This is a genomic window from Thioalkalivibrio sp. ALR17-21 (assembly GCF_000420185.1).
Lineage (GTDB): Bacteria > Pseudomonadota > Gammaproteobacteria > Ectothiorhodospirales > Ectothiorhodospiraceae > Thioalkalivibrio > Thioalkalivibrio halophilus.
On record NZ_ATUL01000008.1, the window covers coordinates 1 to 57,671 of the forward strand.

The 57,671-nt window shown below is 66.7% G+C and carries 45 protein-coding genes and 2 tRNA genes (1 of these 47 running past the window's edge); 6 read left to right on the plus strand and 41 right to left on the minus strand.

All coding sequences use genetic code 11. The features are described 5' to 3' along the window. Positions 1-218: 218 nt before the first annotated feature. Genes G020_RS0105820 through G020_RS0105835 form a run of 4 tightly spaced genes read right to left on the minus strand, consistent with a single transcriptional unit; the run spans position 219 to position 5,390 of the window. Complete coding sequence (locus G020_RS0105820) at positions 219-893, minus strand: cytochrome b/b6 domain-containing protein (RefSeq protein WP_024328957.1); 675 nt, start codon at positions 891-893, stop codon at positions 219-221. A 5-nt stretch (positions 894-898) separates the two neighbouring features. Continuing rightward, positions 899-2,101, minus strand: coding sequence for a lipocalin-like domain-containing protein (locus G020_RS0105825; RefSeq protein WP_024328958.1), 1,203 nt, complete (start codon positions 2,099-2,101; stop codon positions 899-901). Continuing rightward, the gene (locus G020_RS0105830) at positions 2,101-4,647 is read right to left on the minus strand and encodes an FtsX-like permease family protein (RefSeq protein WP_024328959.1); all 2,547 of its coding nucleotides are present in this window, start codon (positions 4,645-4,647) and stop codon (positions 2,101-2,103) included. The genes G020_RS0105825 and G020_RS0105830 overlap by 1 nt, the downstream gene beginning before the upstream one ends. Beyond that, positions 4,644-5,390 carry an ABC transporter ATP-binding protein gene (locus G020_RS0105835; protein WP_369774041.1) on the minus strand — a complete coding sequence of 249 codons (747 nt, stop codon included), beginning with the start codon at positions 5,388-5,390 and terminating at the stop codon, positions 4,644-4,646. Before G020_RS0105835 ends, G020_RS0105830 begins: the two co-directional genes overlap by 4 nt. Before the next feature lie 358 nt (positions 5,391-5,748). On the opposite strand from G020_RS0105835, the gene mgtE (G020_RS0105840) reads away from it, so the two are divergent. The 4 genes from mgtE (G020_RS0105840) (at position 5,749) to G020_RS0105855 (ending at position 10,111) form a co-directional block, all read left to right on the plus strand. After that, entirely contained in the window at positions 5,749-7,110 is a 1,362-nt protein-coding gene (mgtE, locus tag G020_RS0105840; RefSeq protein WP_018946334.1) for a magnesium transporter, read from the plus strand. 13 nt (positions 7,111-7,123) lie between these two features. Further along, entirely contained in the window at positions 7,124-8,482 is a 1,359-nt protein-coding gene (gene mgtE, locus G020_RS0105845) for a magnesium transporter (RefSeq protein WP_024328961.1), read from the plus strand. 115 nt (positions 8,483-8,597) lie between these two features. Beyond that, a complete protein-coding gene (gene ispG, locus G020_RS0105850; protein ID WP_024328962.1) occupies positions 8,598-9,824 on the plus strand; it encodes a flavodoxin-dependent (E)-4-hydroxy-3-methylbut-2-enyl-diphosphate synthase in 1,227 nt (408 codons plus the stop codon). After that, positions 9,821-10,111, plus strand: coding sequence for a hypothetical protein (locus G020_RS0105855; protein WP_024328963.1), 291 nt, complete (start codon positions 9,821-9,823; stop codon positions 10,109-10,111). Before ispG ends, G020_RS0105855 begins: the two co-directional genes overlap by 4 nt. Before the next feature lie 15 nt (positions 10,112-10,126). Here G020_RS0105855 and G020_RS14770 read toward each other — a convergent pair whose 3' ends face one another. From G020_RS14770 to rpsO, 6 genes are all read right to left on the minus strand, one after another. Then, positions 10,127-14,575 carry a response regulator gene (locus G020_RS14770; RefSeq protein ID WP_081647392.1) on the minus strand — a complete coding sequence of 1,483 codons (4,449 nt, stop codon included), beginning with the start codon at positions 14,573-14,575 and terminating at the stop codon, positions 10,127-10,129. Between the two features lie 15 nt (positions 14,576-14,590). Then, complete coding sequence (locus G020_RS0105865) at positions 14,591-15,511, minus strand: diguanylate cyclase (protein WP_024328965.1); 921 nt, start codon at positions 15,509-15,511, stop codon at positions 14,591-14,593. Beyond that, on the minus strand, positions 15,508-18,768 hold the full coding sequence (locus tag G020_RS0105870) for a hybrid sensor histidine kinase/response regulator (protein WP_024328966.1): 3,261 nt from the start codon (positions 18,766-18,768) through the stop codon (positions 15,508-15,510). The genes G020_RS0105865 and G020_RS0105870 overlap by 4 nt, the downstream gene beginning before the upstream one ends. 106 nt (positions 18,769-18,874) lie before the next feature. After that, positions 18,875-19,495, minus strand: a complete 621-nt coding sequence (locus tag G020_RS0105875; protein ID WP_019021183.1) for a class I SAM-dependent methyltransferase — start codon at positions 19,493-19,495, stop codon at positions 18,875-18,877. 26 nt (positions 19,496-19,521) lie between these two features. Then, the gene (gene pnp / locus G020_RS0105880) at positions 19,522-21,609 is read right to left on the minus strand and encodes a polyribonucleotide nucleotidyltransferase (protein WP_019590683.1); all 2,088 of its coding nucleotides are present in this window, start codon (positions 21,607-21,609) and stop codon (positions 19,522-19,524) included. 160 nt (positions 21,610-21,769) lie between these two features. Further along, positions 21,770-22,039, minus strand: coding sequence for a 30S ribosomal protein S15 (rpsO, locus tag G020_RS0105885; RefSeq protein ID WP_018869942.1), 270 nt, complete (start codon positions 22,037-22,039; stop codon positions 21,770-21,772). 172 nt (positions 22,040-22,211) lie between these two features. Here rpsO and G020_RS0105890 point away from each other — a divergent pair, with 172 nt between their 5' ends. After that, positions 22,212-24,845, plus strand: a complete 2,634-nt coding sequence (locus G020_RS0105890) for an EAL domain-containing protein (protein ID WP_019590684.1) — start codon at positions 22,212-22,214, stop codon at positions 24,843-24,845. Between the two features lie 18 nt (positions 24,846-24,863). Here G020_RS0105890 and truB read toward each other — a convergent pair whose 3' ends face one another. The 28 genes from truB to rlmE form a co-directional block, all read right to left on the minus strand. After that, complete coding sequence (gene truB / locus G020_RS0105895) at positions 24,864-25,823, minus strand: tRNA pseudouridine(55) synthase TruB (protein ID WP_019590685.1); 960 nt, start codon at positions 25,821-25,823, stop codon at positions 24,864-24,866. A gap of 11 nt (positions 25,824-25,834) precedes the next feature. Continuing rightward, entirely contained in the window at positions 25,835-26,287 is a 453-nt protein-coding gene (rbfA, locus tag G020_RS0105900; protein ID WP_019021187.1) for a 30S ribosome-binding factor RbfA, read from the minus strand. Then, the gene (gene infB / locus G020_RS0105905) at positions 26,287-29,127 is read right to left on the minus strand and encodes a translation initiation factor IF-2 (RefSeq protein WP_024328967.1); all 2,841 of its coding nucleotides are present in this window, start codon (positions 29,125-29,127) and stop codon (positions 26,287-26,289) included. The genes rbfA and infB overlap by 1 nt, the downstream gene beginning before the upstream one ends. A gap of 75 nt (positions 29,128-29,202) precedes the next feature. Continuing rightward, the gene (nusA, locus tag G020_RS0105910) at positions 29,203-30,696 is read right to left on the minus strand and encodes a transcription termination factor NusA (protein WP_024328968.1); all 1,494 of its coding nucleotides are present in this window, start codon (positions 30,694-30,696) and stop codon (positions 29,203-29,205) included. A 48-nt stretch (positions 30,697-30,744) separates the two neighbouring features. Next, a complete protein-coding gene (rimP, locus tag G020_RS0105915; RefSeq protein ID WP_024328969.1) occupies positions 30,745-31,215 on the minus strand; it encodes a ribosome maturation factor RimP in 471 nt (156 codons plus the stop codon). A gap of 174 nt (positions 31,216-31,389) precedes the next feature. Further along, a tRNA-Met gene (locus G020_RS0105920) sits at positions 31,390-31,466 on the minus strand. A gap of 55 nt (positions 31,467-31,521) precedes the next feature. Further along, the gene (locus tag G020_RS0105925; RefSeq protein ID WP_024328970.1) at positions 31,522-31,866 is read right to left on the minus strand and encodes a DUF2818 family protein; all 345 of its coding nucleotides are present in this window, start codon (positions 31,864-31,866) and stop codon (positions 31,522-31,524) included. A gap of 18 nt (positions 31,867-31,884) precedes the next feature. Next, positions 31,885-33,333, minus strand: coding sequence for an NADH-quinone oxidoreductase subunit NuoN (gene nuoN, locus G020_RS0105930; RefSeq protein WP_024328971.1), 1,449 nt, complete (start codon positions 33,331-33,333; stop codon positions 31,885-31,887). A 13-nt stretch (positions 33,334-33,346) separates the two neighbouring features. Then, complete coding sequence (locus G020_RS0105935; RefSeq protein WP_018869951.1) at positions 33,347-34,861, minus strand: NADH-quinone oxidoreductase subunit M; 1,515 nt, start codon at positions 34,859-34,861, stop codon at positions 33,347-33,349. 52 nt (positions 34,862-34,913) lie between these two features. Then, positions 34,914-36,908, minus strand: a complete 1,995-nt coding sequence (gene nuoL / locus G020_RS0105940; protein WP_024328972.1) for an NADH-quinone oxidoreductase subunit L — start codon at positions 36,906-36,908, stop codon at positions 34,914-34,916. A 6-nt stretch (positions 36,909-36,914) separates the two neighbouring features. Then, positions 36,915-37,220 carry an NADH-quinone oxidoreductase subunit NuoK gene (gene nuoK / locus G020_RS0105945; RefSeq protein WP_018869953.1) on the minus strand — a complete coding sequence of 102 codons (306 nt, stop codon included), beginning with the start codon at positions 37,218-37,220 and terminating at the stop codon, positions 36,915-36,917. 73 nt (positions 37,221-37,293) lie between these two features. Next, on the minus strand, positions 37,294-37,932 hold the full coding sequence (locus G020_RS0105950) for an NADH-quinone oxidoreductase subunit J (protein ID WP_024328973.1): 639 nt from the start codon (positions 37,930-37,932) through the stop codon (positions 37,294-37,296). A gap of 14 nt (positions 37,933-37,946) precedes the next feature. Beyond that, positions 37,947-38,435 carry an NADH-quinone oxidoreductase subunit NuoI gene (gene nuoI, locus G020_RS0105955; RefSeq protein ID WP_018946352.1) on the minus strand — a complete coding sequence of 163 codons (489 nt, stop codon included), beginning with the start codon at positions 38,433-38,435 and terminating at the stop codon, positions 37,947-37,949. A 10-nt stretch (positions 38,436-38,445) separates the two neighbouring features. Next, complete coding sequence (gene nuoH / locus G020_RS0105960) at positions 38,446-39,510, minus strand: NADH-quinone oxidoreductase subunit NuoH (RefSeq protein ID WP_024328974.1); 1,065 nt, start codon at positions 39,508-39,510, stop codon at positions 38,446-38,448. A gap of 14 nt (positions 39,511-39,524) precedes the next feature. Further along, the gene (nuoG, locus tag G020_RS0105965; protein WP_024328975.1) at positions 39,525-41,930 is read right to left on the minus strand and encodes an NADH-quinone oxidoreductase subunit NuoG; all 2,406 of its coding nucleotides are present in this window, start codon (positions 41,928-41,930) and stop codon (positions 39,525-39,527) included. Between the two features lie 34 nt (positions 41,931-41,964). Further along, entirely contained in the window at positions 41,965-43,245 is a 1,281-nt protein-coding gene (gene nuoF, locus G020_RS0105970) for an NADH-quinone oxidoreductase subunit NuoF (RefSeq protein WP_024328976.1), read from the minus strand. 4 nt (positions 43,246-43,249) lie between these two features. After that, positions 43,250-43,780 (minus strand): NAD(P)H-dependent oxidoreductase subunit E, encoded by a 531-nt coding sequence (gene nuoE, locus G020_RS0105975; protein ID WP_018946356.1) that lies wholly within the window; start codon positions 43,778-43,780, stop codon positions 43,250-43,252. Next, a complete protein-coding gene (locus G020_RS0105980) occupies positions 43,780-45,033 on the minus strand; it encodes an NADH-quinone oxidoreductase subunit D (protein WP_018946357.1) in 1,254 nt (417 codons plus the stop codon). The genes nuoE and G020_RS0105980 overlap by 1 nt, the downstream gene beginning before the upstream one ends. Continuing rightward, positions 45,026-45,751, minus strand: a complete 726-nt coding sequence (locus G020_RS0105985) for an NADH-quinone oxidoreductase subunit C (protein WP_024328977.1) — start codon at positions 45,749-45,751, stop codon at positions 45,026-45,028. Before G020_RS0105985 ends, G020_RS0105980 begins: the two co-directional genes overlap by 8 nt. A 17-nt stretch (positions 45,752-45,768) precedes the next feature. Next, a complete protein-coding gene (locus G020_RS0105990; RefSeq protein WP_018869962.1) occupies positions 45,769-46,245 on the minus strand; it encodes an NADH-quinone oxidoreductase subunit B family protein in 477 nt (158 codons plus the stop codon). After that, positions 46,236-46,592: an NADH-quinone oxidoreductase subunit A gene (locus G020_RS0105995; RefSeq protein ID WP_018869963.1), complete on the minus strand. Its 357-nt coding sequence runs from the start codon at positions 46,590-46,592 to the stop codon at positions 46,236-46,238. The genes G020_RS0105990 and G020_RS0105995 overlap by 10 nt, the downstream gene beginning before the upstream one ends. A 266-nt stretch (positions 46,593-46,858) precedes the next feature. Beyond that, a tRNA-Leu gene (locus G020_RS0106000) sits at positions 46,859-46,943 on the minus strand. Between the two features lie 18 nt (positions 46,944-46,961). Then, entirely contained in the window at positions 46,962-47,348 is a 387-nt protein-coding gene (gene secG / locus G020_RS0106005) for a preprotein translocase subunit SecG (RefSeq protein ID WP_024328978.1), read from the minus strand. Next, on the minus strand, positions 47,345-48,109 hold the full coding sequence (tpiA, locus tag G020_RS0106010; RefSeq protein ID WP_018946360.1) for a triose-phosphate isomerase: 765 nt from the start codon (positions 48,107-48,109) through the stop codon (positions 47,345-47,347). The genes secG and tpiA overlap by 4 nt, the downstream gene beginning before the upstream one ends. 120 nt (positions 48,110-48,229) lie before the next feature. Next, positions 48,230-49,570 carry a phosphoglucosamine mutase gene (glmM, locus tag G020_RS0106015; protein ID WP_024328979.1) on the minus strand — a complete coding sequence of 447 codons (1,341 nt, stop codon included), beginning with the start codon at positions 49,568-49,570 and terminating at the stop codon, positions 48,230-48,232. Between the two features lie 11 nt (positions 49,571-49,581). Beyond that, the gene (gene folP / locus G020_RS0106020; protein ID WP_029681228.1) at positions 49,582-50,466 is read right to left on the minus strand and encodes a dihydropteroate synthase; all 885 of its coding nucleotides are present in this window, start codon (positions 50,464-50,466) and stop codon (positions 49,582-49,584) included. Positions 50,467-50,579: 113 nt separating this feature from the next. After that, positions 50,580-52,550, minus strand: coding sequence for an ATP-dependent zinc metalloprotease FtsH (gene ftsH / locus G020_RS0106025; protein WP_024328981.1), 1,971 nt, complete (start codon positions 52,548-52,550; stop codon positions 50,580-50,582). Between the two features lie 58 nt (positions 52,551-52,608). Next, on the minus strand, positions 52,609-53,235 hold the full coding sequence (gene rlmE, locus G020_RS0106030; protein ID WP_018946364.1) for a 23S rRNA (uridine(2552)-2'-O)-methyltransferase RlmE: 627 nt from the start codon (positions 53,233-53,235) through the stop codon (positions 52,609-52,611). Between the two features lie 72 nt (positions 53,236-53,307). Here rlmE and yhbY point away from each other — a divergent pair, with 72 nt between their 5' ends. After that, positions 53,308-53,610 carry a ribosome assembly RNA-binding protein YhbY gene (yhbY, locus tag G020_RS0106035; protein ID WP_018946365.1) on the plus strand — a complete coding sequence of 101 codons (303 nt, stop codon included), beginning with the start codon at positions 53,308-53,310 and terminating at the stop codon, positions 53,608-53,610. On the opposite strand, the gene greA is transcribed toward yhbY, so the two are convergent. From greA to carA, 3 genes are all read right to left on the minus strand, one after another. After that, a complete protein-coding gene (gene greA, locus G020_RS0106040; protein WP_018869971.1) occupies positions 53,603-54,082 on the minus strand; it encodes a transcription elongation factor GreA in 480 nt (159 codons plus the stop codon). The genes yhbY and greA overlap by 8 nt on opposite strands. Beyond that, on the minus strand, positions 54,079-57,315 hold the full coding sequence (gene carB / locus G020_RS0106045) for a carbamoyl-phosphate synthase large subunit (protein ID WP_024328982.1): 3,237 nt from the start codon (positions 57,313-57,315) through the stop codon (positions 54,079-54,081). The genes greA and carB overlap by 4 nt, the downstream gene beginning before the upstream one ends. A 73-nt stretch (positions 57,316-57,388) precedes the next feature. Beyond that, positions 57,389-57,671, minus strand: the final stretch of a protein-coding gene (gene carA / locus G020_RS0106050; protein WP_024328983.1) for a glutamine-hydrolyzing carbamoyl-phosphate synthase small subunit. 851 nt of this gene lie beyond the right edge of the window; only the last 283 of its 1,134 coding nucleotides appear in the window; the start codon falls outside the window, past its right edge — the gene reads right to left on this strand; its stop codon occupies positions 57,389-57,391.

The following is a 57,671-nucleotide window of genomic DNA, read 5'->3' on the forward strand; positions in this document are numbered from 1 at the left end:
ATCCCGGGCCGCGTCAGCGGACCGGGATGCGGCAGTCGGGGTGACTTCTTTGGGTCCTTTCTTGTTCACACAAGAAAGGACCTCGCGGCGCGCTCGCGAGAGAGCGCCCCCCCGGCGGCAGCCAAAGCCGCCGACTCCGCAGCACCAGCTCAAAGCCCCGCGGCAGCGGTCAGGCCCGGCAGCAGCCCGTTCGCTTGCAAGCAAGCTCCCACAGCCAGTTATCCCCAGACGGACCCGACCCCGAACACCAGTGCGGCCACCATCAGCGCCAGCACCAGCCCGAACCAGGGATTCGCGATATGCGGGTGGTCCGACCAGGCTCCGCGCTTGTAGCCGGTGATCATCGCCCCAATCAGGCGGATCCGCAGGATGAACTGGTAGGTGAACACGGCCAGTACGTGGACGCCGATCACGATCAGCAACAGATCGAAGTTCCAGTTGTGCAGCCGCGTCATCGTACGTTCGACGTCACGGCTGACGGAATCGGCCAGCGGCCCCTGGTTGAAGATGTCGTCATTGGCGAACAGCCCGGTGACCGCCTGCACCAGCAGCAGCACCAGCATCAGCAGGATCGCCCAGCCACCCAGCGGGTTGTGGCCGAGGTATTCCGGCGCCGTCCCGCGCAGTCGGCCCCACACGTAACGCGCGACCGTCACCGGCCCCGCCAGCCAGTGGCGAAAACGCGCCGTCTCGCTGCCGACAAAGCCCCACACGATGCGGAACAGCAGCAGCCCCAGCACGGTGTAACCCAGCCACTTGTGCCACCGGAACAGCATGAATTCGGTGCTGGTGTACCACAGGCCCACCAGACACAGCAGCAGCCCCCAGTGAAAAACCCGCGTCGGCCAGTCCCAGACCTTCACCCGCAGGGCATCCGCGTTGCCACCGGTCATTCCGTTCATTCCTCGTCCTCGCGTTCATAGCCGGTCAGTTCCACGAAGCCGCGGCCCAGAAGCTCGCCCTCCTGGTCACGGATGTCCACCGCGCCTTCCCAGTAGGGAATGACCGTATCCATTTCCTGAAATTCCCGCACCGCCTCCACGCGGAAACGCCGGGGCGAGTTGCCATCCGGCAGCGTGACCGTCATCGCCCAGACCACCGGATAGCGGTTCCCCGAGGGCATGCGCGCATGCCGCAGCGGCTCCAGCTCCACATGTTCCGGGCGCAGCTCGTGGTCCGGGGCATCGGCCGGCATCCAGCGGCCCTTCGACCGCTCGTGGGGCGCGCCGTCCTCGCGGCGCAGCTGGTAGTACATGAGGTCGGTCCCGTCGTCGAACTGCAGCGCAAACCAGTTCCAGCCGATCTGGCCCGCGGCCAGCGCGCCGCTGCTCCATTCGCGGTCCAGCCAGGCCTGCCCCGACAGCAACCGTTCGTCGTCGTTGGCGTCGCGCAGGGTACCCCGCGCGGCGATCCGCGGGACCGAGTAGTAGTAAGACGCATTGCCCGGCTCCGGCCCCTTCTGGCTCAGACCTGCCTCGCCCTGCAGCACCGGGGCGCGCTCCGGGTCCAGCTCCAGTTCCAGCTCGCGCCCGTCCACCGTGAACCGCAGGTCCCAGGTGTCGCCCGCCAGGCCGGCCAGCTCCCAGCCCTCCAGCCACACCCGACCCGCCGGCTCGCTGGCCCCGGCCAGCCCGGCGGCATCCCGGGCGAAACGCTCCTCCGAACCGTGCCAGTCGCCCTCCACATCGAGGATCGCAGCATGCGCCATCCACAGCCGCGGCGTGGCCCAGCTCGACCCATGAAACGCCGGGTCGCCCTCCAGCTCCGGCGCCAGCGCCACCCGGAAGAAGGTGATGTGAAAGCCATGGCGTCCGCCGTCGGGGTCATCCAGATTGCCGGTCAGATACCACCACTCGTTGCGAAACCCCGGGTGCGGTCCGTGATCCCGGGGAAACTCGAAGGCCCGCGGTCCGTCGGCGCGACGAAAGCCCTCGACATCCTCCACCCCCAGGGCATCGCCGACCCGCAGCGCTCCGCCGTTCCCGTCGACCCCGGCATCGGGCTCCGGGGGCTCCCCGGTGCACGCCACCAGGGCCATCAGAAACACGCCCGGGGCGCCCTCCCGGAGCACATCCAGTCCTCGGCGCATCATTCCCGCCATCAAGCCACCTCCCGCAACGCCGGCAGCAGGCGCATCCGCGCCATGCGCCAGGCCGGCCACAGCGAGGCCAGCAGGGCGGCCACGAGGCCGATGAACACCGTCCCGGCCACCTCGCGTCCCGGCCAGCGCAGGTCCATGCCCCAGCCGAAGGCCTGACGATTGATCACCTCGATCAGGATCCAGCCCATCCCCAGCCCCCCGGGGATCGCCGCGAGCACCGCGAACAGCCCCAGCACCCCGCCCTGCAGCAGCACCAGGCCCCGCACGCCCCGGGGTTCCAGCCCCAGGCTGCGCAGCGTCGCGAACTCGCGGGCGCGCTCCATCTGCAGCGCCATCAATGCCCCGAGGATGGCGATGAAGGCTACTACAAGGGTGATGATCCGCAGCAGGTGGGTGACCGCGAAGGTCCGGTCGAAGATCGCCATGGATTCCTCCTCGAGAGTGTCGGGCCGCGTTACCACCGCGGCCGGATCCCGCTCCACCAGCCACGCCTCGATGCGTTCGGCCGCAGCGGCGGCATCCGCACCCGATGGCAGGACAAGCCCGAAGGACCCCACGCCGTCCGGCGCCGGACCGTCACGCGCGTACGCCGCATGGGGCATCATTACCCGCCCCCGGGGCGAGCCATAGTCCCGGTAGACCCCTGCCACCGCGAATGACCGGCGGCCGCCCGGCACCATCAGCTCGAGGGTCTCCCCGGCCTGCAGGCCATGGTGCGCGGCGAACGGCTCGGTCACCAGCACGGCCTCGCCGGCAGCCAGACGGTCCGCCAGCCCGCCCCGGGGACCATCCACCTGCAGCAGCGGCAGGTGTTCCAGCCAGTCGGGATGCGATCGCACCACGAACAGCTCGACCCGACCCGCGTCGCTGCCGGTTTCCACCGTGGTACCGGTACTCAGCGATTCGGCCCCGGACTCGCTCAACAGCGGCCCGGCCCAGGCCTGCGGCAGCCGCGCCGAATCCCGTGCCGCGGCCGGCGCGACCGGAGTGACATAGAGGTCGGAGGTCAGGGCCTGCCCCAGCCACTGTTCCACGCTGCCGCGAAAACTGCCCACCATCACGGAGACTGCGATGGTCGCGGCCAGAGCCAGGGTCAGGGCCGAGACGGCCGGACCGCTGCGCGAGAGACTGCGTTCCAGGCTGCGCAAGCCGATCCGCGTCAGGGTCCGACCAGCGCTGGCGACGGCGAGACCACGCAGCACCCACGCCAGGGCCCACGGCAGCAACAGCACGAACCCGGCAATCAGCAGGAACAGCCCGAAGAACGCCCCCGGCAGGCCCCCGAGTGCGCTGATCAGCACCAGCGCCCCGGCCGCCAGCAGGATCAGGGAAGCCGCCGCGACGCGTTGCGCCCGCCGCCGCGCCCGCAACTCGCCACCCCCCGCCCCCTGCGCCGAGGGGCCCGCGTGGCGGGCCGCTTCCAGTGCCGGGGCCAGCGCGGCCAGCAGCGCCACGCCCACGCCCAGCACCAGCACGGCCAGCAGTGCCAGCGGGCGGGGGGTCACCCGGGTGACCGCTGCGGCGAAGAAATGATCGGTGACCGTCTGCGCCACCTGCGCGACCAGCACCTGCGCCAGGGCAATCCCGGCCAGCGCCCCCAGCAGCGTCCCGATCAGTCCGACCAGCGCGGCCTCCAGCAGGACCACGGCGACGACCCGACCGCGTCCCACCCCCAGCAGGCGCAGGCTGGACAGGAGCTCGCGCCGGCGCAGCACCGAAAACGTCTGGGTGTTGTAGACCAGGAAGGCCGCGATCAGCAGCGCCAGCAGGCTCATCGCCGTCAGGTTGATGCGAAACGCCCGCGCCAGTTCACGCGAGGCCTGATCGCGTGCCCCGGACGCGACGATCTCGAGCTCCTCGGGGTTCACCCCCGCGGCCCCGGCGGCCCGCTCCAATGCGCGTTCCATCGCCCGTTGCGCCTCGGCGTCCGCCAGCCGCAGGTCGATGCGGTCGAGGCGCCCCTCGCGGCCCAGCAGGACCTGGGCGGTGGCGATGTCGGTCACCCACACCCGACCGTCGTCCTGGCCGGCGCCGTCGGCCGCGAGCACCCGCACCGCGTGGCGCCCGCCGGCGGCCTGCAGTTCGGCCCGGTCGCCATCCGCCGCATCCTGCTCGGCGAACCACTGGCGTGGCGGCAGCACCGTTCCGGGCTCGGTCAGCAGCCGCTGCACGGGTGCCGCGCCGATGTCCGAGGCGGCGCCGCGGAACGGCCCCTCGGCGAACGGATCCACGCCCAGCAGGTAGATACTGCGACCGTCTTCCAGCCGCGCGGCCCCCTCCACCACCGGCGCCGTCTCCCGCTGGCCGGCGGTGCGCAACTCCGCATACACGGCCTCGGCGAATCCCTGTGGCGGCCCCAGCACCTGATGGGTGGCGGTACCGGCGACGGTCTCCATCGAACGGTCGAAGGCGCGCTGCGCAGACTGATTGGCCAGATCCACGGCCAGCACCACGGCGACCGCAATAACCACCCCCAGCAGGGTCAGTACCCGCTGCAGGGGGCGGCGCCACCAGTCCCGCATCCAGGCCCGCCACACCAGATTCATGGCCTTGCGGCACCCTCCAGGCGGCCGTCGCGCATGGTGTAAATGCGGTCGAGGCGTCCGGCCAGTTCCGCGCTGTGCGTCACCAGCAGCAGGGCGCTGTCATGCGTGGCCACCTGCTCCAGCAGCAGCGAGAAGACCGACTCACCGGTGACCGAATCGAGGTTGCCGGTCGGTTCGTCGGCCAGGATCAGGGCCGGTTGATGCACCAGCGCGCGGGCGATGGCCACGCGCTGCTGTTCCCCGCCGCTGAGGGCTTCGGGCAGGCGTCCGCCCAGTCCTTCCAGACCGACCGCCGCCAGCGCGGCGTCCGCACGCCGGCGGCGCTCCGCCACCCGCGCCCGGCGGCCCGGAACGTCATCGGGGAGCCCGGCCAGCTCCAGCGCCAGCATCACGTTCTCGCGCGCATCGAGAGTGGGGATCAGATGGAACGACTGGAACACGATCCCCGCGACACGCCGGCGCAGACGCGTGCGGCCGGCCTCGTCCAGGGCACCGAGCGAGGCCCCCGCCAGCCGCACTTCGCCCTCGCCCGGGTGCTCCAGCCCCGCGGCCAGGTGCAGCAAGGTGGACTTGCCGGAACCGCTCTCGCCGACGATCGCCACCCGCTCCCCCGGCGCCAGTGTCAGGTCCACCCCGCGCAGCACCGGCGTGTCCGGCGTGCCCGGATAGGCGAACGCCAGTGAACTCACGGTCAGGACCGGTTCCCTTGACGGAGCGGCGGGCGGGGAGGGATGGGAAGACATGTATGGCTCCATCATGAACAAGCGACCGGGCGCGGCCGGAAAGGTTCGCGCCAGCGGGCAAACCGGTGCAAGCATTGCGTGCAAGCACTTGAATGAAACGGAAGACCCGTTAAAATGAGGGAACCTGCCACAAGGGAACGCATGATGAAACGCCGAACACGCTGTCGATCTATCGTCGCCCGGCCGTAAGCACTGTGCACCCTTCTCCGCCGCTTCCGCCGGGCCTCATGACACAAGAGCGCCGGGAGGCGGCCGGATCCTTCGATCTGCCCCGTCCTGGAAATCCGATTACGACGGTCCTTCGTCATCACCGCACCGCGCGTGCCGGTGATCCGCAATCGACCGCCGGGAGCAGGGCATGGAACACAACCTCGAACAGTCCATCATCGAGCTGCGCGAACTCGTCCGCCTGGACGACCGCGACAGCCTCGACGAGCTGCTGGACTACATGCGCATCCAGGACATCGCGCATGCGCTGATGGAACTGCCCTCGGACGACGTGGCCCCGATCTTCAACCGGCTGCATCCCGGGCGCAAGGCCGACGTCTTCGCCTATCTCGACATCCCGTTCCAGCTGCGACTGCTGAATGCATCCTCGCGCGAGGATGCGCGGTTTCTGCTCTCCGAGATGGAAACCGACGACCTCACCGCCCTGCTCCAGACCCTGGATGCCGAGCGTCTGCGCGAATACCTGCGTCTGCTCCCGTTCCGGGCCATCCGCCGGGCGCTGAAGCAGCTCAACTACCCCGAGGAATCGGTCGGCCGCGTGATGTCCCCGTCGGTGGTAGCCGTGGACCCGGACTGGACGCTCAAGCGCGCACTGGCCCACGTGCGGCGCACCGGTGACGAACACTCCAACAACGTGATCTTCGTGGTCGACGATGACCGCACCCTGCTGGCCGCCATTCCCATCCGGCGGTTCCTGCGCGCCGAGCCCGACAGCCCCGTGCGCAGCCTGATCGACGACGAATCGCCCTACACCGTGCAGGTGGACGCCGACCGCGTCGAGGCCGCCCGGCGCATCCAGCACTACGACATCGAGAGCCTGCCGGTGGTGGGCGACAACGGCGAGCTGCTGGGCGTGGTCACGGTGGACGACGTGATGGACGTGATCGAGGCCGAGTCCACCGAGGATTTCCACAAGCTGGGTTCGGTGGGCAACCTCCCGCTGAGTCCGCGCCAGGCCAGTCCGTTCCTGCTGTATCGCAAGCGGGTCGGCTGGCTGCTGGGGCTGGTGGCGTTCAACACCCTGGGCGCCTTGATGATCTCGCAGTACGAAGAGGCCATCGAAGCCGTCGCGGTGCTGGTGTTCTTCTTGCCGCTGATTATCGGCTCGGCGGGCAACGCCGGAGCCCAGAGCTCGACCCTGATGGTGCGGGCCATGGCCACCGGCGAAGTCACCGCGCGGGACTGGCTGCGCCTGTGGGCCAAGGAACTGGGCGTGGCGACCACCATCGGCGTCAGCATGGGGATCGCCGTATCCCTGCTGGGCCTCTGGCGGGGCGGAACGGAGATCGCCATGCTGGTCGCCCTGGCCATGACCCTGGTGGTTACCGGTGCCAGCATGGTGGGCATGCTGCTGCCGCTCCTCCTCGACTGGCTGAAGCTGGACCCGGCCACCGCCAGCGTACCGCTGGTCACCGCCATCGCCGACCTCGGCGGCATCGCCATCTATTTCTCGCTGGCCGTGGCCATGCTCGGCCTAGCCACGCCGGCCTGAACGGGATACCCCCATGAGTCCGACCGACGTCGACATCGAGAACCTCCCCGACACCCTGCGCACCGCCCTGGAGCAGGGCTCGGACGGGCCGCTGAACGCGATCTGCAACGCCCACGCGCCCCCCGACCTGTCGGACGCGCTGGAGACCCTGCCCGAGGATCAGGCGGTCGCCTTCTTCCAGCGTCTGGAGCCGGCTTGCGCCGCGCCGGTGTACGCGCACCTGGAGCCCGATCACCAGTCCCGGGTGCTGGCCGCGCTGGACGAGCAGCAGGCCGCGGACCTGGTCAGCGCGCTGTCGCTGGATGACGCCGTGGCGGTGATCGACGGCCTGGGCGACGAGCATGCCGACTCACTGATGGAAACCCTCCCGGCGGAGAGCCAGGAGGCGGTCGGATCACTGCTCGCCTATCCGGAGGAGAGCGCCGGCCGCGTGATGACCCCGGAGTACGTCACCGTGCAGCCCGAATGGACGGTGAACGAAGCCATGGAGCATCTGCGCGCCAACCACGAGGTCGCGGAGACCGTGAACACGGTGTTCGTGACCACCGCGGCCGGCGAGCTGCTGGCCTGGGTGCGGCTGAAGGAGCTGCTTCTGGCACGGCCGTGGAACCGGGTATCGGAACTGATGCACACCGACGTGGCCAGCATCACCGGCGAGGAGGACCGGGAGGAAGCAGCCCACCGCATCAGCCACTACGACCTCAACGTCCTGCCGGTGGTCGACGACCAGGGCCACATGCTCGGGATCATCACCGTGGACGACGTAATGGATGTCCTGCGCGCGGAGACCACCGAGGACTTTCACCGCATGGCTGCGGTGGGCGACGTGGTGCTGTCGCTGCGCGACGCCAGCATGGGCCTGCTGTACCGCAAGCGCATCGGCTGGCTGCTGATCCTGGTGGTGGTCAACATCTTCGCCGGGCTGGCCATCGCCCACTACGAGGCGGCCATCGAGTCGGTAGTCGCGCTGATCTTTTTCCTGCCGATGGTCATCGCCTCCGGCGGCAACACCGGCTCGCAGGCCGCCACCCTGGTGGTGCGCTCACTGGCGATCAACGATGTCCGATTGCGCGACGCCTGGCGCCTGGGCGGCAAGGAACTGGGGGTCTCCACCGCGCTGGGGCTCACCCTGGCGGCCGCCATCTGGCTCTCCGGCAACTGGCTGGGCTCGCTGGAGGTCGCCAACGCCATCGCCCTGGGCATGTTCCTGGTCGTGGTATTCGGGGCGATGTTCGGCATGCTCCTGCCCTTCGCCCTGACCGCCATGCGCATGGACCCCGCGGTAGCCAGCGCACCGCTGATCACCTCGGTCATCGACATCGTCGGGATCCTGATCTATTTCGGCGTGGCCGTGGCCGTACTGGGCCTGTAACGGGCGTCGCCGCCGTGCAAACACCCGTGCGGCCTGCGGCGGTTCGGCAGGCCCGCGCGACTGCGTTAGACTCGGGCCTCTTTCCGGCGACCCCGTTCCGCGCGAGTACACGACCATGAGCAGCAGCCCCGTCCGCCACCGTACCGTCCCCGTCCGCGTTGGCCCCGTGACCGTGGGTGGCGATCACCCGGTGGTGGTCCAGTCCATGACCAACACCGACACCGCCGACGCACTGCGTACCGCAGTGCAGGTCGCGGAACTGGCTCGCGCGGGCTCGGAGATCGTGCGCATCACGGTCAACTCCGAAGATGCGGCCAGGGCCGTGCCGGAGATCCGCGAGCGCCTGGATGCAATGGACCTGGACGTACCTCTGGTCGGCGATTTCCACTTCAACGGCCACAAACTGCTGACGAAGTACCCCGAATGCGCCGAGGCCCTGGCCAAGCTGCGCATCAACCCGGGCAACGTCGGCCGCGGATCGAAGCGCGACGCGCAGTACCAGGCGATGATCGAGACCGCCATCCGCTTCGACCGGCCGGTACGCATCGGCGTGAACTGGGGCAGCCTCGATCAGGAACTGCTGGCGCGCATGATGGACGAAAACGCGCAGCAGCCGGAGCCGCTGGAACCCCAGGCAGTGATGGAGCAGGCCCTGATCACCTCGGCGCTGGAGAGCGCCGCCGAGGCCGAGCGCATCGGCCTGCCGCATGACCGCATCATCCTGTCGGCCAAGGTCAGTGGCGTGCAGCCACTGATCCGGGTCTACCAGGACCTGGCCGCGCGCTGCGACTACCCGTTGCACCTGGGCCTGACCGAGGCCGGCATGGGGGCCAGGGGGATCGTCGCCTCCACCGCCGCGCTGTCCGTCCTGCTGCAGCAGGGCATCGGCGACACCATCCGCATCTCGCTGACCCCGGAGCCCGGCGGGGACCGCACACAGGAGGTGAGCGTCGCGCAGGAGATCCTGCAGAGCATGGGCCTGCGCAGCTTCCTGCCCTCGGTGGTGGCCTGCCCCGGCTGCGGCCGCACCTCCAGCGAGTACTTCCAGCACCTGGCGCAGGACATCCAGAGTTATATCCGCCAGCAGATGCCGACCTGGAAACAGCATTACCCCGGAGTGGAAGAGATGACCGTCGCGGTGATGGGCTGCGTGGTCAACGGCCCCGGCGAGAGCAAGCATGCCGACATCGGCATCTCCCTGCCCGGCACCGGGGAGCAGCCGGTCGCGCCGGTCTACGAGGACGGCGAGAAGACCGTGACCCTCAAGGGCGAACATCTCGCCGAGGACTTCCAGGCCCGCGTCGAGGCCTACATCGAACGCCGCTACGGACAGGCCGGATGAGCGTCACCCACGATCCGCAACTGCTGCAACGCGTGCAGGCCCTGTTCGAGGACCCGCGCATTCAGGGCTGCAACTGGCAGCCGCGGCTGTTCTGGCACCCGACGGAAAGCGGTGGTGCCTTCGGTGCGCCACGAGTGGACCCGCGCGAACTGGAGGTGTTCCTGGCGACGGTGGCGGGCGAGGCCTCGCAGTGTCTCGACGCCCTCGAGGCCGACTGGCCCGGGCGCGGCCGCTTCCTGGCCGCCAACGCCCGGCGCCACGAACTCCCGCTGTTCACCCGCGTCTGAACCGCCGGACCCGGGTCATTCCCGCATGCCGTCCAGCAGCCGGTCCAGTGCCGTCAGGGCGGCGTCGAAGTCCAGGCTCTCCAGCCCCTCGGCGATCGCCCGCACCTCCGGATCGAGACCGCGCCCCTCGAGCTGCGGCCGCAGCCCGTCGAACTCGCGGCGCGCACCCAGCTGATTCTGTGCCACGCGTTCACGCAGCGCGCGCAGCGCCTCATGCGGGAACGGCCCGAGGGGCTCCGCCGAAACCCCACTCGGGTTCTCCTGGTCACCCCCGCCGCGCGCCGCTCCGCCCAGTCCGGCCACCGCTTCCGTCGCCTCGACCAGGGCAACCTCCAGGGACTGCAAATGCGTCTCCAGCTCCTGCGTTTCCGGGTCGCCGTCACGCAGGGCCAGTTCCACCGCCTCTGCGGCGGTGCGCAATTCGGCGGCCTCCAGCGCCGCGGCCACCCCCTTGAGGGAATGCGCCAGGCGTTGTGCGTCTTCCGTGCGATCCTGCTCGAGCCACTCCCGCAGACGCCGGCCGGCGTCGCTGTAATCCCGCTCCAGACCGGCCAGCATCTTGCGCAGCAGGGCCGGCTTGCCACCACAACGAGCCAGCGCGGCCGGAAGGTCGAACGGTGGCAGCGACTCCGGCAGATCGGGCTCGGGCGCGGGCTCCGGCGCCGCCTGCATGGCGTCCGCGCCGGCCTCGCATGCCTGCGAGTCACCCGCCCCCGGGACGTTGTTCATCCAGCGGCCGAGCGTTTCCTCCAGCACCTGCGGATCGATGGGCTTGGTCACGTGGTCGTCCATGCCCGCCTCCAGGCTGCGCTCGCGGTCGCCCTCCATCGCGTGGGCGGTCATGGCGATGATCGGAATCTCGGCCAGATCGGGGCGTGCGCGGATGCGCCGGGTCGCGGTCAGTCCGTCCATCCGGGGCATCTGGATATCCATCAGGATCAGGTCGAACGTCTCGTTGCGTGCCTTCTCCACCCCCTCGCGCCCATCCTCCGCCCAGGTCACTTCGCAGCTCAGGTCCTGCAGGAGTTCGGTCGCCAGCTCGCGGTTGATGACATTGTCCTCCACCAGCAGGACCCGGCTCCCGGACATGTCCGCGGATTCCCGTTTGCCCTTTTCCGCCGGCGCGGGCATCGGGGAGGTCTCCTCCGGGTGCACGTGAAACAGTCCCGAAAGGGTATCCAGCAGGGTGGACTGGCTCACCGGCTTGAGCAGGATGCCGTCGACCCCCGCACGCTCCGCACGCCCCAGAACCTCCTCGCGGGCAAAGCCGGTGACCATCAGAACCGCGGGCATTCGCGCCCCTTCGTGGGCCTTGATGCGCTGCGCCACTTCAATGCCGTCGACGCCCGGCATGCGCCAGTCGGTCAGCACAAGATCGTAGGGACGTCCCTCTTCCAGTGCCTGATCGATCTGCGCCAGTGCGGCAGCACCGGAGGGCACCACCTCCACCTCCATCCCGAGGTAACGGCACATCTCCTCCAGCGTCTCGCGGGCGCTGGCGTTGTCATCCACCACCAGCGCGCGGCGGCCGGCCAGCTCCGCGCCGGTAAGCCGTTCACCCAGGGTCTCGTGCGGATCCCCGGCGGCCGTATTCAGCCCCAGGCGCACACTGAAATGGAAGGTACTGCCCCGTCCCGGCTCGCTCTCGAGACCAATCTCGCCCCCCATCATCTCCACCAGCTGCCTGGAGATCGCCAGACCCAGGCCCGTGCCCTCCTGCTGGCGGGTCACGGAGCCGTCGAGCTGGGTGAAGGACTGGAACAGCCGCCGGGTCTCCTCCCGGCTCATGCCGGGGCCAGTATCGCGCACTTCGAAACGCAGCACGGCTTCGTCCTCTTCCATGCGTTCGCAGGTCGCGCCCACCACCACCTCGCCTTCCTCGGTAAATTTCACCGCGTTGCCAACCAGGTTGGTGAGGATCTGTCCGAGCCGCAGGGCGTCCCCCGTCAGGTGGTGCGGAAGAGCGGGATCCACCCGGTGCACGAGCTCCAGCCCCTTGTCCTCGGCCTTCAGACCGACGATGTCCCAGACGTTGCGCAGCACGTCTTCCAGCTCGAACGGGCTCTCCTCCAGCTCCAGCTTTCCGGCCTCGATCCTGGAGAAATCCAGAATGTCGTTGATCAGCCCCAGCAGGGCCTGGGAGGCACTGTCAATACGGTCCAGATAGCCACGCTGTTTTGGAGTCAGGTCGGTGCGCCGGGCCAGGTGCGTCATGCCGATGATCGCATTCATCGGCGTACGGATCTCGTGGCTCATGTTGGCGAGAAATTCGCTCTTGGCCCGGGTGGCAGATTCGGCCTCGTCACGGGCCCGGGTCAGGGCCTCCTCGGCCCGGATGCGATCGGTGATGTCGTAGTTGGCCGCCCGCTGCCCCATGTACAGCCCGCTTTCCGCATACACCGGGGTGCAGTGATGGCGCAGCCAGCGCTCCTCGCCCGCGCGCGTGACGATGCGGAAATCAAACGCGCCATCCACATGCTTCTCGTGGATCTCGTACAAATGCTGATCGAACCCCTCGCGATCCTCCACGTGCACGATCTCGCGCAACAGGTCGGGGTTCCGGTAGAACTCGGCATCGCCGTAGCCGGTCACCGCCTGACAGGAAGGCGAGCAGTAGCGGAACTCGAACTCGGGAGTCAGCCAGTAGATCCAGTCAGTCGCCAGATCGCTGATCAGGCGAAAGCGCTCCTGACTCTCGCGCAGCTCGGCCTCGCTTTCGCGCCGGCGGGTCACATCCAGCATGGAGCCCACCGTCCCGCGCGCCCGACCCTGTCGATCCCGCAGCACCCGCGCGGTGACGTCCATCCAGCGCACCGCACCCTCGCTGGTCAGCACGCGCAGCTCCTCGTTGTACTCGGCCAGCCGGTCACCCACGAAGGCGTCGCACTGGTTGCGACCGTACCCCTGATCCTCCGGGTGCAGCAGATCCATCCAGCTGTGCCCGATGAACGGCTCCCGGGCCAGGCCCGTAACTTCGCTCCACGACGGACTCAGATAGGTGATGCGATGCTCCAGATCCGTCTGGAACACCACCTCCTTGAGATTCTCGGCGATCACCCGGAAATGATAGTCGGCCGCAGCATCCTCTCCTCCGTCGCCCGGGATCACGGCATCACGCCCGGCCGGTCCGGCGGTGACGGTGGCTGCGGGCGGGAGATCGCAGGTCACCGGCTGCGCGGACTCAATGGCGGCCCCGCCGGGACGGTTGCCCTGGCGCGGGACGGTGTCGCCATAGAGATCCAGGCTCGTGTCCCCGGTGATGGACTGAAAGGTCTCGACGATCTGGCCCAGGCCGACCGGCAGCACGAACCCGGGGCTGCGTCCGTAACTCTTGCGCCCGAGCACGAAAAGCCCCGGCTCGGGATTGCCCACGGTGGACACCCCGAGGCTGTGCCACAGCTCGTGCGGATCCTCGACGGTCGCGAGCATGGCCGCAGCCAGCCCCATGGGCGCGCCGGTGGCGTAACAGGCGTGGAACTGCAGCGGTTCCAGCCAGGCGTTGTCCGGGACATGGCCAGTCAGCGCGTGCACCCGGTCCACGCTCATGCGCCGGGGCCCGTCGGGTCCGCGGAGCTCCACATCCAGCCCGCCACGCACGCCCGGGCCGCGCTCCAGCCGTACCACCTGCGTCTGCGCCAGCCGCCGTGCGCCACGGTCACCGGCGGTCGCCTCCAGGACCCGCGCGAAGCGAGCCCCGCGCTCGGGAAACGGATCCCGCTGCGGCCAGTCGGCCGGCAGGGGGGCCGGTTCCTCGAAGGCCCACAGCAGCTCCGCTGGCGGCGAGCCCGTCGGCGGATCCAGCCAGTGTTCGACCGCAAGCGCGGCCTCGGCGCCACCCCCGGCAACAAGGATCCGTTCGGCGGGCGGCAGGGCTTGATCATCCCCGACCTCCGGCGCCCGGGGCCCGTACAGGATGCGCCCGCTCAGCTCACGCTCCCCCGCGGCCGGCAACCCGCCCGACCCCAGCCACTGTGGGTGTCCCGCCACGCCGGTGGTGTCGATCAGCAGATCGGCCTCCAGCTGGCGCTCGCGTCCCTGCTCGTCCACCAGAACGCGGAATGGGTGACGGGCGCGCTCCGGATCGCCAATGCCGGTATTCGCCCGCATGCCGTCGCGACTTGCCGCCAGCACGCGCGTCTCGAACAGAAGATCGCAACCCCGGTACGCCAGCACCCCGGCGAGCCGCTCGCAGTACTCGCGACGAAACTCGCCGGCGGTCGGGAAAGCATCCGGATCGGGAAGGGCATGCCCCTGCCCGCGCAACGCGTCACGCCCCAGCGGCGAGGTGCACTGTTTCCAGGGGGTGAACATCCGTATCCCGGCCCAGTCCCGCAGCGCGGGAGCGACCGCGCGGGAACGCTCGGCCAGCAGCACACGATAACCCAGCCGCGTGGCATACAGCGCCGCTTCCAGCCCCACCGGGCCGGCTCCGGCAATCAGTACGGTCTTTCTGGAAGCCCTCATTTTGCCCTCCGTGGCTCAGCGCTCCGCCGATTCGGCGGCACAGACCCGGTTTCGCCCCTCCGCCTTGGCCCGATAGAGCTGCTCATCGGCCCGCGCCACCACCCGCAGCGCCGACTGGCGTGGCTGGCAATGCAGCGTGGCCACGCCAAGGCTGGCGGTCACGTGATCCGCCACTTCGGACGCCGGATGGGGGACACCGAGTTCGACGATCGCCTCCCGCACCCGCTCGGCCACTGCCGCGGCATCCTCCAGCGCGGTTTCCGGCAGGATGCAGCCGAACTCCTCCCCCCCGTAACGTGCGGCCAGGTCGGCGGGACGCGAGATGGTCTCGTCCAGCACCCGCGACACTTCGCGCAGACAGTCATCCCCGCGGACATGGCCCAGGGTGTCGTTGAAGGGCTTGAAATAATCGATGTCCATCAGGATCACCGAAAGGGCGTCCCCGGTCCGCGCCAGACGCGCATTTTCACGCTCCAGGGTCTCCTCGAACTGGCGCCGGTTGGCCAGGCCGGTCAGTCCGTCGGTCACCGCCATGCGGGTCAGTTGATCGCGGGCGCGCTTGAGCTCGATCTGATGCTGCACCCGCAACCGGACCACCGGCGGATTGATGGGCTTGTTCACGTAGTCGACCGCGCCCAGTTCCAGACCCCGGGCCTCGCCCTCGGTATCTCCCACCCCGGTAATGAAGATCACCGGGACGTTCGCCGTCGCGCGCTCGGACTTCAGCCATTCACAGACCTGAAAACCGTCCGTTCCCGGCATCATCACGTCGAGCAGGATCACGTCCGGACGCGCCGAGGCGGCAAGATCCAGCGCGCGTTTCCCGTTCGTGGCGAACAGCACCTCGTGTTCGTCCTCGAAGATCCCGGCCAGCAACTCGATGTTGGCAGGCTCGTCATCCACCACGAGGATACGTGCCCGATGGTCACTGTTCATAAGCCTTCCCCACTTTCCCTCAGCAGCCGGTCCACCGCCACCAGCGCCTGTTCGAAATCCAGTTGTTCAATGCGGGACCCCAGTTCCCGCACGAGGGCGTCCTGGCCGTGCCCGAGGAGCCGTCCGCTCAGCTCGCGGAAATGCGCCCGGGCACGCAGGTTGTTGCCTTCGATCAGCACACGCAGCTCGCGCAGCTCATCCTCGGGCAGGGGGCCGGTCTCCATATCGTGAAGGGGCCCGTCCCCGGAACCGCTCTCCGGGGCATCCTCCGCGTCCCCGTCGGCAACCAGACCACGGGCCGCTTCCAGTGCCGGCGCCAGGTGCTCGTCCAGCTCCGCAAGGCGCCCGAACGCGGCGCCCTCGTCTCCCTGCGCGAGTTCATTCTCGATCCGCTGCGCGCAGGCCTGCACTTCGCGCAACTCCAGGGAACCCGCGACGCCCTTGAGCGAGTGCGCCAGTCGATGCGCCTCGTCGCGGTGGCCGGTTTCCAGCAGCGACCGCAATTCCTCGACCACCCCGCTGTAACGCTCCTCCAGGCTGAGGATCATGCGCCGCAGCAGCGACGCCTTGCCGTTGCAGCGCGCCAGTGCCGCCGGGAGATCGAACGGCGGCAGCTCCTGCGGCAGCCCGTCGCCGCCCGACGCACCGGAACCGGTGGTCGCAGACGGCATTGGCGAGCCCGTGCTGTCATCGCCCGCCCCCCCGGACGCGGCTCCCTGGTGCACGCATCCGATCCACTCGGAAAGTGTCCGGGCCAGGGCAGCGGGGTCGATCGGCTTGGTGACATGGTCGTTCATCCCCGCCTCCAGGCTCTTCTCGCGATCGCCGGCCATCGCATGGGCCGTCATCGCGATCACCGGAAGGTCCCGGAAACGCGCGTCCCACCGCAGCTCGCGCGTGGCACTCAGCCCGTCCATTTCGGGCATCTGGATGTCCATCAGCACCGCGTCGAAGGATGCGGCCTCAACGGCCGCCAGCGCCTCGCGACCGTCCTCCACCGTGGTGACGTCACAGCCCAGATCCTCCAGGAGCTCCACCGCCAGATCCCGATTGATGGCGTTGTCCTCCGCCAGCAGGATGCGGCAGCCGTCCAGGCGCGGCGTGTCGGCCGTCATGCCGGGGGCCGCTTCGCGCACCCGGTCGCCTTCATCATCCGCATTCAGGAGTTCGACCAGGGTGTCGTGCAGCGTGGATTCGGTCACCGGCTTGAGCAGGAGACCATCCACGGTCTCTTCCGCCTTCTGCAGGATTTCATCGCGGCTGAACCCGGTCACCATCAGAACCGAAGGGACCTGTCGCTTGCGTTCGGCATTGATGTTCTGCGCCACCTCCAGACCATCCATCCCCGGCATGCGCCAGTCGGTCAGCACCATATCGTAATGCACGCCCTTTTCCACCGCCCGGTCCAGCATGCCCAGGGCATCCGGGCCGGAGGGCGCCGTATCCGCCTCGATTCCCAGATCGCTCAGCATCGCGGCCAGGGTTTCCCGGGCCGCGTCCGAGTCATCGACCACCAGCACCCGGCGCCCGCGCAGTGATCGGGACACGACCGGACGCGCGGGCTGTACCTGCTCCGTCTCCACGCCCAGACGTGCGGTAAAGCTGAATGTCGCCCCCTCGCCGGGCGTGCTTTCCACCCCGATGTCGCCGTGCATCATTTCCACCAGCTGCTTGCTGATCGCCAGCCCGAGCCCGGTGCCTTCCTGGCGCCGGGTCACCGAGCTGTCCAGCTGCGTGAAAGAACGGAACAGCCTGCGGGCCTCCTCCTCGGACATCCCCGGTCCTGTGTCGCGCACCGAGAAGCGCAGGGTGGCATAGCCGTCGTCGATCGCCTCGGCCGAGACATGCACCACAACCTCGCCCTGCTCGGTGAACTTGACCGCATTGCCGGCGAGATTGGTCAGAATCTGCCCCAGCCGGAGGGCATCCCCTCGCAGCAGGCGCGGTGTACCCGGCGCGACGTGGTGCACCAGTTCCAGTCCCTTCTCCTCGGCCCGGTGGCCGACCACGTCGGTGACCCCGTTGAGCACGGAATCGAGGTGGAACGGGGCATCTTCCAGTTCGAGCTTGCCGGCCTCGATCTTGGAGAAATCGAGGATGTCGTTGATCAGGCCGAGCAGGCGCTGGGCCGCATTGTCGATCTTGTCCATGTACCCCCGCTGACGGGGGGTCAGTTCGGTCCGCCGGGCGAGGTGACTCATGCCGATGATCGCGTTCATCGGCGTGCGGATCTCGTGGCTCATGTTGGCCAGGAACTCGCTCTTCGCGCGGGTGGCGCTCTCCGCCTGCTCGCGTGCGAGCTTCATCTCGCTCTCCAGTTCCCGGCGCACCCGCACCAGCCGGTTGAGGATCAGCGCCGTGCCGCTTCCCACCAGGACCACGGCCACCACGGTCCACAGGGCGAACTGCCAGAGCAGATCGCGCAGCGGTTCGGTCACGGCCGAGCGATCCAGGCTCAGGACCTGGTACCAGTCCGTACCGGGAATGGGAGTGGCGTGCAGCAGGCGTTCCTCGCCATCCATCACCACCTCGCGCAGCTCACCCTCGTACGACGGGTCCAGCGGGTCGAAACCGCCGCCTTCCTCGATGGCATCCACCAGCGGCTGCAGCACCCGCGAGGAATCCGGGTGGGCAACCACCATGCCGTCCTCGTCGACCAGCACCATATGGCCGTCCCAGCGCAGATCCAGACCGGCCACGCTGGCAGCCACCTCCTGCAGGCCGATGTCCCCGGCCGCCACCCCGTGCAGCTCGCCGGTGTCGCGGTAGACCGGCGCGCCCATGGAGATGATCAGCCGGTCCTGCGCGGCATCTTCGAACGGCGTGGTGATATACAGACCATCGTTCAGCAGCGCGCCCTCGTACCAGGGTCGCGTACGCGGGTCGAAATCACCCGGCAGTGAAGCCTCGGGATCCGACATGATCATGCCGCCCTGCGCGTCACCGACATAGGTCAGATCGACCTCGCCCATGCGCTCGAACTGCTGCAGCACCGGACGCGGATCGCGCCCGACCGGCACCTCTTCGGCCAGCCCCTCGATCAGGCGCGCATTGGAGGAAAACCACTGGGATACGTAGAGTGCGGTGGACTCGGAAGTAGAGGTCACTTCCGAGCGCACCGCTTCGCGCGTCTCGCCCTCCAGCATCTGATACGCCACGGTCGCCAGCACTGCGCCCAGCAACACGATGGCGGCCAGCACGAGCAGCAGAAGCCGGTAGTGGAAAGACTGGAAAGAGGCCTGGTCACGCTGAGTCATCGGCGGTTTCCCGGAGTAGGCATGCCACGCATGCGGGCACGGGATGATTCCCGCAAGACCGTAAGGGGTTCAGGCCTGTGGGCGCAAGCGCGCCGGAGGGCTCGGGTTATCCGGCCGGTTTGCGGAACGCCACCTGCTTCCAGTAACCGAACAGGCTGGCGGGTTCCACCGCCTCGGGCTCGCAGCCGGTCAGGTGCACGAAGTGGTCGAGCTCCATGTCCGGACGAAAGCCCACCGCCCGCGAAAGAGGCCGCAGGCTGCGTTCCACCCCGCGCAGCAGCCATTGCCGGGACGCGAAATGGTTGACCAGCAGGATCTGTCCGCCCGGACGGCACACCCGCCACATCTCGGCAAACATGCGATCGGGATTGGGGACCACGGACGCCACGTACATCCCGACCACGGCGTCGAAGCTGTCGTCGCGAAAACCGAGTGCCTCGGCGTCCATCTCGGCCACGCCGCGCACCCCCGGCAGACCGCCGTTGATGCGTTCCTGCGCGACCTGCAGCATCTCGCGCGAGACGTCGATCCCCACCAGGTCCACGCCGTCCGGGTACTCCGGGAAGGAGATCCCGGTGCCCACGCCCACTTCCAGCACCCGCTTGCCTTCCAGCGGCGCCAGGGTCTTCTGCGCACTGTGCCGCCCGGTGGCGAAGACCCGTCCGAAGGTGGCGTCGTAGTGCCGTGCGTAACGCCGGTAACTCTTGCGTATGCTGACCAGATCCATGCCTGTCGCCCTCGAAGGAAAGCTGCTCAGGCGTCCTCTTCGACCGCCTTCATGCTGAGCCGGATGCGGCCCTGCTTGTCGACCTCCAGCACCCGGACGGTGACCGAATCGCCCTCGGACAGGAAGTCGCTCACGTTCTCCACGCGCTCGTCGGAGATCTGCGAGATATGCACCAGCCCGTCACGACCCGGAAGGATCGACACGAATGCGCCGAAGTCCATGATCTTGGCGACCTTGCCGGTGTACTGACGCCCCACCTCGATGTCGGCGGTCAGCTCCTCGATGCGGCGCTTCGCCTCGTTGCCGGCGGCGGCATCGGTGGAGGCGATCTTGACCGTGCCGTCGTCCCCGATGTCGATGGTGGTACCGGTCTCCTCGGTCAGGGTACGGATGGTCGCGCCGCCCTTGCCGATCACGTCGCGGATCTTGTCCGGGTTGATCTTCAGGGTGATGAAGCGCGGTGCGTGTTCGGACATCTCCTGACGATGGGTGTCCAGCTCGGCGTTCATGCAGCCGAGGATGTGCAGCCGGCCTTCGCGCGCCTGCTCCAGCGCCTGTTCCATGATCTCGCGGGTAATCCCGTCGATCTTGATGTCCATCTGCAGTGCGGTCACGCCGCCCGAGGTCCCGGCGACCTTGAAGTCCATGTCGCCCAGGTGGTCCTCATCGCCGAGGATATCGGAGAGCACGGCGAAGCGGTCGTCTTCCTTGATCAGCCCCATCGCGATGCCCGCGACCGGGGCCTTCAGCGGCACACCGGCGTCCATCAGCGCCAGCGAGGTACCGCACACCGAGGCCATGGAACTGGAGCCGTTCGACTCGGTGATCTCGGAGACCACGCGCACCACGTAGGGGAAGTCCTCGTCGCTCGGCATCACTGCGGCCACGCCGCGCTTGGCCAGCCGGCCGTGGCCGATCTCGCGACGCTTGGGCGAGCCGACGAAACCGGTCTCCCCGGTGCAGTACGGCGGGAAGTTGTAATGCAGCATGAAACGGTCGCGACGCTCGCCCTCGATCGCGTCGATCACCTGGGCGTCGCGGTCCGTGCCCAGGGTGGCCACCACCATCGCCTGGGTCTCGCCCCGGGTGAACAGCGCGGAGCCATGGGCCCGCGGCAGGATGCCGGTCTGCACATCGATCGGGCGCACGGTCTTCGTGTCGCGGCCGTCGATGCGCGGGTGGCCGTCCAGGATACGGTCACGCACGAGGCGGTATTCCAGATCGTGCAGGGCCGTCTTGACCGCATCGGCATCGGGGCCGGATTCGTCGTCACTGGCCAGGGATTCGACCAGGCGGCTGCGCAGTTCGCTCAGGCGCTGGCTGCGGGTCTGCTTGTCGGCGATCTGGTAGATCTCGGTCAGCTCGTCGCGCGCGGCGGCGGCCACGCGCTCTTCCACCGAGGCCTCGCTCTCCGGCGCCTGCCAGTCCCAGGCGGGTTCCCCCGCCTCGGCCGCCAGTTCGTTGATCGCGCGGATCGCAGCCTGCAGCTGTTCGTGACCGTACATCACCGCGCCCAGCATGGTTTCCTCGGACAGCTCGCTGGCCTCCGACTCCACCATCAGGACCGCGTTCTCGGTCCCCGCCACGACCAGGTTCAGCTCGGATTCCTCCAGCGCGCTGAAGCTCGGATTCAACTGGTACTCACCGGCGCGGTACCCCACGCGGGCGGCCCCGATGGGCCCGCCGAACGGCACACCCGAGAGTGCCAGCGCCGCGGAAGCACCGATCATCGCGGGGATGTCGGGATCCACCTCGGGGTTGATCGAGACCACCGTCGCGATGACCTGGGTTTCGTTCTTGAAGCCTTCGGGAAACAGCGGACGAATCGGACGGTCGATCAGGCGCGAGGTCAGGGTTTCCTTCTCGCTCGGGCGCCCTTCACGCTTGAAGAATCCGCCCGGGATCTTGCCCGCGGCATAGGTCCGTTCCTGGTAGTTGACGGTCAGGGGGAAGAAGTCGCGCCCCGGGTCGGCCTCCTTGCGGGCGACCACGGTGACCAGGACCACGGTCTCGGCCATGTTGACCAGCACCGCGCCGCTGGCCTGGCGGGCAATGTCTCCGGTTTCGAGCGTTACGGTGTGATTTCCGTACTGGAACGACTTCTTGTATGACACGTTTTTTCCCGTTTCCCTTTGAATCCCGATGCGGCCCGCCGACCGGCCGCCTTGCTGCAGCGGACGGCGGGCCCCGTAAAGTTCTGGCCGCAATCGATGCCCCGAACAGGGGCCCAAACAAACGGGCCCGCACCGGAGGCGCGGGCCCGAGGGGCGGGGCCTAGCGGCGCAGGCCCAGTTCCTTCACGATCGACTGATAGCGTTCGACGTCCTTGCGCTTGAGATAGGACAGCAGCTTGCGACGCTGGCTGACCATCTTCAGCAGGCCACGCCGGGAGTGGTGATCCTGCTTGTGCTTGTCGAAATGGCCCATCAGATGCTGGATGCGCGCCGTCAGGAGTGCAATCTGCACCTCGGGCGATCCGGTATCGTTGGCATCGCGCTTGTGCTTCTCGACGATGGCCGACTTCTCTTCGGTAGTGAGCGACATGTAAGGCTGACTCCTGATTCCTGAACCGTCTGTCTGAGTGGCCAGTGGCGCTGGCGAACAGGCGCGTATGTTAGCACGCGCTCAAGCAGCGTGAACAGCGAACGGGCCGACGGCCGCCGCGCGGGGGATTCTGGTATATTGTGAACTTCATCACTCCCCGACAGGGACGGTCATGGCCACGCAGGAAACCCGCCGGCTCCAGGCCCGCATCCTGCTGCTGGCACTGGCGGTGCTGGTGCTGCTGGGCCTGATCGCGGCCAGCCTTACCGCCCATGCCTATTATCAGCAGGCGCGCGACCGCGCGGATCTGGCGCAGCAGGCCGCGCTGCAGCATCACGGCCAGGCGGTGGCGCAGTATTTCGACCGCCTGGAGGACATCGCGTGGCAGGTCGCCAGCCGCAGCCGCATCCGCGACGAACTGGCCGCCTACAATCGTGGCGCGACCGATCTCGAAGACCTGCAGGACTTCAGTCACGACAAACTGGAAGATGCCCTGCGCCCCTCCGGCGCGGCCGGCATCATCCGCCTGGATGCGGAAGGCCGCCAGGTACTGGCGGTGGGCGACGCCAACCCGGACCCGATCTACTGGCCGGACATCGACCCGGCAATGCGCGAAACCCGCATGCGGGACCATCTGGCCGGGGAGGGCCGGGCCTGGATCATGATCGCGGTGCCGATCCTCTCGCGCGAGGACGAATGGCTGGGCGCCGACATCCTGGTGTTCCCCGCCGAGGCCATGGTCGGCGTGCTGGAGTCCGCCGCCGAGGGCGGCAAGGCCGCCTGGCTGGAGGGCCCGCAGGGAGTGGTGCTGCGGGTGGACGACATCACCTGGAGCCTGATGCCGACCGGCGCCGGGAACCCGGTGGCCCCGGCACTGCAGCAGGCCCGCGGAGGATCGCAGGCCCTGCAGCGCACGGACGGCGAGGTGGTCTTTGCGGTGCCGGTACGCCCGGGCTGGGGGCTGGCGATGGCCGTACCGGAGGAGGAACTCTACGCCGGCATGATGGCCCACCTGGCGCTGCCGGTCACACTGGTACTGGGCATGGCATTGCTGTCGGGACTGGGGCTGATCGGCGTGATCCGGCCGCTGTCACGCCAGGTGGTGGCGCAGTCCGAGGCCCTGGAGCGCGCGTCCGAGGAGCAGGAGGATCTGCTGGAGTACGCCAGCGGCTTCGTCTATCGCTTCGACCGCTCGGGTCGGGCGCGCTACATCTCGCCCGGCGTGGAGCGGGTCCTCGGCCGCAGCATGGACCGCCTGCCGGAGACCACCCTGCGCGCGCTGGTCGAACCCTTCCTGCCCTATCTCGAGGGCACCGCGGTGCCGATCGACGGCGGCAGCGACGCCGACCTGCCTCCGGCACGCGCCGAGGTCACCGACGTTTCCGGCGAACGGGTGGTCCTGGAGCTCAACGCGCGGGTCCGCTATGACGGCGACCGGGTGGTGGACATCTTCGGCGTCGCCCGCGACGTGACCAGCCGCGAAGAAGCCCGGCGCCGGGTCAGTCATCTGGCCAACTACGATCCGCTCACCGATCTGCCCAACCGCACCCAGCTCGACCAGCGCCTGGCGCGCGCGATTGAACGCTGCCGACTCCACGACGAGCGCCTGGCGGTACTGTTCGTCGACCTGGACGGCTTCAAGTACGTGAACGACAGTCTGGGCCATCATCGCGGAGACGAGCTCCTGGAAGCGGTCGCCCGGCGCCTGCTGGGCGCCATCGACCGGCACTCCACCATTGCGCGCCATGGCGGCGACGAATTCGTGGTGCTGACCGAACACATCGCCACCGCGGAGGACGCCGCCAGCGTCGCACACGAGCTGCTGCGTGCACTGGAGTCGCCGTTCCACGTCGCCGGTCAGGAGCTGTTCATCGGCGCCAGCATCGGCATCAGCCTGTTCCCCGACGACGCCGCAACCCCGGACATGCTGATCCGCAACGCGGACTCGGCGATGTACCGCGCCAAGGCACGCGGGCGCAACAACGTGCAGCTCTACACCGCCGACCTCACCGACGCCAGCCAGCGCCGGCTGGCGATCGAGGCCGGCCTGCGACGAGCCATCGAGGGCGACGAGCTGGAGGTCGTGTTCCAGCCGCAGTGGGACCTGCCCGGCGAGAGCCTGGCCGGTGCCGAAGCCCTGGTCCGCTGGCGCCATCCGGAGTTCGGCATGATCAGCCCGGCGGAATTCATCCCGGTGGCGGAAGAAAACGGCACCATCGGTCTGCTTGGCCGCTGGGTGCTGCGCGAAGCGGTACGCCGGGCGCGCGAATGGGGACCGGAGCGTCTGGGCCGGATCGGGGTCAATGTTTCCGGCCACCAGGTGCTGTTCGGGGATATCGTCACGGACGTGCGGTCGGTGCTCGCCGAGACCGGGCTGGAACCCCACAGGCTCGAGCTGGAGATCACCGAGGGCTTCGTCATGGACCACGCCGAGCGCGGCATCGCCACCCTGGAGGAACTGCGGTCAATGGGCGTACAGCTGGCGATCGACGACTTCGGTACCGGCTATTCGTCGCTCAGCTATCTCAAGCGCCTGCCGGTGCAACGGCTGAAGGTGGATGCCTCGTTCGTGCAGGGGGCGGACTGCGACCCCGCCGATGCCGCCCTCACCGCGTCCATCATCGCCATGGGTCACAAGCTGGGGCTGACGGTCATCGCCGAGGGCGTCGAGACCGCCACCCAGCGCGACCTGATCATTCGGGAGGGCTGCAACGAGGCCCAGGGGTATCTCCTCGCGCGGCCGATGTCGGCGGAGCAGCTGGCCGCGCTGATCGCGGACCCGGTGCCCGCGTATCGCCGCGAATGAGGTCGGTTGCAGCGGGCCTCAGCCGGTGACGAACAGACGCCGCGGGCGAATCGTGCCGTCCCCGGCCTCCAGCCCCACGCCGAGAAATTCGCCTGCGGGCCCGTGCAGGCGTACCAGGACCCCGCCCGCTTCCGGTTCGTCCGCAGCCGGCGAGACACCCGCGATGCGCTCGCTCACCGCTTCCGCTCCCGCCGGATTCCCGTGGCGCAGTGCCGCCGCTCCGGCGGCACCCAGATGGAGCTGCGGCCAGCCGGACAGGGCGGCCTCCGGCGGCAGCAGACAGGCCTCGATCGCCGCTGCACCGCCCTCCTCGAAACGCTGCTCCAGGGCTTCCAGGGTCCACATGGCGTCGGCCGCGAAGGCCCCGTGGCCGGTGCGCCGCAGCTCTTCAACCGCCGCACCGCAGCCGAGGGCTTCCCCGATATCGGTCACCAGCGACCGGATATAGGTGCCCTTGCTGCAATGCACCTCCAGCCGCAGGCGATCATCCGCCAGCCGTTCGATATTCAGCGAATGGATCCGCACCGGCCGCGGAGGACGGTCCACTTCCACCCCTTCGCGCGCCAGCTCGTACAGCCGCCGGCCGTCCTTCTTCAGGGCCGAGACCATCGGGGGAACCTGCTCCAGATCGCCGGTGAAACCGCGTTCCAGCCGCGCCGGATCCTCGTCCGTGATCGCGGGAACCGGGGACTCGGCAAGGATTTCTCCGTCCATGTCCGCCGAGTCGGTCTCCACACCCAGCCGCGCGACAGCCACATAACGCTTGTCCGCGTCCAGCAGCCAGCCGGACACCTTGGTCGCCTGCCCGAAACACAGTGGAAGAAGCCCGGTCGCCCGTGGATCCAGGGCGCCGGTATGGCCCGCCTTGCGCGCCCCGAGGAGGTATTTCACCCGACCCAGCGCCTGGTTCGAACTGAGCCCCTGCGGCTTGTCGAGCAGCAGGATGCCGTCGACGTTGCGCCCCTTCCTGCGCGCCACGGGGAATCGGTTTACCGGTCCTGCGGGACGTCGGGATCACCGGAGGCATCCGGGTCCCCGCCGCCTTCCGCTCCGGCCTCCGCATCACCGTCGCCGTGCCGCTCGCGATCCTCCGCAAGCGCCTGACTGATCAGCGAAGACATGCGCGCGCCGCGTTCGGGCGTATCATCGTAGATGAACCGCAGTTGCGGGATGCTGCGCATACGAATCCGGCTGCCCAGCGCCCGACGCAGGAAGCCGGCCGCGCTGTTGAGGCCCTGCTGCGCCTCGCGACCGCCCTCCTCGCCGCCCAGCCGGGTGAAATACACCCGGGCGTGGGCCAGATCCTTCGAGACCTCCACCCCCGAGATGGTCACCATGCCGACCCGCGGGTCCTTCACCTCGACGCGCACCAGTTCGGCGAGCTCGCGCTGGATCTGCTCGCCGACCCGGTCACTGCGCTGGAAGTCGCGGGGTCCGGGCATTACAGCGACCGCTGGACCTCGACGCGCTGGAAGACCTCGATCTGGTCCCCGGCCTTCACGTCGTTGTAGTTCTTCACCGCGATACCGCATTCGGTACCGGCGCGGACCTCGTTCACGTCGTCCTTGAAGCGGCGCAGGCTTTCCAGCTCGCCCTCGTACACCACCACGTTGTCACGCAGCACGCGGATCGGGTTGCCCCGCTTGACCGAACCCTCGACCACCAGGCAGCCGGCCACCTGGCCGAAGCTCGAGGCCTTGAACACCTCGCGCACCTCGGCCAGGCCCACGATTTCCTCGCGGGTCTCGGGCGCCAGCAGCCCGGACAGGGCCTGCTTCACGTCCTCGATGGCCTCGTAGATGACCGAGTAGTAGCGGACGTCGATCCCGTTTTCCTGCGCCACCCGCTTGGCGCCGGCATCGGCGCGCACGTTGAACGCGATCACGATCGCATCCGAAGCGGTCGCCAGGTTGATATCCGACTCGGAGATACCGCCGACCCCGGTGGAAATCACCTTGACCCGGACTTCCTCGTTGGACAGCTTGACCAGCGATTCGCGCAGCGCCTCGGCGGATCCCTGCACGTCGGCCTTGATCAGGATGTTGACCGTGCCGACGTCGCCTTCCTGCATCTGGTTGAAGATGTTTTCCAGCTTGGCCGCCTGCTGCGCCGCCAGCTTGCGCTCGCGCTGCTTGGTGTCGCGGTACTCGGCCACTTCGCGCGCAGTCTTTTCGTCCGCGACCACCAGCATCTCGTCGCCGGCCTCCGGCACCCCGGAGAGCCCCAGGATCTCCACCGGCATCGACGGACCGACTTCCTTTACCGCCGTGCCGGTGTCGTCGAACATCGCCCGCACACGGCCGTATTCCTTGCCGGTCAGCACGATGTCGCCATGTTTCAGGCTGCCGGACTGCACCAGCACCGTGGCCACCGGGCCACGGCCCTTGTCCAGCCGCGACTCGATCACCACGCCGCGCGCCGGCCCCTCGTCCGGGGCCATCAGCTCCATCAGCTCCGCCTGCAGACCCAGGCCTTCCAGCAGCTCGTCGATGCCTTCCCCGGAATGCGCCGAGACCCGGATGAACTGGGTGTCGCCACCCCATTCCTCGGGGATTACCTCGTGCTGGGCGAGATCGTTGATCACCCGGTCGGCATCCGCCTCCGGCTTGTCGATCTTGTTGACCGCGACCACGATCGGTACGCCGGCGGCCTTCGCATGGTTGATGGCTTCGAGGGTCTGCGGCATCACGCCGTCATCCGCCGCAACCACCAGGATCACGATGTCCGTGGACTGGGCACCCCGGGCACGCATCGCGGTGAACGCCGCATGTCCCGGCGTATCGAGGAACGTCACCCCGTCATGCCCGTTCTCGACGTGATAGGCCCCGATGTGCTGGGTGATCCCGCCGGCTTCTCCGGAGGCCACGCGCGTCTTGCGGATATGGTCCAGCAGCGACGTCTTGCCATGGTCCACGTGGCCCATCACGGTCACCACCGGCGGACGGGCCTTGGGCTCGGCGGTCTGCTCCTGGGCAACCTCGATCTGATCCTCGATGGTCTCTTCCCTTGCGGGCACCGCGGTGTGGCCCATTTCCTCGACCACCAGCATCGCCGTTTCCTGATCGATGGACTGGTTGATGGTAGCCATCACGCCCATGCCCATCAGGGTCTTGATCAGCTGCGGCGCCTTGATCGCCATCGCCTGCGCCAGATCGGCCACCGTGATGGTCTCCGGCACTTCCACCTCGCGCACCACCGGTGCGGTCGGCTTGGCGAAGCCGTGCTTGCCGGCCACGGCCTGGGCCGCCTGCGACTGCCCGGCGCCCTTGCCCTTGTCACCCTTCTTGCGCCGACCACGACGGTCGCCGGCGACATGCAGTTCCTTGCGGTCGTCCTTGCGGCCACCCTTGCGGCCCTTGCCGGACTTGGCGGGTTCCGCCGGTGCCGCGGCGGGAGCCGGTGCCGCGGCGGGAGCCGGTGCCTGGCGCTGCTGCGCGGCCTCGCGTTCCAGGCGCGCCTGTTCTTCCTTCTCGCGCTTCGCCTCCTGCTTCTCCTGCTCTTCCTGCTTGCGCTTCTGGCGCTCCTCGCGTTCGACCTCTTCCTGCTTGCGCGCTTCCACAGCCTTGCGCTGAGCTTCCCGCTCGGCTTCCAGCTGCATGGCCAGCTGCTGCGTGCGGCTCAGCGGCTTCTTCGGGGCGGCCGGCGCTTCTTCCGCGGCTGCGGCCGGCTCCTCGGCCGCCTCTTCCGCCTCGGGTGACTCCGGTGCCTCGGCTGCGGCCGCCTCCGCCGCTTCGGGCTCTTCTTCGACGTCCGCCGGTTCCTCCGCCGCGGCCTCGTCGGCCGCCGGTTCAGGTTCCGGTTCCGGCGTCTCGGCCACCACCGGCTCATCCGCCGGTGCTTCCGCCTCCGGCGCCTCGCCGGCTGCGGCCTCCTCGGCTTCCGGGGTCACCGGCGATTCTGCATCGGGACGGGTCTCTTCCGGTGCCGCAGCGGCTTCGGATTCCACATTCTCGGCCGCCTCCGGGCGATCCTCCGGCGCCGGTGTTGCATCCGCCGGCTTGCGCTTGAGGGTGCGCTTCTTGCGCACCTCCACGTTAACCGTCTTGGTCTTGCCCTGGCCCGAGCTGACCTTCAGCGTCTGCGCCTGGGAACGCCGCCGCAGAGTCACGCGGTCACTCGCCCCGCCGGAGGAACCCTGGCGCAGATGGTCCAGCAGCTGGCGCTTCTCGGCATCGGTGATGGGCGCCTCGGGCCCGGCCACCTCGACGCCCGCCTCCTTGAGCTGCTCCAGGAGACGATCGACGGGCTTGCCCACCGATTCCGCGAATTGCTGCACTGTCATTTGCGCCATGGCGCTACCTCCATTCCAGATTCTGTTCCGGCGTGCCGCTGTCCGACCACCGCCGCTGCGTCGCGATCATTCCCCGGTTTCGAACCAGGGGGCGCGCGCGGTCATGATCAATTCGGACGCCTCCTGCTCGGAGATGCCCAGCATTTCCACCACGTCGTCCGCGGCCTGCTCGGCGAGATCCTCCATGGTGCACACCCCGCTGGCTGCCAGCCGATTCGCCAGCGCCACGGTCATGCCATCCATGTTCAGCAGATCCTCGGCCGGCTCGCCACCCCCCCCGTCCTGTGCCGCGATCGCCCGCGTCAGGAGCGCGTCGCTGGCCCGGTTGCGAAGTTCCCCGACCACGTCCTCATCGAATTCCTCGATCGACAGCAGTTCCGCCTCGTCCACATAGGCCACCTCGTCCAGGGTACTGAAGCCTTCCTGCACCAGGATCCCGGCCACCTCCTCGTCGACGTCCAGCGCCTCCATGAAGTAGGTCACCAGCTGCCGGGCCTCGGCCTCGCTCTTCTCCTCGGCCTGTTCCTCGGTCATCACGTTCAGCTCCCAGCCGGTCAGCTGCGAGGCCAGGCGGATGTTCTGCCCCCCGCGGCCGATCGCCAGCGAAAGCTTGTCCTCGGCCACCGCGATGTCCATCGACTGCTTCTCTTCGTCGACCACGATCGAGAGGACTTCCGCCGGCGACATCGCATTGATCACGAACTGGGCCGGATTCTCGTCCCATACGATGATATCGATGCGTTCGCCCGCAAGCTCGTTGGAGACCGACTGCACGCGCGAACCGCGCATGCCCACGCAGGCCCCCACCGGATCCAGCCGAGGGTCATTCGAGCGCACCGCGATCTTCGCCCGCATGCCCGGATCGCGGGCCGCCCCGAGGATGTCGATGATCTCCTGCCCCACCTCCGGGACCTCGAGCTTGAACAGCTCGATCAGGAACTCCGGCGCGGTCCGGCTGAGGATCAGTTGCGGTCCGCGAGCGTCCGGCCGGATCTCCTTGAGATAGCCGCGCAGGCGGTCATTGGTGCGTACCGTCTCGCGCGGAATCATGTGCTCGCGCGGGACCAGGGCCTCGGCGTTGTTGCCCAGGTCCACGTAGGTCCCGTTGCGGTCGGTACGCTTGACGATCCCCATCACCAGCGAACCGACCCGGTCCTCGTACTCCTCGACGACCTTCTGCCGCTCGGCATCGCGCACCTTCTGCACGATCACCTGCTTGGCGGTCTGCGCGGCGATACGCCCGAAGTCTACGGCCTCGACCGGTTCCTCGATCACCTCTCCGATCTGAATCTCCGGGTATTTCTGCTGCGCGTAGGACAGCAGCATCTGATAGTCGGGAGACTCGAACTCGGGATCCTCGTCGTCCACCACCGTCCAGCGGCGATAGGCCTCGTAATCGCCGCTTTCGCGGTCGATGCTCACACGCACATCCATGCGCCCACCGTGATACTTGCGCGTGGCCATCGCCAGGGCCGATTCCAGGGCCTCGAAGATAACGCCCTTCTCGACGCCCTTCTCGTTGGAAACGGCGTCGACGACCAGCAGGATCTCCTTGTTCATGTCATGCCTCTTCGCAGCCTCGACAGTCGCCTGTCGACATCAGGTTGTTCATGATTGCGTCCCCGGGTCTTCTTCCAGCACGCGCGCATTGTGAATCGCGGCCAGCGGCAACTCGTAGGCCGTGCCATCGACCGCCACCTCGATCATGGTGTCGTCCGCGGACAACAGCTGCCCACGGTAGTTCCGCCGCCCGTGTTCCGGCCAGGTCAGACGCACCTTGACCGCACGACCGACGTACTCGCGGAACTGATCGGGAGTAAACAGGGGACGTTCGATGCCCGGACTGGACACCTCGAGCGTGTAGTCCGCGCGGATCGGACTTTCCACATCGAGGACCGCGCTGACCTGCTCGCTGACGCGCGCACAGTCATCCACGGTCACGCCGGTCGAACGATCGATATAGATGCGCAGCATCTGCGGCTTCGAACCCGCATGGTGCTCGATACCCCAGAGCTCACAACCCTGGCCTTCGACCACGGGTCCCAGTAGCGCCTTCAGTTGTTCAACCTGCTCGGACAAATGTCTGTCGACCTCGATTCCACTGCACCGGTGCACGGAGCCCGGAAACAAAAAAAGGGCGTTGAACGCCCCTTTACACCTTCCGTCATGGAAACAGGCTGCAGCTCGAAGCCTGTCGGCGCGCGGGAGCGCGACCCCAAGAAAAAGGCCCCGCGAAGGGGCCCTTTCGAAAACTGGTAGCGGGGGCAGGATTTGAACCTGCGACCTTCGGGTTATGAGCCCGACGAGCTGCCAGACTGCTCCACCCCGCATCCGAGAAAACGTACTTTACCAAGCCGCGGGCCGGCTTGCAAGCCCCGATCGGAATCAGCGAGAACGGCGCGCCCGCTGACGCAAATGCGGGCGAAGATCATGCCGCCAGATGAACCCGGGGATCGCGAACACCGCAAACATCGACAGCCCGATCACGTAGAACTCCCAGCCCTGTGCATGAACACTGCCCGTCGCCTGATGTTCGAGACCCTTGCCGATCAGCCCCACCAGCAGGAACAGCACCAGCCATTCGAAGACCCGGGTCCAGCCTCCCTTGCTCCCGGTCGCCGGGAGGAACATCAGCGCGATGCGATCGGTCAGCCACGGCAGGTTGGCGGCCACGAAGGCAAACGCCACAAACCCCCAGACCAGGACTTCAAACGGGACCAGTTGATTCAAGACATCCTCCGGGACGGATCAGCCAGCAATGGCGTAGTGGGTAACGGACAGCAGAAGGCCCGGAAAAATTCCCAGCAACAGCACTGCCAGGCCATTGATGCTCAGCGCCGTGGCCAGCGCACCCGAAGGCTGCACCGGTTCGCTGGCCTCCTCCTTCGGTTCGTCGAAGAACATGATCTTCACCACCCGCAGGTAGTAGAACGCACCGATGATGCTGAAGATCACCGCGACCACACCCAGCCAGACCAGGCCCGCACCCACGGCCGCCTGAATCACGGCCAGCTTGGCATAGAAACCGACGGTCGGCGGAACCCCGGCCATGGAGAACAGCAGCAGAAGCATGATGAAGGCGAACCACGGGTTACGTCTGGCCAGCCCGGCGAAGTCGTCCAGGCGATCGGCCTCGTAACCCCGGCGCGACAGGAACACGATCATGCCGAACCCGCCGGCCGCGGTGAGTGCATACACGATCACGTAGAACATCGCCGAGGCGTAGCCCGAATCGGTCCCCGCGAGGATCCCCATGAACAGGAACCCGACATGCGCGATGGTCGAATACGCGAACATACGCTTGATGCTGGTCTGCGCGATCGCAATCACGTTGCCCACCGCCAGCGACAGCACGGTCAGGATGATGAGCATGCCCTGCCAGTCGGCATGCATCGGTCCCATGCCCTCGACCAGCAGCCGCATCAGGAACGCGAAGGCCGCGATCTTCGGAGCGGTCGCGATGAACAGCGTCACCGCCGTCGGCGCCCCGTCATAGACGTCGGGCACCCACATGTGGAACGGCACCGCCCCCAGCTTGAACGCGATCGCCACCACCAGGAACACCAGACCGAACACCAGCGGGACGTTCAGGGCGTCATCGGCCATCGTCAGTTCGGAGGCGATCACCGCGATATCCAGCGAGCCGGTCATGCCGTAGATCATCGACATGCCGTACAGCAGCAGGCCGGACGCCAGCGCCCCCAGCACGAAGTACTTCATCGCGGCTTCGCTGGCCCGGGTGTTGTCGCGCCAGAACGCCACCAGCGCATACGAGGACAGCGACAGCAGTTCCAGGCCCAGGTACAGGGTCAGCAGATTGTGGCCCGAGATCATGATCATCATCCCCAGGACCGCGAACAGCCCGAGGATGTAGAACTCCCCCTTGTGGATGTCGCGCGCCATCAGATACGGCCGCGAGTAGAGGAAGACGAAGAAGCTCGTAACGTACACCGCCAGTTTCAGCACGTCGCTCATCGGGTCCTTGATGAAGCTGTCGCTGAAGGTCAGCACCACTTCCGGACCGGCCAGCCACAGCGTCAGCACCGCGGCTCCCGCGAGCGTCGCCTGCACCAGGCCGTAGGTGATGTCGCGGCGCGAATCCGGCAGGAACGCATCCAGTATCAGGATGAAGCACGCCATCCCGAGGACGAACATCTCGGGAACGGCGGGCAGAAAGGCAGGAATCTCGAAATTCATGTCAGGCGTCCGTTCAGAGCTTCGAGTGCGCGATATGCGCCACGAGGTTGTCGATGGTCGCGTTCATCACTTCCAGCAGCGGTGCCGGCCACACGCCCAGCAGCAGCGTGAAAAACGCCAGCAGCCCCATCAGGAAGAATTCGCGCCGGTTCATATCGGACAGGCCGGCCACGTTCTCGTTGGCCACGGTGCCAAAGATCACGCGCTTGACCAGCCACAGGGTGTACCCCGCCGCCAGGATCAGCGTGGTCGCGGCGAGGAAGGCAATCCAGAAATCAGCCTTGAAGGCAGCCAGGATCACCATGAATTCACCCACGAAGCCCGAGGTGCCCGGCAGACCGGTATTGGCCATCGCGAACAGCACAAAGAACGCGGCGAACCATGGCATGGTGTTCACCACACCACCGTAATCCGCGATCTGCCGACTGTGCAGCCGGTCGTAAAGCACGCCCACCGCGAGGAACATCGCCGCAGAGATGAAGCCGTGCGAGATCATCTGCACCATGCCGCCGGCGATACCCAGCGACGCGCCCTGCCAGTCGCCGGTATTCGAGTAGATGTAGAACGCTAGGAAGAAGCCCAGAGTCACGAAGCCCATGTGGGCGATCGACGAGTACGCGATCAGCTTCTTCATGTCGCTCTGGATCAGTGCCACCACCCCGATGTACACCACCGCGATCAGCGACAGCACGATCATCAGCGTGTCCAGCACCGCGGACGCATCCGGCGTGATCGGCAGCGAGAAACGCAGGAAGCCGTAGCCGCCGATCTTCAGCATGATCGCCGCCAGGATCACCGACCCCCCCGTCGGCGCCTCGACGTGCGCGTCCGGCAGCCAGGTATGCACCGGGAACATCGGGATCTTGACCGCAAACGCCAGGAAGAACGCGAGGAAGATCAGTATCTGCGCGGTCATCCCGATCTGCAGGGCATGGAAGTCCTGGATCAGGAAGCTGCCGGACTGGATGTACATCCAGATCAGTGCGACCAGCATGAACACCGACCCCAGGAAGGTGTAGAGGAAGAACTTGATCGTTGCGTACACGCGGCGCGGCCCGCCCCAGATCCCGATGACAAGGAACATGGGGATCAGCATCGCCTCGAAGAACACGTAGAACAGCACCGCGTCCATCGCCGCGAACATGCCGATCATCAGTCCTTCCATGACCAGCATCGCGGCGAGGTAGTAGGCGATGCGATCCTTCACCGACTCCCATGCGGCGATGACCACGACCACCGTGATCAGCGTGGTCAGGAGGATCAGGGGCATGGAGATGCCGTCGACCCCGAGGTGATAGTTCACGTTGAACGCAGGGATCCAGGAGGCCACCTCCTGGAACTGCATCTCCGCGGTGCCGCGCTCGAACATGAACCACAGCGGCAGGCTTGCCACGAAAGTGGCCACGGCCACGCTGAGGCCCAGGCGCCGGGCCACCACCGGCGCGTCGCGCCCGGCGGCAAGCGTCAGGAAGCCACCGAGGATCGGCAGCCAGATCAACAGACTCAGAATGGGCCAGTCAGCAAACATGGTCGTTCCTTGAAACAGCGGTGGGCTTCGCAGCGGTCATCGTCGAAACCCCTCAGATCACGAAGGCGAACATCAGGACCAGCAGGCCGATGATCATCACGAATGCATAGTGATAGAGGAAGCCGGACTGCACATGGCGCACCCGGGCCGACACCCAGCCCACCGAACGCGCGGCGCCGTTGACCAGCCAGCCGTCAATGATCATCGCGTCGCCATAGCGCCACAGCCAGCGCCCGAGGCGCCGCGTGCCACCGGCGAAGAACCAGTCGTTGAAGCGGTCAAACCCGTACTTGTCCTCGAGGATGCGCACACCCGGCCGCAGACGGTCGGCGATCACCGCCGGCAGATCCGGCCGTTTGATGTAGAGGTACCAGGCGGTCGCAAGCCCGGCCATCGCGAACCAGAACGCCGGCGCCACGAGCCCGTGCAGCACGAAGCCGAACACCCCGGTGTAGCTCTCGCCCTTCTGCGCCAGTACGTCCTTCGCCTCGCTGACGAAGATCGAATCGGCAAAGAAGTCGCCAAACAACATCGGGCCGATGAAGTACCCGGCCACCACCGACGGGATCGCCAGCAGGATCAGCGGCAGCGTAACCACCCACGGGGTCTCGTGCGGATGCGGGGTACCGTGATGATGGTGATCTTCACCGTCCCCGTGATCCGGCATGTAGTGATGTGCCTGGTCGTAGCGTTCCTCCCCGTGGAACACCATGAAGAACATGCGGAAGGTGTACAGCGCGGTTACGAACACGCCGAGCAGAACCATCCAGTAGGCAAAAGTCGCCCCCGGAATCTCGGAGTACCCGACTGCTTCGATGATCGCGTCCTTGGAAAAGAACCCGGAGAAGAACGGGAACCCGATCAGCGCCAGCGACCCGATCAGCGCGGTCACGTAGGTGATCGGCATGTGCCGGCGCAGCCCGCCCATGGCGCGCATGTCCTGCAGATGGTGCATCGCAATGATCACCGAGCCGGCGGCCAGGAACAGAAGCGCCTTGAAGAACGCGTGGGTCATCAGGTGGAACACACCGGCCGCATACGCCGAGGCCCCCAGGGCGACGGTCATGTATCCGAGCTGCGACAGCGTCGAATACGCGACCACGCGCTTGATGTCGTTCTGCACCAGACCGATCAGACCCATAAAGAAGGCCGTGATCGCCCCGATCACCAGGATGAACGACAGAGCCGGCACGGAGAACTCGTACAGCGGCGACATGCGCGCCACCATGAAGATGCCCGCGGTCACCATGGTCGCCGCGTGGATCAGCGCCGAGATCGGGGTCGGGCCTTCCATGGAGTCCGGCAGCCATACGTGCAGCGGCACCTGGGCGGATTTACCCATCGCACCAATGAACAGGAAGATCAGCGCCAGATCCAGCAGACCGAAGGTCCAGCCCGGCCAGATGGTGATGGTCGCCTCGCTCATCGCCTGCCCTTCGGCGAACACCTCGGTGTAGTTGAGGCTGCCGGTGTAGAACACCAGCGCGGCGATCCCGATCAGGAATCCGAAGTCCCCGACGCGGTTGACGATGAACGCCTTCATGTTGGCGTAAATGGCCGTGGGGCGTTTGTACCAGAAGCCGATCAGCAGGTAGGAGACCAGCCCCACGGCCTCCCAGCCGAAGAACAGCTGCATGAAGTTGTTCGCCATCACCAGCATCAGCATGGAGAAGGTGAACAGCGAAATGTACGCGAAGAACCGCTGGTAGCCGGGATCGTCCTGCATATAGCCGATGGTGTAGATGTGCACCATCAGCGACACGAAGGTCACCACCAGCATCATCATGGCGGTCAGGTTGTCGACCAGGAAACCGACCTCGAACCGGATCCCGTCAGAAACCATCCAGGTGTACACCGATTCGTTGTACACCCCGACTCCGCCGAACACGTGCTGATAGAACACCACCACGGAGAGCAGGAAGGAGATGGCCACCCCGGCGATGGTCACGCTGTGCGCGCCCACCCGGCCGATCTGACGCCCGAACAGACCGGCGACGATCGCGCCCGCCAGCGGCGCCAGGACAATAAGGAGATAGATCGTATCCATGGCCCGTTATCCTTTCATTTCGTCCAGATCCTGGACGTTGATCGTCCCGCGATTACGGAACAGCAACACCAGGATGGCCAGCCCGATCGCGGCTTCCGCCGCGGCGACCGTCAGGATGAAGAACACGAAGACCTGCCCGGCCAGATCCTGCAGGAAGAACGAGAAGGCAATGAAGTTGATGTTCACTGCCAGCAGCATCAGTTCGATGCACATCAGCAGCACGATCACGTTCTTTCGGTTCAGGAAGATCCCGGCCACGCTGATCGAAAACAACAGCGCGGCCAGCACCAGGTAGTGCTCTAGCGTAATCATTGTCTGGCCCTGAATTCCTTTGGGGGACGGACAAGCCCGCCCCGCGGTGGTTAGGCACCGGCACGCGCCGGCGTCATTCCTGGTTCGGGTCGTCGTCGCGTTCCGCCCCGCGGCTGTCACGCGCCTTGTCTTCGGACTTCATCGACACCATGCGGACGCGTCCCTCGCGCGAGACCTCGATCTGGCGCGCCGGGTCGATCCGCTTGTTGTCCGGCCGCCGGCGCATGGTCAGGGAGATCGCCGCGATGATCGCCACCAGCAGGATCACGGCGGCAATCTCGAACGGGTACACGTATTCGGTGTACAGAACCGCCCCCAGCGCCTCGGTGTTGGCGTACTCGGGGCCAGCCCGTTCCGGTGCATCCATGGTGATGTAACGCGTGATCACCAGCACCAGCACGGTCGCCATCGCGGCAGCGACCACCAGGCCAACCGGGAGGTATTCACTGAAGCCCTCCCGCAGCCGGGCGATGTTGATGTCCAGCATCATCACCACGAACAGGAACAGCACCATGACTGCGCCGACATAGACCAGCACGAGTACAAGTCCGAGGAACTCGGCCTCCGCCATCAACCACAGCGCCGCAGCCGAGACAAAGCACACCACCAGAAACAGCGCGGCATGCACCGGATTGCGCACGCTGATCATCGCCAGCGCGGCACCCAGCAGGATGGCGCCAAAAAGATAGAACAGAAAGAGCTCGAAGGTCATCGTTGCGTCCCTGATTACCGGTACGGGGCGTCGATCGCACGGGCCTCGGCGATCTCCTTCTCGAAGCGATCACCGATCGCCAGGAGTTTGTCCTTGGTCATGATCTGCTCGCCCCGATTCTCGAAGTGGTATTCGAAGATGTGCGTCTCGACGATGGAATCCACCGGGCAGGCCTCTTCGCAGAACCCGCAGAAGATGCACTTGAACAGGTCGATGTCATACCGCGACGTCCGCCGCGTACCGTCCTCGCGCTCTTCCGAATGAATCGTGATCGCCAGCGCCGGGCACACCGCTTCGCACAGCTTGCAGGCGATGCAGCGCTCCTCGCCGTTGGGATAACGGCGCAGCGCGTGCAACCCGCGGAAACGCGGCGACATCGGGGTCTTCTCGTCCGGGTACTGCACGGTGAACTTGCGGCGGAACAGGTACCGGCCGGTCAGCCGCAAGCCCAGCAGCAGTTCGAAGAACAGGAAGCTCTTGAAGAAATGACGCACGGATTTCATGGCGAACTCCTTACGCGAACCACGGGCCGACGTCGAACGCGACGAACACGCCCAGCACGAACAGCCATACGATGGTGACCGGGATCAGCACCTTCCAGCCCAGCCGCATGATCTGGTCATAGCGATAGCGCGGGAAGGTGGCACGGAACCACAGGAAGATGAACAGGAACAGCGCGGTCTTGATCAGGAACCAGTGCAGGCCGTCACCCAGCAGGGTACCGATCACCGGCCAGTCGAACATCGCCGCCGGCAGGATGCCCTGGAACGGGGACAGCCAGCCGCCGAGGAACAGCACCGCGGTCAGCGCCGAGATCAGGATCATGTTGGCGTATTCGGCGAGGAAGAACACCGCGAAAGCCATCCCGGAGTATTCCACGTGGAAGCCGGCCACGATCTCGGATTCCCCTTCGGCCACGTCGAAAGGCGCCCGGTTGGTCTCGGCAACCCCGGAAATGAAATACACGAAGAACAACGGCAGCAGCGGCAGCAGGAACCAGTGGTAGACGCTGCCCGACTGGGCCTGGACGATGTCGCCGACGTTCATGGAACCCGCGGCCATCAGTACGCCCACCAGGGCGAAGCCCATCGCGATCTCGTACGAAACCAGCTGCGCCGCCGATCGCAGCGAGCCCATCAGGGCGTATTTCGAGTTGGATGCCCATCCCGCAATGATGATCCCGTAGGCGCCCAGCGACGTCAGCGCCAGGAGATAGAGAAGACCCGCATTCACGTCCGCCAGCGCACCGCCCTCGAAGAACGGAATCACGGCCCAGGCCGCCAGCGCCGGTGCGATCGTCAGCACCGGTGCGCTGAAGAACAGGAACCGGTTGGCATTCGACGGGACGATCACCTCCTTCATGAGGAGCTTCAGCGCGTCCGCGATCGGCTGCAGCCATCCGCGCGGTCCCACGCGATTGGGCCCGACGCGCACCTGGATATAGCCGATGATCTTGCGCTCGGCGAAGGTCAGATAGGCGACACCCAGCATCAACGGGATGATGATCAGCTGGATGCCGATCAGGATCTGCATCACCGTTGGCAGTGAATGGAACAGGTTGAGAATCCAGTCGAACATGGTTCAGTCCCTTGTCAGGCGCGTGCGAGCGTGACCGGCTCGCCCGGGGCACCAAGCGGGGCCGCGTCACCACCGGTGAGGGTGATGGCCAGGCCCGGCGGTACGGAATCGTCAAGCACAAGCGTCAGTTCGGCCTCGGCCCGTCCCTGCTGCACGCGAACCCGGCTGCCGTCGGGGATCCCGCCGGCCGAGTCGGGGTGCACCTGCACCGCGTTCGCCAGCTGCCCCTCGGGGCTGCGCTGCAGCGGTTCGGCCCGACGCACGAGCGGATCGGTGGCGTACAGCGAACGCGAGGCGACGCGCCGCAACCCTTGTTTGCCCGAGTCTGCGATTTCCGGTTCCTCAACGTGCACACGGTTCAGGTTGACCGTGTTGTCGAAGCTGACATCCGCGAGGAGGCCCTTCAGCTCGTCGCGCACTGCGGGCGAATCGAGGTAATCGAAGCCCTTCTGCGCGAACAGGTTGCCCAGCACGCGCCAGACCTTCCATCCCGGACGAGCCTCGCCCGGGGCGCGGCTCGCCGCGCGGAAGCTCTGCCAGCGTCCTTCGGCGTTCACGAAGGTCCCGGAGGATTCGAAGCTGGTCGCGACCGGCAGCAGAACGTCGGCCGATGCCTGCAATTCGGCGTCGGCAAACGCGGTCAGTGCGACCACGAATCCCGCGTCGCGCACTGCCTGCTGGAAAGCGACCGGATCATGTCCGTCGCGGCCGGGCTCGAGTCCGGCAACGACGAACGCGTCGCGGCCTTCGTTCAGCATCTCCGGCGCCGGGCGTCCGCTGGTCTCGAGCGCCTGACCGGCCACGCCGCGATGCGGCAGCACCCCGGCCAGCCAGGCACCGGCCGCATTCGCGCCCTCGGGCATGTACCCGAGACGGGCCCCGGTATGGCGGGCGATCCAGCCGGCCAGGGCCCGCAGGGTCGCAAACGCCGGGCTGGCCATGGCGTCCGCACCCAGCAGCACGTGGCCCTGTTCCCCGTCCAGCAGCGAGCGTGCGGCCCGCTCGAACGCTTCGCGGGTGTCCGGATCGTCGCTTTGGGCGGCCTTGACGATCTTTTCCAGGCGGGGCGGCAGCCCCTCGCCGGCCGCCGCGATACGCCCGGCAATCCCGGCCAGGGCCATGACCTGGTCGTGCTCGTTGCCGACCAGCTGGGCCGCCACCGGGTAGGTCAGGTCCAGCAGCTGGTTATGCACCAGGGTAACCCTGGCGTCGTGGTTGAGAGCCGCCTTGCGCAGGCGATGCGCCAGCAGCGGCTGCTCGCGCCGCGGATTGGTGCCGACCAGCAGGATCGCATCGGCGCGGTCCAGATCGGCGATCGGGCTGCCCAGCCAGGGGAACAGGGGCGCGGCGTCGTCGTCGCGGAAATCCTGCTGGCTCATGCGATGGTCGATGTCGCGCACGCCCAGCCCGCGAAGCAGTTTCTGGCCGAGGTAGTGTTCCTCCAGCGACAGCGACGGAGAAAACAGCCCGCCGATCCGCTCGGGGGCCACCTTGCGCAGGCCTTCCACCGCATGCTGCAGGGCGGTCTCCCAGTCCACGTCCTGCCACTGCCCGTCGCGCTTGATCCGCGGAGTGGTCACGCGGTCCTCGGCATACAGCCCCGCGTAGGAGAAACGGTCCCGGTCCGAGATCCAGGTCTCGTTGACCGCTTCGTTGTCGCGCGGGACCACCCGCATCACGCGCCCGTCATAGGTATGGGCGGCAATATTGGAACCCACCGCGTCGTGCGGGGCAATACTGGGGGCCTGGGCGTATTCCCAGGCACGTGCGCCGTAGCGCGACGGCTTGGCGGTGAGCGCGCCCACCGGACACAGATCGATCACGTTCCCGGAGAGCTCGTGCGCGACGGTCTTCTCGACATAGGTCCCGATCCGCATGTCTTCGCCGCGCCCGGTCGCACCCAGTTCGCGCACGCCCGCGATCTCCTCGCCAAAGCGCACGCAGCGGGTGCAGTGAATGCAGCGGGTCATCTCGGTTTCGATCAGCGGACCGATATCCTTGTCGTGCACGACCCGCTTGGCTTCGGTGTATTGCGAAACGGACTCGCCATACCCCATCGCCACGTCCTGCAGTTCACACTCGCCGCCCTGATCACAAATCGGACAATCCAGCGGGTGATTGATCAGCAGAAATTCCATCGTGCCCTTCTGCGCGGAAATCGCGAGGGGCGACTGAGTGTACACCTTCATGCCGTCCATCACCGGCGTGGCACAGGCCGGCAGCGGCTTGGGCGCTCGCTCGACCTCCACCAGGCACATCCGGCAATTGGCGGCCACGGACAGTTTCTTGTGATAGCAGAAGCGCGGAATCCGGATATCGGCCTCGTCCGCAACCTCGATGAGCATGGTGCCCTTGGGCGCCTGCAAGGTCTGCCCGTCGATCTCGACGGTGACCAGATCCTGTGGCTGATCCTGACTCATGTTCGATTCCTGCTGCGTGTGCGCGACGGGGCGATCAGGCGGCGCTGGCCACCGGGCTCCGACCGTGCTGGATGTAGTGTTCGAATTCGTGACGGAAATGCTTCACGAAACTGCGCACCGGCATCGCGGCGGCATCCCCCAGGGCGCAAATGGTGTGCCCCTCGATCTTGCTCGCGACGTCGTCCAGGCGTTCCAGGTCCTCGGGACGACCCTTTCCTTCCACGATGCGGGTCAGCATGCGGTACAACCACCCGGTGCCCTCGCGGCACGGCGTGCATTGGCCGCAGGATTCCGAATAATAGAAGCGCGAGATCGTCTGCAGCGCCTTCACCATGTCGGTGGTCTCGTCCATCACGATCACCGCGCCGGAGCCGAGCATGGATCCGGCCTGGGTAATGGAGTCGTAATCCATGTTGGTCTGCAGCATCGTGTCGCCCGGCACCACCGGCACGGACGAACCGCCCGGGATCACCGCCTTGAGCTGGCGGCCGTTGAGCACGCCACCGGCCATCTCCAGCAGTTCCCGAAACGGCATGCCCAGGGGCACTTCGAAGTTGCCGGGTTTATTGACGTGTCCGGACACCGAGAACAGTTTCTCGCCGCCCGATTTGGGCACGCCCAGGTCCGCGAACCACTGGCCGCCATTACGGATGATCGACGGGATGGAGGCGAGCGACTCGGTGTTGTTGACCGTCGTCGGCTTCCCGTAGACCCCGAAATTCGCGGGGAATGGCGGCTTGAAGCGCGGCTGCCCCTTCTTGCCCTCCAGCGACTCCAGCAACGCGGTTTCCTCGCCGCAGATATAGGCGCCCGCGCCCAGCGTCGGATACAGATCGAAGTCCACGCCCGAGCCAAGGATGTCACGCCCGAGGTAGCCGGCCTCGTAGGCCTCCTTCAGGGCGGCCTCGAAGCGCGTATTGACCTCGTCCATGAACTCGCCGCGCATGTAGTTGTATCCCACCGTTGCGCCGATCGCGTAACCCGCGATCGCCATCCCCTCGATCAGCGCATGGGGGTTGTACATCAGGATCTCGCGATCCTTGCAGGTACCGGGCTCCGATTCGTCGGAGTTGCAGACGATGTATTTCTGCCCCGGGGAATTGCGCGGCATGAACGACCATTTCATCCCGGTCGGGAACCCCGCGCCTCCGCGGCCGCGGAGGTTGGAGGTCTTGACCTCCTCGATCACGTCTTCCGCGGCCATCTTGCCGCCGAACACCTTTTCCAGCGCCTGGTATCCGCCGACGCTACGATAGGTCTCGAGCGACGACGGGTCATCCAGGTAGCGGGTCGCGAAACAGATCTGGTTGGCCATCGTTTCAGGACTCCAGGCCGTCGAGAATCTCGTCCACGCGCTCCGGCGTCAGATTCTCGTAATAGACGTGGTTCACCTGCATCATCGGCGCCCCGCAACAGGCGGCGAGGCATTCTTCTTCCTTCTTCAGGTAGAACTTCCCGTCGGGCGTGGTTTCGCCCAGGGTGATGCCGAGCCGGTTTTCCAGATGCTCGATAATCCCGGCCGAGCCGCGCAGACTGCAGGAGATGTTGTTGCACACCGCGATGGTGTGCTTGCCCACCGGCTCGAGCTCGAACATCGAGTAGAACGAACCCACTTCGTAGACGGCGATCGCCGGGAGCCCCAGGTAGTCGGCAACCGCGTCCATCTTCGCGGTGGAAACGTAGCCGTCCTCGTGCTGGACCACCCGCAGTGCGGCGAGTACCGCCGAGCGCTTCTGGTCCTCCGGATAGCGGGCCAGCCAGTGATCGATCTCCTCGCGCTCGTGGTCGCTCAGGTCGACCTTGTGCTCGGCCGGCTTGTGAAAGGCAACGGGTTTGGGTTCGGCAGCCATCAGCGATCAATCTCCCCGAAGACGATATCCTGGGTTCCGATAATGGCCACGACGTCGGCCAGCATGTGGCCCCGCGCCATCTCGTCCAGGGCGGAAAGGTGGACAAAGCCCGGCGGGCGCACCTTGAGGCGATACGGTTTGTTGGCGCCATCCGACACCAGATAGCAGCCGAACTCGCCCTTGGGATGCTCGATGCCGGCGTAAGCTTCGCCCTCCGGCAGGCACATCCCTTCGGTAAACAGCTTGAAGTGATGGATCAGCGATTCCATGTCCGCCTTCATCTCTTCGCGCTTCGGCGGCGTGATCTTGTGATCCTCCAGCAGCACCGGGCCGGGATTCCTGCGCAGCCAGTCGACGCACTGCCGAATGATGCGGTTGGACTGGCGCATTTCTTCCATGCGCACCAGGTAACGGTCGTAGCAGTCCCCATTGACCCCGACCGGGATGTCGAAATCCAGCTGATCGTAGACCTCGTAGGGCTGCTTCTTGCGCAGGTCCCATTCCACCCCGGATCCGCGCAGCATCGGGCCGGTGAAACCGAGCTGTTTCGCCCGGTCGGCATCCACCACCCCGATACCGACCGTCCGCTGTTTCCAGATACGGTTGTCGGTCAGCAGGGTCTCGTATTCGTCCACGCACCCCGGGAACCGCTCGGTGAACGACTCGATGAAGTCCAGCAGCGAGCCCTGGCGATTGGCATTAAGCTCGTCGACCGTTTCCTGCGACTTCCAGGCCGAGGGCTGGTATTTCGGCATGGTGCCGGGCAGGTCGCGGGCGACCCCTCCGGGCCGGTAGTAGGTGGCGTGCATGCGCGCGCCGGAGACCGCCTCGTAGCAGTCCATCAGGTCCTCGCGCTCGCGGAACGCGTACAGGAACACCGTCATCGCGCCGATGTCCAGAGCGTGCGCGCCCAGCCACATCAGGTGATTCAGGATTCGGGTGATCTCGTCGAACATCACCCGGATGTACTGCGCCCGCAGCGGCGCTTCGATACCAAGCAGACGCTCCATGGCGAGCACGTAACCGTGCTCGTTGCACATCATGGACACGTAGTCCAGACGATCCATGTAGCCGATCGACTGGTTATATGGCTTGCTCTCGGCAAGTTTCTCGGTCCCCCGATGCAGCAGGCCGATATGCGGATCGGCGCGCTGCACCACCTCGCCGTCCATCTCCAGGACCAGCCGCAGCACGCCGTGTGCAGACGGATGCTGGGGACCGAAATTCAGGGTGAAATTGCGAATCTCAGGCATGATCGGCTCCTTCCGCCGGCGCGTCGCCATCGGTGTAGCGATGGTCGTCGCGGATCACCTTCGGCACCAGCACGCGCGGCTCGATGGTCACCGGCTGGTACACCACGCGCGCCTGCTCGGTGTCGTAGCGCATCTCCACGTGGCCGATCAGCGGGAAGTCCTTGCGGAACGGATGGCCGACAAAACCGTAGTCGGTCAGGATGCGACGCAGGTCCGGATGCCCCGAGAACAGGATCCCGAACAGATCGAAGGCCTCGCGCTCGAACCAGTTGGCCGACGCCCAGACATCCACCAGCGACTCCAGCTCCGGGAATTCATCATCCGGCAGCCAGGCACGCATGCGCAGGCGACGATTGTTCTGCACCGACAGCAGATGGACCACCACGGCGAAGCGCGGACCGTCCCAGCACGATTCGCCGGGCGCATCATCGAACGTGAACCGGCCCGAGGTGGCGGACTGGACGCCACGACTGAAACCCTCACTGGAGGCGTCATCGGTGGCCCACTCGGTCTGTCCGTACTCGAGATAGTCCACCCCGCACAGGTCGATCAGGATTTCGAATCCGAAATCCTCCTCGTCGCGCAGGGTCTCGGCGATCTCGCGCCAGGCGTCCGCCGGTACTTCAATGGTTGCCTCGCCGTTGACCACCCGCACTCCGTCCAGGCGTTCGCCCAGCTTCGCGCGCAGTACGTCAATCCAGGTCTGTTGTTCAGCCATCTGCCACCCCGGGTCGCTCAGCGCGCGATCGTGTTCGTGCGCCGGATCTTGTTCTGAAGCTGAATGATGCCGTAAAGGAGTGCCTCGGCCGTCGGCGGACAGCCCGGCACGTAGATATCCACCGGCACGATGCGGTCGCACCCCCGAACCACGGCATACGAATAGTGGTAGTAGCCACCGCCGTTGGCACAGGAGCCCATGGAGATCACCCAGCGCGGTTCGGACATCTGGTCGTACACCTTGCGCAGCGCCGGTGCCATCTTGTTGACCAGCGTACCTGCCACGATCATCACGTCGGACTGGCGCGGACTCGGGCGGAATACCACTCCGAACCGGTCCATGTCGTAGCGCGCGGCACCCGTGTGCATCATCTCCACCGCACAGCAGGCCAGACCGAAGGTCATCGGCCACAGGGAGCCGGTGCGGGCCCAGTTGATGAGCTTGTCAGCCGAGGTGGTGACGTAGCCCTTTTCCAGAACGCCTTCTATTCCCATTCCAGCGCCCCCTTCTTCCATTCGTAGACAAAGCCGACTACCAGAATCAGCAGAAACAGCGCCATCGCAAGAAGCCCGAACAGGCCTACGGCATCGAGGGAGACGGCCCAGGGAAACAGAAAGGCGATCTCGAGATCGAAGATGATGAAAAGGATGGCGACCAGATAGAACCGAACGTCGAACTTGAGGCGCGAATCCTCGAACGCCTCGAAGCCGCATTCATACGGCGAATCCTTGGCGGCATCCGCCTTGCGGGGCCCCACGGCCATGCCGATCACCAGCGGCACGATACCGATCACGATGCCTACTGCAATGAACAGCAGGATGGGCAGATATCCTTCCAGCATGTCTCTCTCCCGTACGCCGCCTCGGGCGGGCAGGTCCACGGGTCGGCCGAACAGGAGGGCCGGACCATGGGCGGTTCAGCGTTGCTGGGTGAATGCGCCGGGGCCGCGGCCCTCGGGCGATCGGGCCGGTGCGCTCACCGGTGAGGCAGTCTAGGTGAAGCCGGAAAACGGTGTCAAGCTCACATAAAACGCCAAGTTATTGTTTATAAAGGCTTTACAATAAAAAGGTTCCGCCCGGACCTCCGGACGGAACCTTCCCTGAAAAATGGTGCAGATGGTGGGACTCGAACCCACACGGCTTGCGCCACTACCCCCTCAAGATAGCGTGTCTACCAATTCCACCACATCTGCGTATTCCTGACTGAAGCCCTATTGTGGCACGTCCTGCGGCCGCGAGGGCGGATCCGCCGGCTCGTCGGCAGGGGAATCGTCCGGCGCCATGCCCGGAACATCCCCGATCGGGATATCGTCCTCGACCGCCTCTGCGGGCGTCGGTTCATCCATCAGGCTGCGCGCCTCGGGTTCCGACGCAGCAATATAGGCCAGCGCCAGCCCGTTGATGAAAAACACCGCGGCCAGAAAGGCCGTGGCGCGGCTCAGGAAGTTGGCCGACCCCTGGGCACCGAACACGGTGGCCGAAGCCCCGCTGCCAAATGCAGCCCCGGCATCCGCGCCCTTGCCGTGCTGCATCAGCACCAGCGCGATGATGGAGATCGACACCACCACCTGAACAACCAGGAGGATCCCGTAGATCATTCGCCCGCCCCGGTCGCGGCCCGCGCAATCCCGGCGAAATTCGCGGCATCCAGCGAGGCTCCGCCCACCAGGCCGCCATCGATGTCATCGTGCGCCAGCAGCCCCGCGGCGTTGTCGGCCTTCATCGAACCGCCATACAGGATGCGCAGGTCGGCAGCCACGCGCGGATCGCGGCCGGCGACCCGGTTACGGATGAAGGCATGCACCTCGGCCGCCTGCTCCGGGGTGGCCGTCAGGCCGGTGCCGATCGCCCAGACCGGCTCGTAGGCGATCACGGCGCGGTCCAGCGATTCGACTCCGGCGGCATCCAGCACGGCATCGAGCTGCTCGCCCACCACCGCTTCGGTGCGGCCGGCTTCGCGCTCTTCCTTCTGCTCGCCCACGCACAGGATCGGGGTCACGCCGGCGGCCAGGGCCGCCTGATACTTGGCCGCCACCCAGGCGCTGTCCTCGGCCTGGCGGTCGCGGCGCTCGGAGTGCCCCACGATCACGTAACGGCAGCCCACATCCTTGAGCATGGCCGCGGCGACCTCGCCGGTGTAAGCGCCGGAAGCCTGATCGGAGCAGTCCTGCCCCCCGACCTCAATGGGGCTGTCGGCCAGGGCCTCGACCACTTCGGGCAGATAGACCGCAGGCGGGCACACGGCCAGCTCGACGCCGGCCAGCCCGTCCAGCTCCGACTGGAGCGCGGACAGAAGCTCGCGATTGGCGTCGCGGGAGCCGTTCATTTTCCAGTTTCCGGCGACCAGCGGCTTGCGCATGCGGTGGTTCCTCCTGCGATGGCCAGGGTTCCATGATTGAGCGGCGGGATGTTACCGGCGCGTTCCCGGCAAATCAACCGACCACCCGGGCGCCGCGTCACGCGCACCGGGTGGCGGGAGTCAGGCGACCGCGCGGATCGCGTCCGCAATGCGTTCCGCGGCAGCCTGCGTGGCGCCTGCGTCTTCCGCCTCGACCATCACGCGGATCAGGGGTTCCGTGCCCGACGGTCGCAACAGCACCCGGCCGCGGCGACCCAGCTCGGATTCCACTTCGGCCACGGCGGCGCGGACCGGCGGCGCATCCAGACGCTCGTCTGCTCCCTCGTCCAGGCGCACGTTGACAAGGGCCTGCGGGAACTGCGGGATGGCCGCGGCCAGTTCGGCCAGGGACCGGCCGCTGCGCTGCATCAGGTGCGCGATCTGCAGTCCGGCCACGGTGCCGTCACCGGTGGTGGTGTGATCCAGACAGATGATATGCCCGGAACTCTCACCGCCCAGCAACCAGCCGTAGCGCCGCAGTTCCTCGAGGACATAGCGGTCCCCCACCCGCGCGCGCACGAACGGCACTCCGACCTCCGCCAGCGCGTTTTCCAGGCCGAGATTGGTCATCTGGGTGCCGACCACGCCACCGCCCAGCGTACCCAGGCGCAGGCGTTCCAGGGCGAGGATCCCGAGGATGCGATCACCGTCCACGATCTGGCCGCCAGCGTCCACCAGGATCACGCGGTCACCATCCCCGTCCAGAGCGATGCCCAGATCGGATCCCGTCGCGCGTACACGTTCCGCGAGGCGGTCGGGGTGCAATGCCCCCACACCCTCGTTGATGTTGTAGCCATCGGGCATGGCGCCGGTCAGCTCGACCTCCGCCCCCAGCTCCTCGAAGACATGCGGCGCGACGTTGTAGGTCGCCCCGTGGGCACAGTCGAGGACGATGCGCATGCCGCGCAATTCAGACCGCGCGGGTATGGCGCTCTTGCAGAATTCGACATAGCGCCCGGCAGCGTCGGAGATGCGTACCGCCTTGCCCAGGCGCCGCCCGTCGATGGCCTGCGCGGGTTCGTCGAGGCGCGCCTCGATCGCGGCCTCCACCGCGTCCGGCAGCTTGTCGCCTTCCGGGGTGAAGAACTTGAAGCCGTTATCGTTGAAAGGGTTGTGCGAGGCACTGATCACCACGCCCGCCGTCGCGCGGAAGGTCCGGGTCAGGTAGGCGATGGCCGGTGTTGGCATGGGCCCCAGCAGGGCCACGTCAAGCCCGGCGGCCGACAGACCCGCCTCCAGCGCCGACTCGAACATATAGCCCGAAACCCGGGTGTCCTTGCCCACCAGCACCGGCCCCTGGGCATGGCCGTTTTCGCCGAGGATCTCGCCCACGGCGTAGCCCAGGCGCAGGGCAAACTCCGGCGTCATCGGCCATTCGCCGGTTCGCCCGCGGATGCCGTCGGTCCCGAAATAACGTCCCATGCGGTTCCTCCCTATGACATGACCCCGCCAGCACTGCGGGGATCCAGCACGGAGTATATCGCGAGGGCGTCCGCCGTGGCCGCGACGTCGTGCACACGCAGGATCCGCGCCCCCTGCTGCGCGGCGAGCAACGCGGCGGCCACGCTCCCGCTGCCACGCTCCGCCACCGGCCGCTGCCCCAGCAGGGCCCCGATCATCGACTTGCGCGAGACCCCGACCAGCACTGGCCGACCATCACCGACCAGGTCCGGGAGATGGCGGAACAGTTCCAGATTGTGCTCCAGCGTCTTGCCGAAACCGAAACCCGGATCCACCACCAGCCGATCCGGCGGCACCCCCGCGGCCTGCAGTGCACTGCAGCGTGCGTCGAGGAACGCCCGGACCTCGGCGGTCACGTCGCCGTAATGCGGGGCGTGCTGCATGGACTGCGGCTCGCCCTGCATGTGCATCACGCACAGGGCCACGCCGTGCTCCCGGGCGGCCGCCACCGCCTCCTCCTCGGCGCCCGGCCGACGGAAGGCATTCACGTCGTTGAGCATGGCCGCGCCAGCCCGCACCGCGTCGCGCATGATCTCCGGCTTCATGGTATCGACCGAGACCGGCAAGGAAACCTCCGCCGCCAGCGCCTCCAGCACCGGCAGGACACGTCGACGTTCTTCCGCGAGCGACACCGGTTCGGCCCCCGGGCGGGTAGATTCCCCGCCCACGTCGATCAGATCCGCGCCCTCGTCCTGCATCTGCCGCGCACGGGCCACGGCCCGATCCACGCGGTCATGTGCGCCACCGTCCGAGAAGGAATCCGGCGTCACGTTGAGGATACCCATCACCCGCGGGCGATCGAAGGCCAGCGGACCGGCCGGGCCATACAGCAGTGTGGGTGCCGTTGGAACCGTCATCAGTCCTCCCATGAAAGCGAAACACGGCAACAGAAAAGGCCGCCGCGACAGAGCCACGGCGGCCATGATGATGCGCGGGCAGCCCCCCGGAGTGCGGCGGAGCCGAACGTCGATCAGGACTGCGGCGCGGGCCCGCCGACCACCCCGCGGTCGCTGTCGCTGTCGCTGTCGCGAGAATCGTCAGAGCCGTCCCCGGCCTCGCCTTCACCGGCCGGAGTGCCGGCATCGTCGCCGCCGGAGGAACCATCGTTCCAGTCGGCGGGTTCACGCGGCTCGCGACCGGCCATGATGTCCCCGATCTGCTTGTCGTCGATGGTCTCGTACTTCATCAGCGCGCCCGCCATCGCGTGCAGCTTGTCGAGATTGTCTACCAGGATCTGACGCGCATGGTTGTAATGGGTATCGATAATCTTGCGCACTTCCTCGTCGATCGCATTGGCGGTGTCGTCCGACATCTGCTTCGGCTTGCCCATCGACGGTCCGAGGAAGGACTGCTGTTCGTCTTCGCCATAGTCCAGCGGTCCCAGCTTCTCCGACAGGCCCCACTTGGTCACCATGTTGCGCGCGATCTGCGAGGCCTTCTCAATGTCGTTGGATGCCCCCGTGGTCACCGATTTCTCGCCGAAGATGATCTCCTCGGCCAGGCGCCCGCCGAACAGGCTGGCGATCTGGCTCTCCAGCTTGGTCCGGGAGTGACTGTAACGATCCTCCTCCGGCAGGAACATGGTGACACCCAGTGCCCGGCCGCGCGGAATGATGCTGACCTTGTACACCGGGTCGTGCTCGGGGACCGTCAGCCCCACGATCGCGTGCCCGGCCTCGTGATAGGCGGTCAGCTTCTTCTCGTCCTCGGACATCACCATGGAGCGGCGCTCGGCGCCCATCATGATCTTGTCCTTGGCGCGCTCGAAGTCGCTCATGTCCACCAGGCGCTTGCCGGCGCGGGCAGCGAACAGCGCCGCCTCGTTGACCAGGTTGGCCAGGTCCGCACCGGAGAAGCCCGGCGTGCCGCGCGCGATCTTGTGCGGGTTCACGTCTTCCGCGATCGGCGTCTTCTTCATGTGCACGTTGAGGATCTGCTCGCGACCGCGCACGTCCGGCGGCGGCACCACGACCTGACGGTCGAAGCGGCCCGGACGCAGCAGCGCCTGGTCCAGCACGTCGGGACGGTTGGTCGCGGCGATCACGATCACGCCCTCGGTGCCCTCGAAGCCATCCATCTCGACCAGCAGCTGGTTGAGGGTCTGCTCGCGCTCGTCGTGACCGCCACCGCCCATGCCGCCGCCGCGCTGACGCCCGACGGCGTCCAGCTCGTCGATAAAGATGATGCACGGGGCGTTTTTCTTGGCCTCGGCGAACATGTCGCGCACGCGCGAGGCGCCCACGCCCACGAACATCTCGACGAAGTCGGAGCCCGAGATGCTGTAGAACGGCACCTTGGCCTCTCCGGCGATCGCCTTGGCCAGCAGGGTCTTCCCGGTACCCGGGGAGCCGACCATCAGCACGCCGCGCGGGATCTGGCCGCCGAGCTTCTGGAACTTGCCCGGGTCCTTGAGGAAGTCGACCAGCTCCACGACCTCGTCCTTGGCCTCGTCGCAGCCGGCCACGTCGGCGAAGGTAACCTTCACCTGATCCTCCGACATCAGCTTGGCCTTGGACTTGCCGAAGGACATCGCGCCCTTGCCGCCAGCACCACCGCCCTGCATCTGCCGCATGAAGTAGATCCACACGGCGATCAGCAGCAGGATCGGGAACCAGCTGATGAGGATACTCATCAACAGGCCGCGCTCGGCCTCCTCCTCGGCGTTGATCTCCACGTTGTGGTTGAGGAGATCGCCGATCAGCCCCGAATCGTTCGGGTTGACGGTGGAGAAGCGCTCTCCGTCGGCCATCTGCCCGGAGATCTTGTCACCTTCGATGGTGACGCTGTCCACGCGACCGCTCTGCACCTGCTGGATGAACTCCGAGTAGGTGATGCTGCGCGTCGCCTGCTGCTCGGGATCGGGCGCGAAATTGTTGAAGATGGACATCAGGACGACGGCAATCACCGCCCAGATGATCAGATTCTTTACCAGGCCATTCAAAACGACACCTCAAAAGCTGTGCTGGGCCGAACGCGTATGCGTGGATACTAATGGATCGTTACACATCCCGTGGGTTCCGCGCCAATACGTACACTTCGCGTGAGCGGGGCCGCGACGCCTTCGGCTTGCGCACCTTCACCTGTGCGAAACACCGGCGCAGCTCCGCAAGGTAGGCATCCGAGCCTTCCCCCTGGAACAGCTTGACCAGAAACGCGCCATTCGGTTTCAGGACGCGCAGCGCCAGATCCAGCGCCAGCTCGCACAGATGGATCGAACGCGGCTGGTCAACGGCATCCGTACCGGTAAGGTTGGGGGCCATGTCGGAAAGCACAAGATCCGCACCCTCGCCGCCCAGGGTCTCGAGGATGCGGTCCAGCACTTCGTCCTCGCGGAAATCCCCGGTCACGACCTCCGCGCCGGGGACCGGGTCCATCGGCAGGATGTCGGAGGCGACCAGCACGCCCTTGCGCCCGACGCGCCCGGCCGCGTACTGGGTCCACCCTCCGGGGGCCGCCCCCAGATCCACCACGCGCATGCCGGGCCGCAGGAGGCGGTCGCGCTGGTCCAGCTCTTCCAGCTTGTAGACCGCACGCCCACGATACCCTTCCTGCTGCGCGCGCTGCACGTACGGGTCATCGAAATGCTCCTTCAGCCAGCGCTGACTGGAGCGCTTGCGCTTAGGCATCGCCCGCCCCCCGGTTTCGTGCCGGCGGCGGCGTGCTACACTCGTACCGTTTCAAAATGAAGCAAGCCTCCCGTGAATCTGACTGACGCGCAACGCCGCCATCTGCGCAGCCTCGCCCACCCGCGCAAGCCCGTCGTGACCCTTGGTCGCCACGGCCTGTCCGAGGCAGTGCTGGCCGAACTGGAACAGGCGCTGGCCCATCACGAACTGGTCAAGGTGAAGGTCGGGATCGGCGACCGTGACGCCCGCGCCGAGGTCATCCACGACATGTGCGAGCGCACCGGCGCGGAGCTGGTTCAGCGCATCGGCCACGTGGCCACGCTGTTCCGGCGCAACCCGGAGGCGCCGAAGGTCAGCCTCGAGCCCGTCAGTTGACGTAACGCACCTCGAGGATCTCGTATTCCGTCTCGCCGCCGGGCGCCTGAACGGTCACGATGTCGCCCTCTTCCTTGCCGATCAGCGCCCGGGCGATCGGCGAGGACACCGAAATCATGTTCTGCTTGATATCGGCCTCGTCGTCCCCGACGATCTTGTAAGTCACCTCGCGCCCGTCCTCGGTGGCCTCCAGCACCACCGTCGTGCCGAACACCACCTTGCCAGTCTGCGGCAGGGCGGTCACGTCGATGATCTCGGCATTGGACAGGGTCGCCTCCAGCTCGCGGATCCGTCCCTCGATGAAGCTCTGCTGCTCGCGCGCCGCATGGTACTCGGCATTTTCCTTGAGGTCCCCGTGCTCACGCGCCTCGGCGATCGCGTTGACCACTTTCGGCCGGTCTTCGGCCTTCAGGCGCCGCAGCTCTTCCTTCATCTTCTCGGCGCCGTTCAAGGTAAGCGGTGTCTTCTTCATGAACCCAACCCTCCTGCTCGGTTCTCCTGGTGGAGCGACTGCAAGCGGAACACCTCGCTGCCCTCCAGATGGTCCAGTGCCTGGACCGTGGCCCGGGCCCCGGCGATGGTGGTGGTATAACCCACCTTGTGCATCAGGGCCTCGCGCCGAATGGTGTAGGAATCGGCAGTCGACTGCTTGCCTTCCACCGTATTGATGATAAAGCTGACCTCGTCGTTCTTGATCATGTCGACGATGTGCGGGCGCCCCTCGGTGACCTTGTTCACGCGGGTCACGGCGATGCCCTGTTCTTCCAGCAGCCCGGCGGTGCCCCGGGTGGCCAGCACCTCGAAGCCCAGCTCGACCAGCCGCCGGGCGATCCCGGTAACCTCCGGCTTGTCGATGTCGCGCACTGACACGAAGGCCTTGCCGGTGGACGGCAGCAGAACGCCCGCACCCAGCTGGCTCTTGGCAAAGGCCTCGGCAAAACTGCGGCCCACCCCCATCACTTCGCCCGTGGACTTCATCTCCGGCCCGAGGATCGGGTCGACCCCCGGGAACTTGGCGAACGGGAAAACCGCTTCCTTGACCGAATAGTAGTCGGGGAACACCGCGCCGCCGACGCCCTGCTCGGCCAGCGAGGTTCCGGCCATGCAGCGCGCGGCGATCTTGGCCAGCGGCAGACCGACGCTCTTGGACACGTAGGGCACGGTGCGCGAGGCACGCGGATTGACCTCCAGCACGTAGATGTCGTCGCCCTTGACCGCGAACTGGGTGTTCATCAGACCGACCACGCGAAGGCCCACGGCCATCTTGCGCACCTGATCCACCATGCGCTCCTGCAGCTCCAGCGACAGCGAGAACGGTGGCAGCGAGCAGGCGGAATCTCCGGAATGGACACCGGCCTGTTCGATGTGTTCCATCACCCCGCCGATGAATACGTCCTGGCCGTCGCAGACGGCGTCGATGTCGACCTCGATCGCGTCGTCGAGGAAACGGTCCAGCAGCACCGGCGCCTCGTTGGAGACCGAGACCGCGCTTTGCATGTAGCCGCGCAGGTCCTCGCGGTCACGCACGATCTCCATCGCGCGCCCGCCCAGCACGTAGGACGGACGCACCACCAGCGGATAGCCGATCTCGTCGGCCAGCTTCTCGGCCTCTTCCTCGCTGCGCGCAGTGCGGTTGGGCGGCTGCTTGAGCCCCAGCTTGTTCAGCAGGGCCTGGAAGCGCTCGCGGTCCTCGGCCAGGTCGATCGAGTCGGGGCTGGTGCCGATGATCGGGACCCCGGCATCCTCCAGGTCGCGCGCCAGCTTCAGCGGGGTCTGCCCGCCGTACTGCACGATCACGCCGGTGGGCCGTTCGGTCTCCACGACTTCCAGCACGTCCTCCAGCGTCAGCGGCTCGAAATACAGCCGGTCGGAGGTGTCATAGTCGGTGGAAACCGTCTCCGGGTTGCAGTTGACCATGATGGTCTCGTACTGGTCCTCGCGCATGGCGAGTGCGGCATGCACGCAGCAGTAGTCGAACTCGATGCCCTGGCCGATGCGGTTGGGACCCCCGCCCAGCACCATGATCTTCTGCCGGTCGGTCGGCTCCACCTCGTTCTCCTCCTCGTAGGAGGAATACATGTATGCGGTGGTGGTGGCGAACTCGGCCGCACAGGTGTCCACCCGCTTGTACACCGGGCGCACGCCAAGACGATGACGGTGCTTGCGCACGGCCTTCTCGGTCTCGTTCAGCAGCCGGGCCAGGCGCAGGTCGGAAAACCCGCGCTGCTTCAGCCGGTACATCTCCTCGGCATCGATCTCGCCGAGGATGCGGTCGCGCACCGCCTTTTCCAGATCCACCAGCTCCTGGATCTGCGCCAGGAACCAGGGGTCGATGGCAGTCAGCTCGAAGATGTCCTGCACGCTGAAGCCATGGCGGAAGGCGTCGGCCACGTACAGCAGCTGGTCGGGCGTCGGGTTGGCCAGTGCGGTGCGCAAGCGTTCCACCACATCCTGCGCATCGAGATCGATGCGCTCGTCCAGTCCGTCCATGCCGGTCTCCATTGAGCGCAGCGCCTTCTGCAGGGACTCCTGGAAGGTCCGGCCGATGGCCATGGCCTCACCCACGGCCTTCATCTGCGTGGTCAGCTGCGCATCGGCCTGGGGGAACTTCTCGAACGTAAAGCGAGGGATCTTGGTGACCACGTAGTCAATCGACGGCTCGAACGACGCCGGGGTCAGCCCGCCGGTGATCTCGTTTTTCAGCTCGTCGAGGGTGTACCCCACCGCCAGCTTGGCGGCGACCTTGGCGATCGGGAAGCCGGTCGCCTTGGAGGCCAGCGCGGAGGAACGCGACACCCGCGGGTTCATCTCGATCACGATCATGCGCCCGTTCTCCGGGTTGATCGCGAACTGCACGTTGGAGCCGCCGGTCTCCACGCCGATCTTGCGCAGCACCGCCAGCGAGGCGTCGCGCATGATCTGGTATTCCTTGTCGGTCAGGGTCTGCGCCGGGGCCACGGTGATCGAGTCGCCGGTATGGATTCCCATCGGATCGACGTTCTCGATCGAACAGATGATGATGGCGTTGTCCGCCTGGTCGCGGACCACCTCCATCTCGAACTCTTTCCACCCCAGCGCAGACTCCTCCAGCAGCACCTGGTTCACCGGCGAGAGGTCGAGCCCGTTCTTGACGATGTACTCGAACTCCTCGCGGTTGTAGGCGATGCCGCCGCCGGAACCACCAAGCGTGAACGACGGCCGGATGATCACCGGGAAACCGATGCGCGGCTGGATCTGCTGCGCCTCTTCCCAGGAATGCGCCAGCTCCGCGGTGGGGGTGTCCAGGCCGATGTCGGCCATCGCGGCCTTGAAGTGATCGCGGTCCTCGGCCATGTCGATGGCCGCCTCGTTGGCGCCGATCATCTCCACGCCGTGCTTCTCCAGCATCCCTTCGCGCGAGAGGTCCAGCGCGCAGTTCAGCGCGGTCTGTCCGCCCATGGTCGGCAGCAGGGCATCCGGCTGCTCGGCGGCGATGATCTTCTCCACCGTCTTCCATTCGACCGGTTCGATATAGGTGGCATCCGCCATCTCCGGATCGGTCATGATGGTCGCCGGGTTGGAGTTCACCAGGATCACCCGGTAGCCCTCCTCGCGCAGGGCCTTGCAGGCCTGGGCGCCGGAGTAATCGAACTCGCAGGCCTGGCCGATCACGATCGGGCCGGCCCCGAGGATCAGGACGCTCTGGATATCGGTACGCTTGGGCATGAGGCCCTCTCGCTGGCTGTCGGGTCAGGATTCGGGTTCGGCGGACGGCACGCGGGGCGCGCCGCCGGGATTCTCAGGCGCGGGCGGCGCGCATCATCTCGACGAAATCGTCGAACGCCGCGGACACGTCATGCGGCCCCGGGCTCGCCTCCGGGTGGCCCTGCAGGCTGAACGCCGGACAGTCCGTCCGTGCGACCCCCTGCAGAGTACCGTCGAACAGCGAACGGTGGGTCGGCGTCAGGGTCCCGGGCAGACGGTCCTCGTCGATCGCGAACCCGTGGTTCTGCGAAGAGATCATCACGCGTCCGCTGGCCTCGTGACGAATCGGGTGGTTGGCTCCGTGGTGGCCGAATTTC

Bases quoted from the DNA above. Each gene is read 5' to 3' on its own strand.
- G020_RS0105820 (WP_024328957.1), bottom strand. From the start codon at position 893: ATGACCGGTGGCAACGCGGATGCCCTGCGGGTGAAGGTCTGGGACTGG.
- G020_RS0105825 (WP_024328958.1), bottom strand. From the start codon at position 2,101: ATGGCGGGAATGATGCGCCGAGGACTGGATGTGCTCCGGGAGGGCGCC.
- G020_RS0105830 (WP_024328959.1), bottom strand. From the start codon at position 4,647: ATGAATCTGGTGTGGCGGGCCTGGATGCGGGACTGGTGGCGCCGCCCC.
- G020_RS0105835 (WP_369774041.1), bottom strand. From the start codon at position 5,390: ATGTCTTCCCATCCCTCCCCGCCCGCCGCTCCGTCAAGGGAACCGGTC.
- mgtE (WP_018946334.1), top strand. From the start codon at position 5,749: ATGGAACACAACCTCGAACAGTCCATCATCGAGCTGCGCGAACTCGTC.
- mgtE (WP_024328961.1), top strand. From the start codon at position 7,124: ATGAGTCCGACCGACGTCGACATCGAGAACCTCCCCGACACCCTGCGC.
- ispG (WP_024328962.1), top strand. From the start codon at position 8,598: ATGAGCAGCAGCCCCGTCCGCCACCGTACCGTCCCCGTCCGCGTTGGC.
- G020_RS0105855 (WP_024328963.1), top strand. From the start codon at position 9,821: ATGAGCGTCACCCACGATCCGCAACTGCTGCAACGCGTGCAGGCCCTG.
- G020_RS14770 (WP_081647392.1), bottom strand. From the start codon at position 14,575: ATGAGGGCTTCCAGAAAGACCGTACTGATTGCCGGAGCCGGCCCGGTG.
- G020_RS0105865 (WP_024328965.1), bottom strand. From the start codon at position 15,511: ATGAACAGTGACCATCGGGCACGTATCCTCGTGGTGGATGACGAGCCT.
- G020_RS0105870 (WP_024328966.1), bottom strand. From the start codon at position 18,768: ATGACTCAGCGTGACCAGGCCTCTTTCCAGTCTTTCCACTACCGGCTT.
- G020_RS0105875 (WP_019021183.1), bottom strand. From the start codon at position 19,495: ATGGATCTGGTCAGCATACGCAAGAGTTACCGGCGTTACGCACGGCAC.
- rpsO (WP_018869942.1), bottom strand. From the start codon at position 22,039: ATGTCGCTCACTACCGAAGAGAAGTCGGCCATCGTCGAGAAGCACAAG.
- G020_RS0105890 (WP_019590684.1), top strand. From the start codon at position 22,212: ATGGCCACGCAGGAAACCCGCCGGCTCCAGGCCCGCATCCTGCTGCTG.
- rbfA (WP_019021187.1), bottom strand. From the start codon at position 26,287: ATGCCCGGACCCCGCGACTTCCAGCGCAGTGACCGGGTCGGCGAGCAG.
- infB (WP_024328967.1), bottom strand. From the start codon at position 29,127: ATGACAGTGCAGCAATTCGCGGAATCGGTGGGCAAGCCCGTCGATCGT.
- nusA (WP_024328968.1), bottom strand. From the start codon at position 30,696: ATGAACAAGGAGATCCTGCTGGTCGTCGACGCCGTTTCCAACGAGAAG.
- nuoN (WP_024328971.1), bottom strand. From the start codon at position 33,333: ATGAATTTCGAGATTCCTGCCTTTCTGCCCGCCGTTCCCGAGATGTTC.
- G020_RS0105935 (WP_018869951.1), bottom strand. From the start codon at position 34,861: ATGTTTGCTGACTGGCCCATTCTGAGTCTGTTGATCTGGCTGCCGATC.
- nuoL (WP_024328972.1), bottom strand. From the start codon at position 36,908: ATGGATACGATCTATCTCCTTATTGTCCTGGCGCCGCTGGCGGGCGCG.
- nuoK (WP_018869953.1), bottom strand. From the start codon at position 37,220: ATGATTACGCTAGAGCACTACCTGGTGCTGGCCGCGCTGTTGTTTTCG.
- G020_RS0105950 (WP_024328973.1), bottom strand. From the start codon at position 37,932: ATGACCTTCGAGCTCTTTCTGTTCTATCTTTTTGGCGCCATCCTGCTG.
- nuoI (WP_018946352.1), bottom strand. From the start codon at position 38,435: ATGAAATCCGTGCGTCATTTCTTCAAGAGCTTCCTGTTCTTCGAACTG.
- nuoH (WP_024328974.1), bottom strand. From the start codon at position 39,510: ATGTTCGACTGGATTCTCAACCTGTTCCATTCACTGCCAACGGTGATG.
- nuoG (WP_024328975.1), bottom strand. From the start codon at position 41,930: ATGAGTCAGGATCAGCCACAGGATCTGGTCACCGTCGAGATCGACGGG.
- nuoF (WP_024328976.1), bottom strand. From the start codon at position 43,245: ATGGCCAACCAGATCTGTTTCGCGACCCGCTACCTGGATGACCCGTCG.
- nuoE (WP_018946356.1), bottom strand. From the start codon at position 43,780: ATGGCTGCCGAACCCAAACCCGTTGCCTTTCACAAGCCGGCCGAGCAC.
- G020_RS0105980 (WP_018946357.1), bottom strand. From the start codon at position 45,033: ATGCCTGAGATTCGCAATTTCACCCTGAATTTCGGTCCCCAGCATCCG.
- G020_RS0105985 (WP_024328977.1), bottom strand. From the start codon at position 45,751: ATGGCTGAACAACAGACCTGGATTGACGTACTGCGCGCGAAGCTGGGC.
- G020_RS0105990 (WP_018869962.1), bottom strand. From the start codon at position 46,245: ATGGGAATAGAAGGCGTTCTGGAAAAGGGCTACGTCACCACCTCGGCT.
- G020_RS0105995 (WP_018869963.1), bottom strand. From the start codon at position 46,592: ATGCTGGAAGGATATCTGCCCATCCTGCTGTTCATTGCAGTAGGCATC.
- secG (WP_024328978.1), bottom strand. From the start codon at position 47,348: ATGATCTACGGGATCCTCCTGGTTGTTCAGGTGGTGGTGTCGATCTCC.
- tpiA (WP_018946360.1), bottom strand. From the start codon at position 48,109: ATGCGCAAGCCGCTGGTCGCCGGAAACTGGAAAATGAACGGCTCCCGC.
- glmM (WP_024328979.1), bottom strand. From the start codon at position 49,570: ATGGGACGTTATTTCGGGACCGACGGCATCCGCGGGCGAACCGGCGAA.
- folP (WP_029681228.1), bottom strand. From the start codon at position 50,466: ATGACGGTTCCAACGGCACCCACACTGCTGTATGGCCCGGCCGGTCCG.
- rlmE (WP_018946364.1), bottom strand. From the start codon at position 53,235: ATGCCTAAGCGCAAGCGCTCCAGTCAGCGCTGGCTGAAGGAGCATTTC.
- greA (WP_018869971.1), bottom strand. From the start codon at position 54,082: ATGAAGAAGACACCGCTTACCTTGAACGGCGCCGAGAAGATGAAGGAA.
- carB (WP_024328982.1), bottom strand. From the start codon at position 57,315: ATGCCCAAGCGTACCGATATCCAGAGCGTCCTGATCCTCGGGGCCGGC.